Below are 56,324 nucleotides of genomic sequence, written 5' to 3'. Positions count from 1 at the left end.
TGGGCTACTACAGCTAACTTAAAGCCCAGGGTATAGTCGCACTGAGTACGCTTGCTTTTTTTCTCTTCCCCTTTTTCCATATAAGGTTGTGTTTAGTGTCAACCTATTTCAGGACGGGACATATTGCATAAAAAGGGGGACAGTTTAAGTTAACTGTCCCCCTTTTTTGTGCTTTTAGTTGGCATCTCCCCGTAGCATATCTTGCGTGTCTGCGCTGCCCTCTAGAGCCAGGTACTCTGCCTGCAACGTTCTGATCTTTAGCTTGTCACCGGTTCTGAGCTGGCTCTCCATGGTGCGGCGGCGCTGGTTTAGCTGGCTGTACACATAATCCACATAATCCCAATCGTTCTGCGACCAGGAACGTCGATTGGTCCTGACCTCGCCCATAAACGTGAGGTATGCCTCCCGGATATTGCCAGGCTGTATCTGGTCTAAATTGCTGTAGCTGCGCAGCAACTGGTTTTGCCAGCGCCCCACGGCTGCTGGGTCAAGAGGCTGCTGCTGGCGGCGCTCCTGGCGTTCCTCCCAGCGGCGGTAGCGGTTCTGCAAGTCAAGGTACTCCGCTTTAGACTGCTCTGTCAGGCTGTCGAACTTCTGCTCTAGCTTGGCGTTCCGTTCCCGCAATTCCTCGCGCACCGCAGGCCATTCCCGCCTGATGGCCGTATCGCCTCGCTCGGTTTGCCTGTTCAGCCAATTCCGGAACTCATCCAGTTCATCTTCGGCTGTCTTCCCGCTTTTGTAAACAAGGGCTGTGTCATCTCGCTCAGCTGTGTCCACGGTTATCTCGCCAGTTTCTTCCACATCCCGGCGGCCTTCGCAGCTCCCTACCATAAAGCTGGTGCACGCGACAAAAGCCACCCGAATTAATGATTTCCAAGTATTCATATTGCTCTTTTTTGAGGTCTGTACCTAATCTTTTAGGAATACGGAAAGCACCTGCCGAAGATACTATGGGGTAGCCAGCAGCGATGCATCTTGCCTCAGGCCATGACCATAGGCATAAAACTTGTTCACGGTTACCGGCAGCTTCCCTCTGGCCTCGAGCTTTCCAAAGATAAGCTTGGCGGCTGCTTCCTGGGAATGGAAATGGGGCTGATAGGCCAGGACAAGCCCACTGCTTTGCTCAATGTCCGGGAATTGGTTGAGGGTATAGGCATTATCGAAAAGGGTGATGATGGTTTTTTCGGAACGGGCCAGGCGCTGAACTAACGTCGCCGCCTCCTTTGAGTACCCTAGGTTGTTGCTTGGCCGGATGCTGGGCCCGTATAAACCTACCAACACCACGTCGTACTGCTGCAGCTTCTGCCAGACTTGTTTCACTTCCTTGGCGTTGGCTTTGCGGGAGATGATAAAATCTGTGGCAGGCGCGTGCAGGTTCACCTGGCGCTGAAACGCGGTCGTGCGCCGGGCCCCGATAGACAAAGTAGCGATCCTGGTCCGGCGTTTTGGGCGGACCGGGAGGGTTTTTTGCTTGTTGTTTAACAGGGTGATGGCGGCTTCGGCGATGGCGTGGTTCACACTGTCTGCCTCGGGTGTGTTCAGGTCTTCGAACAGTTGCTGCAATTCGATCGGCTTATACTTATCCAGCCCTACCCACTGCTTGGCAGCCAGTATGCGTTTGCAGCGGCGGTCTATCTCGGCCTGCGATATATCTCCGCGGGCAATGGCGGTTTTTATAGCACGAATCGCCCTGGGCACGCTGTTCAGGCGCTCCAGTATATCATTCCCCGCCATCAAGGCCCGAGCCTCAGCCTCTCCGGGCGGAAAGTACTTCGTTACTCCTTTCATCACCATCGCATCCGTGAATATCAACCCATCAAAGCCGAGCTGCTTGCGGAGCAGATCTGTTACAATAGGCTTGGACAGCGTAGAGGGGAGGTTCTCCGTGTTATCTAGACGGGGGATGTGCATGTGGGCCACCATGATGCCGCCCAGGCCGTACTCAATCATTTCGCGGAAAGGGTATAACTCCAGCGAGTCGAGGCGCTGGCGGTTGAAGGGTATAACAGGCAGGTCGTGGTGAGAGTCTACGTCTGTGTCGCCGTGCCCCGGAAAGTGCTTGGCTACCGCAATAATGTCGTTTTGCTGCATCCCCTGCATCAGGGCAATGCTTTTTGAGGTTACATCCTCTCGGTTTTCACCAAACGAGCGGTAACTGATGATGGGGTTATTCGGGTTGTTATTAATGTCAGCCACTGGCGCGAAGTTGACATGCATTCCAAGCCGCTTAAATTCCGCCGCGATCTGAGCACCCATTTCATAGATCAACTCATGGTCGGCTACGGCACCCAGCATCTGCTGGAATGGGTACTGCACGGTACTGTCCAGGCGCATGCCGACGCCGGACTCCGCATCCATCGAGATGAGCAAAGGCACTTTGGCGGCTGCCTGGTACTTGTTGGTGAGGATAGCCTGGCGAACGGGGCCACCCTGGAAGAAAATGATGCCGCCCACCTTGTACTGCTTGATCAGCCGCATTACGTCGGCTTCGTAGGCAGGTCCTTTATCCGAAAAGGCTTCCACAACCATCAACTGGGCAATGCGCTCGTCGGGTGTGAGGGTATTGAAAACAGAATCAACCCAATTTGATTCGGGCTCTTGCAGGGCGGCAACTAAAGTAGCAGGCCGAAGGTAGGGATGCCCTCTCTCGAGCACTTTGCTGCCAGGGTCAAGGTTGGCTTGCTGCTGTGCACTTGTGGTGGTGTCGCAGGCGGCGAGGCAGAATGGCAGCAGGGCAATGGCAAGGAAGCGCCATGCAGAGCTGGAGCTATTGGTACAATATTGAGTGATAGGTTTCATTTCTTACAAAAACGGGTGAAGTGCGGCTTTCTTGCCATTGGCCGCTTCTTAAGCAAATGGATAGTAGCAACAACACTCAAATAATTTTCAGGAGCGTGTATTTGGCCACTGTTTTACGTTAATCCGGGAAGAGTAGATTGCATATAAAGCGCAGGTTTTAGATATAAATTTTATCTTTCCTTAAAAACAGTCCGAACCTCAAGCGGGTTTACGCCATCTATGCGCAGAACTTATACTGATTCATACCCTTTGCACTCACAAGAGCAGCAAACTAACTTTGGCTACAGCTTCCTGCCAGGGGCTTTGTTTGTTGCCCTGCTGGTGCTTATTGGCTTGCTTAGCTACCTCACTGATGCCAACCTGACCTGGCTGGGCGTAATGCCACGCCGTTTCTTCGGCTTAATCGGTGTGGTAACGTCCCCGCTGATCCACAGTGGCTTGCTGCACCTGCTTTCTAATGCCTTTCCGCTGGTCCTGCTCTCGGGGTTTATCCTGTTTCTGCATCGGCAGGTTGCCAGTAGGGTCTTTCTGCTAGTATACGTGCTCAGTGGGCTGATGACATGGCTTATCGGGCGGCAAGCGTATCATGTGGGAGCGAGCGGACTGGTGTATGGCCTGGCCGGGTTCCTGCTTTTCCATGGGTTCTTGCGGCAGAACCGGGGTGCTATGGCCGTGTCGCTGGCCGTGCTTTTCTTATACAGCGGCTTGTTCTATGGCCTTTTCCCGAATGAGGAACAGGTGTCTTGGGAGGGGCATGTCAGCGGCCTGTTTGCAGGCCTGGTGGCGGCGCTTATTTACGGCGAACGCACCGTGAAACCTGCCGGGCAGCAGCCTATCTCCCATTCTGTCGTGCAACGCCACATGAGCAATACCCTTGGGGCGAATTACCATTACTTTGGCGTGCAGTATGAGGTGAAAGAGCCCTCCGTAGCCAAGGATTGCTATGCTTACACACTGGATACCAAAACCGGTCAGGCAAAAGTTCAAACCCGATACGCTGCTGCTTCGTCTAACAGATGGGTATCACCAAAGAAAAGGCAATGACCGATCACCAGAAAGATAAGATACATCCAGACCAGAGGCCTGCTAGAGGCAATTATTCCCATGAGGCGGAGCAGACCAAAGCCCCGGAACATCAAACGGATGAGGAAAAGAGCAAGGAAAGCAAATGGCCGCTGATCATCACAGGCATTATTATCGGGTGCCTGGTGCTCGCCTACTTTATCTTCCCCGGATTTCAGGCAGAGGTGCAAAAAGGGTGGGATGCCCTGACGAGCGGCGATGAAAGGCGCATATCTAATTGGGTAAGCCAGTTCGGGTTTTGGGGGCCGTTTTTTATTGTGCTGGCCATGGTGGCGCAAATGTTCCTGCTGGTGATCAATGTGGTAGCCCTGATGTTAGTGGCAATCATCGCTTATGGCCATTTTTGGGGATCCCTCATTGCAATAGGCGCTGTTGTGGTGGCCTCGTCCATCGGTTACTGGATTGGCCATGGCGTAGGAGAGGCCGGGGTCAGCAAGCTGATTGGGCGCAAGACGGAACGTAAGGTCACGGGATTTGTGGAAAAATATGGCCTTTGGGCTGTCATGATTGCCCGCGTATCACCTTTCCTGTCTAACGACGCGGTGAGTTTTGTGGCAGGCTTAGCCAAGATGGGCTACTTTAGATTTATAGGAGCTACCCTGGCAGGTATAGTCCCGCTCACCATTCTCCTGGCCTGGCTCGGTGAGGACAACGAGCGCCTCAAAACAGGCCTTATTTGGGTATCGGCTGTGAGCTTGGGTGCCTTTGTGGCCTACGTCTTGTACGACAAGCATTTTAGCAAAAAATAATTTTTATATATTGAGCAAGCCACGAGTCAGGTTGCTGCTTTTTTCTACAATGTGGGGAAATAATCTACAGGTTTTCGCTTCCTGCGACAAGCCTGTTATGCTGCATTATTAAGTAAATCAGATACTTACGATATGTTGGGAATCTCGCTTTAGCACGATGCCAAAGAAAAAAAGTTGTCCTTTTTACTTAACTATTATCATATAAAATTAAAATATATTTAGTTTTTAACAACTTGTGCATGGTTCTTGTCATTAATGGAGACTTTAAAGTGTTGCATACCGCGGTAGCGAACTATTCTAAATCGATGTCGTTTAAGCGGGTTATTGTAAACACTATCTATGTTCCACGAAATGATAGCTTATGTTTAGGACAAAATTACTCGCAGCCATATTCTCCATTGTGGTAGCTGTGGCTGAAGAATTTTCCTTATTCAACGACGACACAACAGCAACTAAAACAGAACAAGCAGCGACGGCTACGATAAATCTTGAAGCACCTAGCCGTACAGTAGTAGATATAGAAGAGCCAACCGACGAAACGATGACTGTCTCCGCGTCAGTTTACTTCCCGGTACCAGGTCAGACCGACTCTTCTCCGTTTATCACCGCAGATGGCTCACGCATCAATAAAAACAATCCTAAAAAGCACCGCTGGATTGCCGTATCGCGTGACCTGCACAGCCGCTGGGGCGGTGATATCAGCTACGGCGACTCCGTAAAAGTTACCGGCCTCTCCAAAGAACTAGACGGCCTGTATATTGTGCGGGACATCATGAACCGCCGCATCCGTAAGCGCATCGATATTTTGGTGGGCGAGAAGGACAAGGTAATGGGCTTTTGGGATGATGTTCAAATCGCGAAGCTTAACTAAGGTCCCTTCCCACATTTCTTAACGAACCTAGGCAGTCCCCGTACTTTAGGCAAAACAGCCGGAAACGCAACCGCTGTTTGGCGCCTAAAGTAATTATGGGAGAAACAAACCTGCCAAAGGACCCTCAACAGCAAGAATTAGAGCACGAGCGGTATGAACTGCTCAACAGGCTGGAAAATGCCCTGGAATTACCTATGGTGATTCTGGGCTTTATCTGGCTTGTGCTGTTAATAGTGGAGTTCATCTCCGGGCTTAGCGCGGTGCTGCAACTGATCAGCAACATCATCTGGGGGATTTTTATCCTCGATTTTATTCTGAAGCTGATCCTGGCTCCCCACAAAATCCTTTTCCTGCGGCGGAATGTGTTGACCACTATTTCTTTGGCCGTGCCTGCGCTCCGCCTTTTCCGAATCACAAGAGCCTTCAGGCTCATCAGCACTGTCCGGGCAACCCGTGGGCTACGGCTGGTAAAAGTTGTCGGGTCCCTTAACCGGGGTATGCGCAGCCTCAGCAAATCTATGTCGCGGCGCGCCTTCGGGTATATGGCTACCCTTACACTGATTGTGGTTGCCGCCGGTGCTGCGGGCATGTTTGCCTTAGAACGCGAACATGGGCTGGGAAGCTATGGCGAAGCGGTATGGTGGACGGTGATGCTGCTGACGTCCATCGGGAGCGACTATTTTCCGGTTACGCCGGAAGGGCGCGTGTTGTGCCTGCTGCTGGCCATGTATGGCTTTGCAGTGTTTGGTTATTTTACCGCCACACTGGCCACTTATTTTATAGACCGTGATGCGGGCAGTGCCGAGGCAGAGGTAGCGGGTGCAAGCCAGATAAAGGCTCTGCACGAAGAGATAAAGGGGCTGCGCGAAGAACTGCAGGCGGTTTTGCAGCAACATGACCAACAACCACCGACTACTCCATCCGCCTGACTTTGATGGCTGCCCCAGAAGCTGTATTTTAGGTGTTTTTATCCCGACTATCCTAATAATATGAAACGAGAAGAGGCCATAGAGATATTACACCGCATAACGAAAAGCGAAAGCCTGCTGCGCCATGCACGCACAGTAGAGCTAGTGCTGCAGGCTTACGCCATAGAGCTAGGGGAGGATTGCGGGAAATGGGCAATCACCGGCCTGTTGCACGATGCAGACTACGAGGCGTATCCAGACCAACACCCAAACGTGATTGTGGGAATGCTGCGGGAGAGAGGGGAAGAGGAGATCGCACACGCTATTTCTGCGCATTATACCCATTGGGGCGTAAGCTACGACAGCCTATTGGATAAGGCATTGATTGCCTGCGACGAATTAACAGGATTTGTGGTAGCCTGTGCCCAGGTACGGCCTGACCGTTTACAAGGGCTGGAGGCAAAGTCGGTCATGAAGAAACTAAAGCAGAAAAGCTTCGCAGCCTCTGTCGATCGTGATGAAGTGCGCAAAGGAGCGGAGCTGTTTGGCGTAGAACTACCCGCCCATATCAACTTTATCATCGAGGTGTTGCAGGATCACGCGCAGGAACTACAGCTTCAACCACAGACCACTGCCTGATTTATACTTGGAGAGGTATACAGCCGCTGCCATACCCTGGGAGCGGCTTTTTTAGGGTTATTGCACGTAATCCCTTAAAATCTCGTGGCCTTCTTTATCGTCCTGGGCCTCTACTACTTCATTGATCACGTACTGCACTTCCTGCTCTGTCCAGTTTTCCTTCTCGGCGGCTTTCACAAATATATCAAGGGCAGCGAACCGCGATGCTTGGGCAGGCAGGCTTGCTTTTACTTTTTTTCGGATACGCATAGCTGTTTTTTTTTTGCAAATGTACGCAAACTAATCACAGATGGTGTTTTCAGGTTTGGAGTATCATTCATGTTGAGCACTTATGTTTCTACTCAGGGCTTAACCCTTTATTGAAAAGCCCGTTCTAAAAGCTGGCGCCAATGGCAGTTGACATGTATGGAAAAGGAGATATTCACGTTTGATGATTTACAGCACCTGAACGACTTGACGATCATGCACTACGCTATCCCGGTCATTGTATTGTCTGTGGTGGCAGAGTGGCTGATTGGGGTTTACAGGAAACGCAACTACTACCATAAAACCGAATTCGTTTCAGCGCTCACGATTGGTGCTGTTAATACGGTGCTAAGCGGGCTGTTGAAGGTATGGCTTTTCGGTGTGGCACTGGTCGTATACAATATGGTGCCTTGGGCTATACCACGGTCATGGTGGGGGTTTGTTGTCTGCTTTGTCGCTGTGGACTTCTGCCGTTACTGGGCGCACCGCATCGCCCACGAGCAGCGCTTTTGGTGGGCCACGCACGTCACGCACCACTCTTCAGAGCGCATGAACTTCTCCGTTTCGTTCCGGACGAGCTGGACACAGCACATCAAGTTTATCTTCTTCCTGCCAGTGCCCTTGCTGGGTATTGACCCTTTTACCTTTTTCATCTGCCACCAGGTGGCGGTGCTATACCAGTTTTTCGTGCATACCGAGCTGGTGAAGAAATTGCCGGCCCCGATCGAGTATATCTTCGTCACACCGTCACACCACTGTGTCCATCACGGCTCCAACCCACAGTACATTGATAAAAACTATGGCTCTACATTCATCATTTGGGATAGGATGTTCGGAACCTTTGAACCAGAGGTGGAAAAACCAAAATACGGGCTAACGAAGCCTGTCACCTCGTTTAACCCGGTATACCTGGTGTTCCATGAGTGGATGGACATTGTCCGGGATTTGCGGCACGCCAAGTCATTTAGCGAAGGGTTCCGCCTGTTATTTTACCCGCCAGGGGCTGTTGTAACCGAGCACCAGCGGCTAAATATGCTAGCGGAAACTGAGGAAGTCAGCAAGTTATCGGCAAATAAGGTGGAGGCAAGCCGTCTGGAAGCAGCCGATTTTTAAGCTTATACTGTTGCTAATCGAGATTACAGAAAGGAGGGTAGGCTAGTAATTCTCCTGGTAAGAAGCGCCTTGTCGGGAGGTTGGGTTGCTCTGAGCCTCACGCGGCACGCCCATTTTTTCCTCACGGCGCTGCTGGTACTGCTGAAACTGAATAGGAGTTAGCACATCCTTCAGTTGCGAGAGCCGGGTCTGGCTGATAATATCCATTTGCTGCACAATGCGGCGTGGCTCCTTCTGAAACTTCACCTTGGCAGCTTCGGCACTTTGCATACTGGACAGGTTTATGGCTCTGATCTTCTGCGTCTGCTCAGGTGTTAGGCGCAGGTGGCGGGCCATACCTGCGGTTATCTCATCCGCACGCTGCTCCAGGGTTTTCTCCCCTGCCTGTGCTATAGCTTTGGCAGGCTGTGGGCCGGCAGCAGTCTGGGTAAAGCCGCTTAACGAGGCAAAACTGAAAAGGAGGGCAAAGGCTAGTTTTTTCATAAGGCAATCTAAGTATAAAGGCATCCTAACAATTTCCGTTCCGAAAACAGGTGCTGGGTAAGCCAATCACCATGGTTTTTTATGCTCTGTATTGCATAAACGTTAACTCTCGCTGTGGAAGTATACTTTATAAAAGTGCATGCCGCGTTCCTGATCAAAGCCACGCTCCACATACTGCTCGCTCTGTTCGGGCTTATGCCCACTGAACTTGATCTCGATCTGGGTATCCAGCTTAATGAAGTTGCGGAATTTGCGCTTCATGTTGCGCACCGTGTTTTTGTTAATGGCAAAATCGGTGAAGCCTTCGATGTCACGCTCTTCGGCAAAGGTTTGGCTATAGTTTTTAAAACGCTCCTTTGTTTCCGGCTCGTCAATTACGCTGCTGGTAAACTCCTCCAGGTCAAACATCTCGCTCTTCGAGAAGTAATCCACAGACTTGCTCATAAACTCAACCTGTGCTTTTTTGCTCTCGGTGCGGGCAAACACCTCTTCCGAGAAGTCTTTGCACAGGTTCAGAACCGCCTTGGTGTTAAAGTTAGTGTCCTTGAGCTCCGTTACGTGCAGGAAATCCTCTTTCCAAAAAACGGCGTCAGTACTGTTGGCATCCACCAGTTTTACCCGGAAGCCGTCCTCCGCCTCCATATTGAAGATCATACACCCTTTGTCCACGCTCTTCAGGTTCACGCCGGTATGGTAATCGACGCTTAGGTCGTTGTTGCTGTCTTGTATGGTCAGGAAAGTGTCTTTGTTCTCAGACTTGAAAATGCCGATAGCGTCTACAAAGGCATCGTCCATCAGGCAGCCGCCAAAATGCACCACGTACAGTTCACCGCTTTTTACTTTCGGGTGATCTGACTGCTCGTAAAGGTGGTTCAGGATATGGATGGAGTACTCCAGGAATTTGGACGGCTCGCTGAAGATGAGTGCGGAATAGGCAAACATCTCATTCAGGGTAATGTCGGAGGTATGGGTGAACCTAAAAAACTCCTCTTGCTTAAAAGGGGTGATGAAGTAGTTCAGGAGCAAATCATTCAATTGCTCATCCCGAAGGTCCACCACATCTTTAGAGGCCAGCACGCCCTCATCTTTTGCTTTGTTGCCTACCCTGTGCACGGCCAGTTGCTTCAGGCGCACCTGTGTTTTTTCGCTCATCGCTACATCCTTCTGTTTCGGGTGCAAAGCTAACTATAAATTTATCCTGCTGCAGCCCTAAGTTTTAGGGTGTATGCTAACTTTCATACTTGTCACTTACTATCCCTGCCGCCTGTCGCTGTACCATCAGTTCCAATTAGCTTCTATAAGTGTAAGGACGGCGCATGATCGGAGAAACAAATGCGAAGGATCCAGCTTAACTTTCTGAAGCAGGAGGCGGTATATCCCTTCCATGGAAAGGAGCATCTATATCGGGACGTCTGGCTGGCACTACAAGCACTGGGTTGGCGCGTTTTACCCCCACGGCATGAAGCCAAAGGACTTTACGGGCCACTACCAGCAGTTTTTCAGCACCGTGGAGATTAACAACTCTTTTTACAAATTACCCTCCGCCCAGACATTCGCGAACTGGCGCACTGCTGTGCCTCCAGATTTTCTGTTTTCTGTGAAAGGCAGCCGTTTTATCACGCACATGAAGAAGCTGAAGGACCCGCAGCAAAGCATTGCCCGCTTTTTCGAGAATGTGAATAGCTTAGAGGAGAAGCTTGGCCCCATCCTGTTCCAGCTTCCCCCGTTCTGGCACATGAATGAGGAACGGCTGGGGAGTTTTCTGGCGGCGCTGCCTAAAGGGTATCGGTATGCTTTTGAATTCCGCCACCACAGTTGGTATAGCCCGGGCGTGCTGGAATTGCTTCGGCAGCACCAGGCAGCTTTTTGCATCTATGAACTGGAGTGGCACCTGTCGCCAATGGAAGTTACCGCTGATTTTGTGTATGTGCGCCTGCATGGTCCCGAGGGCAAGTATGCAGGCAGTTACCCCGAGGACACGCTTTCGTGGTGGGCTAATAATTGCCTGGAGTGGCAGCACCAGGGCCGCGATGTGTATCTCTACTTCGACAACGACCAGTATGGCTATGCCGCTTTCAATGCCCAGCGCTTGCAGGATTTGGTGCGCGAGCGGGGCGGGAGGGCCTAAGGCTAACACTCCGCAAAGGACTTCCCACTGGTATTCCCCCGGCGCGATACCCTGCTTTTATTCAGGCCCTGTCCAGTGAGTTATATGCTACATAGTAACTGAATGTTTTATATGGATACACCTATTATAATTCACTTTTGTGTATGAATTGTGGCTTGCTGAAGATTTTATTCACTTGTAATTAATTGATTATCAAAGCTATAGGTGTTGATCTTGATGGTGAAGGTATAGCCGATTTTGTTTTGGCATGATATTTCCATTCTGCATCAGCAAGCAGCGCAGCTTATCCTTAGTTATTTACCATTCAAAAGCTATGCAGACCATGAAAAAGATATGTTTACTTATAGCGGCCATCGGTTTATTTGCCGGAGGGGCCAGCGCCCAAAGTTATAGTACCAGAAAAGCACCTTCTACCAGCGCGCCCACTTCTCCGGTTCGGTTTGGTATTCGGGCGGGTGTTAACGTGGCTGACTGGGAAGGGGAGACGATGCAGAGTGTGCAGGACCTTGCCAATCAGACAAACGGCGCCATAATGCAGGAGATGCGGACGGGTTTCCATGCCGGAGGGTATGTTACCATACCTATATTGCCGGGCTTCGAGATAGAGCCAGGGTTACAGTATTCGCAGAAAGGAACTGTGCTCAGGGGCAAAATTCCGATTCAGGATTCAGAGTTCCTGAAAGCTAACCTGACAGTGACCAACAAGGCTGAGTACCTGGATTTGCCTTTGCTGGCGAGAGTATATGTGGGAGAAGGCTTCCATTTCTATGCGGGGCCGCAGGTATCTTACCTCGTGTCTAATAAAGTGGAAGCAAGAGCCGGTGCTTTTGGCTTCAATGCAGTCAACCAGGAATTTGACATCAAAAACAGGATCCGGGAAGTGGATGTGGCCGTGAGTGGAGGCCTGGGCTACAAATTCGCAAGCGGCTTCAATATCAGTGCAGGCTACGACTATGGCTTGAGCACGGTAGACAAGAACGGCAGTTTCGACACTTTCAATAGAGTGGCAAAAGCATCCGTTGGCTATACCTTTTAAGCCAACAAAAATCAGCGTTTGTGTTTTTTATGTATCAGGCTACTGCATTGCGGTAGCCTGATTTTTTTAGGGAGCATTCAACTAAAATGACGCTGAATGCTGGTCATTAAACCACCTATGGCCCTTCGCGGAAATGCTGGTTTATCAATGGCAAAAAATCCATATAGCCTTCGTTAATCCTGGCTTGTGCTGCTTATTTGTTAATGGTGGTGGTGGTGATCGTGGTCGTCGGGGTTGCTGTTAAAATTCGCAATAGTGCCCAACACAAAAAACACGAGCCAGCACAGGTAAAGCGCCTCAAAGTTCTGGACCGCCTTCCCGATCAGCAGCAGGATAATATTGGCGACAATGGTCATAACCAAGCCTGTGGCAGCCACAAACTGGTATGAGTTCATTTCCCGCGGATCGTATATTTTGGTAAGTTTCATAAGTGAGCTCTTTTGTACTTCTGTCTAACGCCAATTTAACTGTAGAGGTGCCATTGCCATTAAATTACTTGCAAAGATAACAGAACGGTGCGGTAGTTGTTAGTGTATGGTTAATCATACACCGAGCTTTTATATAGGTAATATTTATGAATGATAGACTTCGTTTCAGATTGTTGTTAAGCTTTTTGAGCTTCGTGCTTTGTATGTCGCCTCTGGCACAACTGCACGCACAGCAGCAGGATGATTTTTATACCGGTACTTCCCAGTTACTGCAAAAATATGTGCAAGGGGGGGAGGTTAATTATAAGGCACTGCATCAAAACCAGGCTCAGTTACAGAAGCTGGTACAGCAGGTGGGGGGATATAAGCTGGTAGGTGCTTCTGAGGCAGAGCAAAAGGCTTTTTACCTAAATGCATACAACCTACTGGTGCTGCACCAGGTGTTGCAGCATTATCCGTTGAAGTCAGTAATGGACGTGCCCGGCTTTTTTGACAGACGGCAGTTTCGGGTGGCTGGTGAGCAACTGACTTTAAATCAATTGGAAAAGAAAAAGCTGTTGGCTCCTTTCCAGGATGCCCGTGTGCACTTTGCCTTGGTGTGTGCAGCCAGGTCGTGCCCGCCATTGCTGAACACAGCTTATACCCCGGAGCGGGTAGAGGAACAGTTGGAGTCGCAAACCCGGAAAGCGCTTCAGGATTTAAGCTTTATCCAGGTCAAGCCGTCGGGTAAGACGGTGCAGATTTCTGAGCTGTTCAACTGGTACCGCGATGACTTCCTGAAAAAGGCTCCTTCTGTGGCGGCATACATCAATGGTTACCGTAGCAACCCTTTGCCGGCAGGGTATAAAGTGGGCTACTATACCTATGACTGGAAATTGAATGACAGCAGCGATTAAATGTTAGTATCCGGTTGGTTTATTATGTTTAGTATATAAACATGTGCACTAACCCATCGTATACTGATAGTACAAAAAAACTAAAGAAGCTATGAGCGATAAGAAAGATAAATCACCGGATAATATAAACAACGAATACAGAGACCGTGTAGGGATGGGAAACCACCCGGACCCGACAGCAAAGCGCAACATTGGCCAAAATGGTGAAACCGAGCGGCCAGGGCAGAAAGACAAACTTGAGAACCTGCATATTGGGGGCAACGAAGCGACAGGCTATGGCGCAAACGACCCCGATAGCATAGAATCTTATGCACAGGGGCCAGGCTTTGAATTTGAAGGCAGTGACACAGGTATGGACGATAATGTGGCTGGAATCAGGCGAGGAGATCAGCCGCTAGGGGATGATGAAGAAAAGCCGGATGACGCTGACTATAGCCGACGATAAGTAAGGCTTTGGGTACTAGTAAAAGGAGGCCGCTGAAGTGAATACTTCGGCGGCCTCCTTTTTTATTGCCTTTCGCTATAGGTCAATTGTCAGTTGGCCTATAGCATCCTGGTTGGTTTCCCTGATAAAGCTACTGGGCAGTTGATACGAATCGTGCCCTGGTGGGCGCTGCTTTATAAGCAGCATATGCTTCGCGTTGTTTTTCTGAAAGGAGCACGTACAGCTGTTTTTCATAAGCCTGTTCAACTTCTTTGAATTTTACCTCTAACCCCGCGCGATCATCTTGATATGTTTGTAGCAGTGCCTCCGTTTGCGTCAGGCGCTCCCGGTTCAGGTTTTTTAATTTGATGTAGCTGGGCTCGTTCAACTCTAATTTCAGAGTCATGGCGCGGGTAATAGCAGTAACTCTTGCCTCAAATTCCGGGCTGTTTCCCACGCTACTTGTTTGGGCTGAGGCTGAGAAGCCCATGAACAGAGACAGCGCCAGTACAGTAAAAAATTGCTTCATAAACGTAAGGATATGCGTTAAACAAAAGCCTTTTGTCTATAACAATAGTTTTATTATTATAGATTAATCTAATTGTATTGCCTTACGTGATGTGTTATTCTTAGTTACGGTTTTATGTCTTTATTTTTCAATTAATTAAATGTAAAGTGCAAATATATATCGATGTTTGTATATAGACAGGTTGCTATGAAATCTTAACTTAGGAAGGGAATTGGAGATAATAGATTGCCGAGAAGCCAGCCAAGCCGTATTAGTCCTTTAGAGTGAAATGGGTAGCAGCTAACAAAAGCAAGCGTTGAAGTTTAACAGGGATTTTACAGGAACCGATAGGAATAGTATAGCGACTTGTTTTCACCACATAACTAGGCTTGTAGCCTCAATATTGGCTTATTCAAGACTAGCAAGAGGATTAGGAAAGCACTCAGCGGATAATGGCAATTGATTAGAGTAAGTTCAGGTTTACTTCACCTATTTTTGAAAAAGAATAAGGCTTTTTAGCTGATATACTCTTCGCGGATGATGTCCAGAATTTCCGGGGAGAGGGGTTTTGAAAAGAACTCTTTCACTTCCTCATTACTCTGAGCTGTCAGGATGTCTTTTCGGTCTACGGCGGAGGAAAGCATGAAAAGTGAGCAGTGCGCCGTGGTGGCAGAAGGCAGCTTGCGGTATTCGTCAATAAACGACCAGCCGTCCATGCCCGGCATGTTGATATCCAGGAAAATAAGGTCCGGAAAGTGTTCCTTGCCTTTGGCAGACTCATCCTGTAAGTACTTTAAAGCATCTTCGGCCCATTCAAAGCTGATTACCTCGTCAGCAAACTTCTCGTTGCGGATAATACTCTCGCAAACGAAGTTGTTTACCTGGTCATCATCAATCAATACTACCTTCTTCAATGTACTCATCTTGTAAAATTATTAGCTCATCTTAAAGTATACACTAAAAGTAGTGCCTTTTTGGGGTATACTATCAACTGTTACCTTACCGCCAAGCATCTCTACCTGGGTTTTTACAAGGTGCAGCCCTATGCCCTTCCCCTCAATACCTTTATGGAACCGTTTATAGAGCCCAAAGATGTTGTTTTTCTGCTTTTCGAGGTCAATGCCTAAGCCGTTATCCTCTACACGCAGGCAAATATAGTTGTTAACCTTTAATGTATAAACGTTAATGATGGGTTTTCTATCAGGAAATTTATATTTGATGGCATTCGACAGCAGGTTCTGCAGGATGCTTTTGGCATAACTCCGCACTGTGTTTACGCTTGGGGCGGCACTGAAATCATAAGACAATTCTAATTCACAGTGCTTTACATTCAGTTTTAGCATATCCAGCACATCCTGCATCAGACAGTTAAACTCAACATGCTCATACTCAGCCTCGACCTCGCTCCGTATTGTTAAGATATCGTTAAGGTCTCTTATGGTTGAATCAAGCAGGTTGGTTGATTTAACCAGGTTATCAACTACCTTCTTGTTGATAGGGGCATTTGCGTCGTCGCGGTTGTAGATAGAGGTGAGGCCCAGAATGTTGGCAATAGGCGCCCGCAGGTTATGCGACACGATATAGGCAAACTGCTGCAAGTTCAGGTTTTGCTTCATCAACTGCTTTGAGAGTTCCTGCTGCCTTGTTTCCGCTTCCTTGTAAGCAGTCATGTCTGAGGCGGAGCCGTAGATTTGAGTTACCCCCTCACTAAGCCCTGTTTCTGGAGACATCCGCAACAACAACCAGCGTATCCGGCCCACACTGTCTGTCAGTCGCATTTCATATTCCTGCGCTTTCCCAGCCAGCAACTCTGGCAACACGCGCTGTACCAGCGGCAGGTTCTCGGTGCTGTGCACTGCCTGCATCCAGTAATTGCTTTCCCCGATGAACTCGGTTTCAGGATATCCTGTAATCTGCTCACACTGCGGACTGATGTAGATGATGGACAGATCGGGCTTTGCCGCGAATATGATCTCAGGAATGTTCTCAATCGTCTTCTGCAGCAGGTTCTTTGCCTCTGTTATTTCCTGCTCGGCCTTTTTGCGGTCCGTGATGTCCTGAACGGTGCCATACAGGCTAATAACTGCCCCTGTTTCGTCGCTGACTGTCTCGGCTACCTCCTGCACGTTTGCGATCTGGTTGTTTGGCAACAGGATGCGGTATTCCAGGTTCAGGTGCTGCTTTGAGTTTATAGCCTCCAAACGCCGGGCCTTCACCTGCTTCCGGTCTTCTGGATGGATGCGCTGCAGCATGTTGTGCATGGTTGGGGAAAACCCGTCTTTCGCCACGCCAAACAAATCGTAGGTGCCGCTCGACCACGTGAGCTCGTCATACCGCACGCTGAATTCCCAACTGCCTAGCCTGGCCAGTTGCTGGGCGCGGGCCAGTTGCAATTCGTTGCGCTTAATGGTCTCAAAGCTTTTCTTTTGTGCCGAGATGTTCCGGATGCTGAGCGCCACTCCCAGTATGGACTGGTCTGGGCTCACTACAGGCTGGAATGCAAGCTCGTGCCAGAAGTTTCCCTGCCCTTGCTCATATACAATGCTTTCGCCTTGCATGGCGCGGGCATGGTTTGCTTGCAGTTCCGGCACCTGAGCCGGAGCCACATAATCAAGCATGCTCCTGCCGGTTTGAACTTCGGTGAGCAGGTAGCGCTTTACATCGGCGGCGGCCTCCTTGTTAAAATCGATCACCTTGAGGTGCTCATCCAGCAGGAAAATAGCCTGCAGGGAACTGTCGAGCAAGGCCCGCAGATTAGCCTCGTTGTAATGGAGCCGCTCCTGAGCCTCCTTTTGATTAGTTATATCGATAAAAGTGCCGTTCCACAGCACAGCGCCATTGGGTTTTCGGGTAGGCAGGCTGTGGCCGCGCACCCAGGTATACTTCTTTAGTTCAGGGCGCCATACCCTTATTTCCTGTTCCCAGGGGGTTAAGTTATGGTAGGATTCAAGCGTTGTTCTGATCACCTCCAGGTAGTCAGAAGAATCCAGATACTTGTAAAGCTGCAACGGGTCTTTGTATACCTCTTCCGGCGTAACGCTACACAGTGCAGTGATACCCTCACTGATGTATGGGAAGCTGAAATTACCGTCGACTTCCATTTGGTATTGGTACACAGCGCCAGGCATGCTAGAGCTTACCTCACGCAGGAGTTTCTCATTTGTGCTCAGCCTTTCCAGCGCTTCCTCCTGGTTTTGCATGTTTACGGCTACAACCAAGCGCGGAAAAACTTCTCCGGATACAGGCAAGGCATGCGACCGGAGTTCGACGCTGAAAGTTGAGCCATCCTTTCGTTGGTGCTTATACCCCTTCGTGCTGGCGTCAGAGCTCTTGTCCAACGCTTCTAATTTATTCAAGAACTGCTGTAGCTCCTCCTCTGGCCGGATGTCTGCCACAGTCATCGCAAGGAACTCCTCGCGGGAGTAGCCATACTCCTTCAGCGCGGCGGCATTGGCATCCAGGATTCTGAGGCTATTCTGGTCATATACCAGCGAAGGAATCGGGTTGCCGTCGAAGAGGTTACGGTAGTCCTCCTGTTTCTTTAGCAGTGTTTTCTGTAATGCCTGCCTTTCGCAGATCTCAGCGGACAGGGTCTTGTTTTCTCTGTGCAGCTGCTTAAACACTCTGCGAAGCAGGTAAGCTGCCAAAATAACGGAGAAGAAGGCGAGCAGCAGTAAAAAAGCGTAATCCGTGACTGCCTCTGACACCATCTGGATGGCATCTCCTGTTTCTTGCTTGACTCCTAAGGTCAGCAGATCATTAAGTTTAATGACCAGTGCCTGATAGCGCATGTAAAACGGGGCAACATCGGTTCGCAGGTAACCCAAGGCCCCCTCCATGTCGCCGTTGTCCTGCATATGCTGAAGCGAACGCACCAGCCAGCGTGAGGCAGTCCATTCCTGTGTGAGTTCACGTATGATTTTTCGTTGCGACTCGTCTTTCAGGATAGTATCTAACTGTATAAGTACCTGCGTGTTTTGGGCAAAGCGCAGGGTGTAGGTTTCCCGCAGACTGTCACTTTTGGCGGGGTCTGGGGTATAGAGGTCTGCGCGAACCAGAATTTGGGACTGCTCCTTATTATCAAAAAGCCTGTTCACTAACTCCAGCTTATAGTACTCGTTTGCAAGCTGATTTTGGTAGCGCGCTTGTACCTGGCGTGCGATATGCAGCGAGGTCGCGCTAACCACAATCAACACGAAAGCAAGGCATGCAAAGGATAATCCGATGTAGCGTATGGTTCGGGCCAGGTTGCGATTTGGGTAACTATCTTTTGAAGTGGAATGCATGAAGGCACTTTAATCCCGTAAATCTAAATTTCGTTCTATATCATAAGCAACCATTCCGTTGTGTCAGATACAGATGGAGCTTGTATAATAAGCAATTAACTTAACATCAAAGCTATGTAAAATTAGCTAATTGCGCTTTAATTAGTTGAAAGAACCCGTGAATGGATCTTCAATTAATATAAATTCACTTTAATGTTGAATTATTCAAATAATTAAATTCGAACACCTAGTTCAGCTGACAGTATTTTGGGCTACCAATTCGATAAACATATAACCCTTTGCAAGAATTGTGTAACGCTTTGGGCTGGTTGGCAGGGTATCTTTGTAGAGAGATTAATTGAGGCAGTATATGAAAACGATCACAGCAGAAAAGATAGAGAAAACCACGTTTCCGGTAGAAGGGATGAGCTGTGCTTCCTGTGCCAGCAGCATTGAAAGTATGTTGCGTGCCCGTGAGGGGGTGCTGGAGGCGAACGTGAACTTTGCGGGCAAAACGCTCCAGGTAGCTTACACGCCATCCTCCGTTACCCCGAGTCAGTTGCGTGATACAGTTAAGGAAATCGGCTTTGACCTGCTGGTAGAAGACAAAACGCAGGAGGAACTGGAAGAGCGACAAGAGGTGGCTTTGAGCAGACTCCGGCGCCGTACGGTTGTGGCCGGGGTATTGGCTTTGCCAGTTTTTATGATGGGCATGTTTTTCCATGATACTTTTGCGTGGGGCAACTGGGCTATGCTGCTGCTTACTGCCCCGGTGCTTTTATGGGCTGGACAGCGGTTCTTTGTGGGCGCTTGGGCGCAGGCCAGGCACCTACGGGCTAACATGGATACGCTGGTTGCCCTTAGTACAGGCATCGCATTTCTTTTCAGCCTATTCAATACCGTTTATCCGCAGTTTTTCCTGAGCCGTGGTTTGGTGCCGCATGTATACTATGAGGCTGTGGCCGTGATCATCGCATTCATACTACTGGGCAAGTACCTGGAGGAAAATGCCAAGAACCGTAGCTCATCGGCCATCAAAAAGTTGATGGGCCTGCAACCCAAGTCGGTGCGTGTGGTGCGAGGCGAAACTGAACTGGAGATAAAGATAGAAGAGGTGCAGTTGGGTGACCGCGTACTGCTGCTGCCAGGCGAGCGCGTGCCGGTTGATGGCGAGGTAGTGGCTGGAGGCTCATACGTGGATGAAAGCATGTTGAGCGGGGAACCGTTACCTGTGCAGAAGCAGCCTGGAGATGCGCTGTTCGCCGGTACCATCAACCAGAAGGGAAGCCTGCAACTGATAGCCAGGAAAACAGGCAGCGAGACTACGTTAGCCCAGATTATTCGGATGGTGCAGGAGGCGCAGGGTAGCAAGGCGCCTGTGCAAAAGCTGGTGGATAGAATAGCGGGTGTATTTGTGCCGATTGTGCTGGGCATCGCGGTGCTTACTTTAGTGCTTTGGCTTGTATTTGGAGGGGAGGCCTATTTTACAGAGGCGATGCTGTCTACTATCTCAGTGCTGGTGATTGCCTGCCCCTGTGCCCTCGGGCTGGCCACACCCACAGCCATTATGGTGGGCGTAGGCCGTGGCGCGGAGAGCGGTATTCTGATCAAAGATGCCGAGAGCCTCGAAAAAGCCCATCAACTGGACGCCGTGCTACTGGACAAGACGGGTACCATTACAGCAGGAAAACCAGCTGTGACAGATGTAGTATGGGCCGAGCAGACGGAGGATCGGGAGAAGCTGGAGCAGTACTTTTTCTCTATGGAGGCACAATCTGAGCACCCGGTGGCGCAAGCCATTTATACCTATTATAAAGCTCAGAACAGGAAGAATATACAGCCAGAGCACTTCAGCAGCCTGACAGGATTGGGTATAGAAGCTCACTTTGATGGGAAACGTTACCTGGCTGGCAACGAAAAACTGATGCAGGAACAGCAGGTGCAGTTGCCCCAGCAGCTTGTGCAAGCGGCACAACAATTGCAGCAGGATGCTAAAACAGCGATTTACTTTGCAACCGAAGCACAGGCACTGGCCGTTTTTGCCGTCAGTGACCCGATAAAGCCAGAAGCGGCAGAAGGTATAAAAGCCCTGCAGGAGGCCGGACTAGCAGTGTACATGCTGACAGGCGACAACCAGCATACGGCAGCTGCAGTTGCCCGACAAGTTGGGCTGACGCATTACCAGGCGGAGCTGTTGCCAAACGATAAGGCGGAATTCGTGAAGAAACTGCAGGCGCAAGGCAGGCGCGTGGCGATGGTGGGAGACGGTATAAACGATGCGCAGGCGCTTGCCACAGCCGATGTGAGCATTGCCATGGGGCACGGCACGGATGTAGCCATGGATGTGGCAGGCATCACGCTGATGCGCTCGGACCTGCAGCAGGTAGCCAGAGCCATAAAGTTGTCGCGGGCAACCGTGCAGACAATCCGTCAGAACCTGTTCTGGGCGTTTTTCTACAATGTGATCTGTATCCCTGTGGCGGCAGGCGTGCTTTTCCCGTTCACAGGCTTTTTGCTGAACCCCATGGTGGCTGGTGCGGCGATGGCCCTCAGTTCGGTATCTGTGGTTAGTAACAGCCTCCGTTTAAGAGCCCAGAAGTTTTAGTAATTTAATATTTAGTAATCAGTTTAAAAATTATGTTAAGTATGAAAACCTATAAATTCAAGACAACGATAAATTGCGGCAGTTGCATCAGAGCCGTCACCCCGCACCTGAACAACCTGAACGGAGTAGAGGAGTGGAAAGTAGACACGGATAACCCCGACAAAGTGCTGGAAGTAAAAACAGAGTCGCTGGACAGCGCCACCATCCAGCAGACAGTAGAAAAAGCAGGCTTTAAGGCCGAGCAGATTTAGCACAAGGCCTGTAACCTATTAGGGCTGCTCAGGCATTTGGCTTGTGCAGCCCTTTTTTTATATCCTTGCCTTGGTTGACGGGGCATATTTATGGAGGAGTGCCAGCGCCAGGAATACCGCCACGCACAGAAACAACCCCAATGATTCCCGGGCCTCCTCGATATTTTTGAGCTCACCGCCGCCAATACTAATCCCCTCAAACTGGCTGGGCCACATATAAATTCCTCCAGCCAAGTATAGGGCCGCTGCGGCTAAAAGCACCACAGGACCAACCTTACCGAAGGCCGCCATAAAACTCATCAGGGCTGCGATAGCATAAATCGCCATCCAAAGGGCAGGGTCGGGGTCGTTGTATTGCACCGCCACGAAGGAGAGGAGAACCAAGCCGAATAGTATACCGATCGCTTTTATCATCATCTGTTATTGCTTAAGAACTGAGTTAAAGAAAGGGTCTTTATACCTAAGTATCAGTAGCCAAAATTAACGGATATGGGCTAAAATAAAAGAGGCAACTAATATAGCTGCCCTTTTAATTCTAAATAAACTAAACTTAGTATTTTCTGAGGATTTACCAGGCCCATCGCGGGCAGATAACTTTCCGGTTATTACTGATCTTGAACCCCAGTACCACTTCATGGCTTCCGGCATTCGTGTTGCCCAGGGGGGAGGTGCCCGCATCGTACGAGTAGGCCAGGTCAAACAGGTGGCTGATGTTAATGCCGGCCATAGCTGCAACCGACTCCTGGTGCCGGTAGGTAGCCGCTACCCATATTCTGTCGCTATAAAGCGCTTTTAGGGTTGCATCCACGGCAAGGGGACTAGGCTGTGCCATCTTCAGCATCACGGAAGGGATGACCGTGAACGTAGGCGACAGGTCGAAACGGTAGCCAGAGGTGAGGAAGTAGTGCTGCTGCAGTTCTCCCTTGTTGTCGGCTGGCGAGCCTGTCGTGATTAACTCCCGCTTACTTGGCACCAACTGTGCTCCCGATGCCCCAATGTACCAGTTCTCAGAGTACATCCACAGGCCCATGCTCAGGTCAAATTTCGTCTCGTTCACGCGTCCATCCATTATAGCGGGGTCGTTTCCTTTGGCCGTGGTTACGTAGTTGGGGTCCAGGCTATACTGCAGCAGGCCCGGAGACACGCCGGCAGCCACACGCAACTTGCGGGTAATCGGCTGATGATAGGCGTAGCTCATCGAGATAGAGCTGCGCTTCAGAGGGCCAGTTCTGGTTGTCATGGCCATCCCCCCTAAGCCATGGTGGGCACGCACCCGTCGGTAAAGGTTCGTTTTTTTGGAGGTGACCTCTTTCGGCACACTCCCTCTTTTGCTGGCGTTACGGTAGTTGGCTGTTAGGTCTTTGTCCAGGGGCATGTGCACCGTGAGGTAGTAAGACTCCGGCGCGCCCTCCAGCCCCGACCATTGGTGCCGGGAGCCCAGCTTCAGGTCCGCGTAATCCTCTATTCCGGTGATGGCCGGGTTGAGCAGGTAATTGTTGAGCGTGTACTGGGTGTACTGGGGGCGCTGCTGCGCCACAACGGTGCCCATTGCCAGGACAAGCAACAGCCCAAAAGCTAAAAGTTTGTTCATATAGCGCATTATTTAACAATCGTGATGCTGCCGGAGAGGGGCTTCTCATTCTGGCCGAGTTCGATGATGTAGTAATAAGTGGCAGTAGGCAATTCGCGCCCGTTAAAGCGGCCATCCCAGGGCTCTTTATACCCCTCCGATTGGAATACCATGTTGCCCCACTGGTTAAAGACCTTCACGCGGCACTGCTGGTATTTAGTGATGTTCTCGATTTCCCACAAGTCGTTGATGCCGTCGCGGTTCGGGGTGAACGTGTTCGGGATGGATATAAACGGAAGCACAGTGACCACTACTTCATCCGTAAAAGTACATCCCTCTGCTGTCGTGGCCGTTACGGTATACACGGTTGTGGTTTCCGGGGTCACCAGCGGATTGGCGATGTTCGGGTTGTCCATTCCGGTTGCCGGCAACCAACTGTAAGTCAGGCCGCCGCTGGCGTTCAACTGCGCTTTGCGTCCCTTCACTACCGTCACATCCTCCCCGGCATACAGTTTGTTCTCGGTCACTTTTACTTCCACGCGCTGGCGCACGCTGGCACAGGACTGCGACACTTCCTGCACGTAATAGCTGGTGGTGTGTGTCAGGGCTGGCGTCCGGAACGAACCGCCAACCTGCAATAGGGTGCCGCCTGAGGCGCTGGCAAACCACTCTAACCGGCCCCCGCGGCCCTGGGCCGTGAGTGTGGCGCTTTCACCGGAGCAAATGTTTACCACTGCCGCTGCCAACGGGGTTTCCGGCAAGGGGGTAACCATGATCTGCAGCGAAGCACTCACCAGCGCGTTACACGACTCAGACGTCACCACCCGTCGGAACCAAGTTGTTTTGGTTAGCGGCCCTGGGCTGTAATCCTGCTTGTTGTTGTCGCCGGGTGCCGTAGTGAAGGCCGTGTTTGGCCCCGCCGTGCTCATCTCCCAGTGATAGGTATGCTTCCCGCTTCCGCCAGCCGGATTGGTACCGGTTAGGGTGGCAGGCGCAGTGCCGAAGCAGACCGTTTGCCGGGTGCTGATGACGTTGTTGCTCATGGCAGGTTTCACAGAAATCATAACGGCAGCGCTGCTGTGGCTGGTAGTCTCCGAAATCACGACTCTTCGAAACCAGGTTTCCTGGGTAAGCGCCGGTGGGGTATAGTTTTGGGTATTTCCTGACCCTGTGGCGGTGTGCCAACCAGATTCAGGGCCTTCGGTGCTCTGCTGCCACAGGTAGGTATAGTTCCCTTTGCCACCGATCGGCATCGATCCGACCAGGGTGGCAGGCACGTTGCCAAAGCAGATTACCTGATCAGCCTGAATGTTGTTGTTGCCAATGGCCGGAGTGATGGTGACCTTCACCTCATTCGACACCGAAGTACAGCCACCTGAGTATGCGATCCGCCTGAACCAGGTATGCTCCGTGAGGGCCTGCGGCGAGTAGTTCTTGCCGGTATTCGGGGCAGGAGCCGGCTGGTAGTTGTCGCCGTTGCTGCTGTACTCCCATGCATAGGTATAGCTGTTATCGCCGCCTTTGGGCGTAGAACCGATCAGTGGCGCCGGAACCTGGCCCGCAAAAATCACCTGAGAAGCCTGAATGATGTTTTCTCTGATCTCAGGATTCACAGTGATTTCTACTACATTCGACAGGTTGGCGCATGCCTCAGTCTGGGCTATCCGGCGGAACCAAGTGGTTGTGGTTAACACCCCCGGGGAGTAGCTGCTTCCGTTGCCGTTTCTAGCAACAGGGCGGTAAGTGCCATTCGGGCCAGTGGTAGCGTACTCCCACACATAGGTGTAACCTGCGTTGTTGCTTTGCGGGATGTAACCTCCGGCTGGCGCAGTGCCTGTTAGAGTGGCAGGAGCGCTGCCCTCACAAATGGTCTGGCTCTCGCTGATCTGGTTGTTGGTGATCGGCTCGGCTACGTTTACCCGCAACACTTGTGAGAAGCTGGAGCAAGTGCCCGAAGTCACCTGGCGTCGGAACCAGGTAGTACTGGTCAGGGCCGGTGCCTGGTAGGCGCTGTTGGTTCGGGTGCCGGGGGCAGGCGTAAACGTGGTGCCGTCCGTGCTGATTTCCCACAGATAACTGTAGCTGCCGTTTCCGCCGGATATGTTGCCAACCCCCGTGAAAGCCGCCGGGGCTTCGCCATAACACAGCGTGAGCAGCGACGATGCAAGGGTATTGTTTCGGATGGCAGGCTGGACCGTAATCAGCAGGGCGGCGCTGATGTCGCTGTTGCAGGTGCCTGAGTATACCACTCTGCGGTACCAGGTATTCTGGGTAAGCGGTGCGGGGGCAGTATAAGTCTCGGAAGTATGCGTGCCTGCTGCCGCGGTATACCTTACCCCGTCAGTGCTACTTTCCCATACGTAAGTATACGTACCGTTTCCGCCTGCCAATGGCTCCGTCTCAAAAGGTAGCGGCACATCGCCCTCGCAGATCGTCTGTGCGTTGCGTATGATATTGTTGCTGATGGCCGGTGTTACCACAATTTCAATAGCCTCAGAAACATCCGTACACACCGTAGATTTGACAACGCGCCGTACCCAGATGGTGCGCGTCAGGGCCTGTGCTTGGTAAGCGGATGCGTTTGCTCCTGCAATGGTCGAGAAGCCAGTTGCCGGACCGGTGATGCTGCTTTCCCAGGCATACTGGTAAGTGCCGTCGCCTCCCTGCGGCATAGAGCCGATGATTTCAGCTGGTGATTGTCCGGCGCAAATCACTGGCACCGCACGCAAGGTGTTGTCGGTCAGGACAGGGTATACCGTAACGGCAGCCGCTGTGCGAGGACTCAGACAGCCTTCGATGCTGGCCTGCACGTAATAGGTCTTGCTCTCGCTTAAAGGTGTAGTCTCGAAAGTACGGCCTGTTGCGATGGGCGCGCCGCCGGAGGCAACCTCAAACCACTCATAAACAGTTGCATTGCCTTCTGCAACCAAAGTGGCTACGTTCCCTGGCCCACAAAGGGCAACAGGAGTTACTACTGGCGCAGGAGTAGGAGGGCGCACCGTAACGGTTACAGCGGTTCGGGGGCTGGTACAGCCGCCCTCCACGGATTTCTGCACGTAGTACGTAGTGGTTTGCTCCAGCACTGGGGTCGAGAAACTTGGCCCCTCGCCCAGCAAGTTGCCGCCAACGGCAGCATCATACCAGGCAAGCAGGTCCGTTGGGTTGTTTACTGTTAGCACACTGCCAAAACCTGGGCAAATGAGCGCACCTTCGGCTGTTGGCGCCTGCGGCAAGGGGTTTACGGTTACCTGCATTTCGTTGCTGGTCTCGCAGCTGCCGGTGCCATGGGTATAGATCAGGGTAAATGTACCGACGGCATCAGGTGTGAAAGTCCCGTCCGGCGTCACGTGTGCAGTGCCAGACCAAACCCCGGCTGCCGGACTGCCCTGCAATTTAAACGATCCGCTGTTAAGGCATACCACCCGGTCAGCGCCGGCATCCGCCACCGGAACTTCCTCTACCTTCATCAGTATCTTATCTGCAGCAGTACAGCCGAGCGGATCAGTATAGGTGTAGGTAAGCTCATAAGTGGCCAGGGCTGAAGTAGGGGTAAAGCGGCCGTCTGAGGTGACATGCGGGCCGCTCCAGGTTCCGCCTGCAGGGCTTCCGTGCAATTGCGTAGGAACCGGGGCATTGCACACCACTAAATCCGGACCGGCGTTAACCTCAGGCAGTGGATTTACTGTAACAGTTACGGTAGCCGAGTTGGTACAGCCGGTGGTAGCATCTAAACCAATGACGCTATAGGTCGTGGTGGCAAGGGGAGTGGCGATAACAGTACTGCCGGTGGTGGCGCTCAGGCCAGTGGCTGGATACCAGGTGTAGCTATCGGCACCGACTGCCGTTAGCGTTGCCTGGCCCTGGGTATAACAGATGGCGGCAACATCCGAAGCGACTGTGACCGGTGGCAGCGGGTTTACCACTACAGTGAACCTAGCAGAGCTCCTGCAACCGGTTTCGGCATTGGTACCTGTCACTGTATAGGTCGTGGTGACAGATGGATTTACGGTAACGTTGCTGCCAGTGGTGGCAGTCAGGCCTGCGGCTGGTTCCCATACATAGGTGTCGGCCCCCGAAACGCGGATGGTCGTGCTGGCGCCCACACAGATAGAGGCTCTCGGAGATGACACCGCCAAAACCGGTATGCTGCCAATCGTTATTTCCTGCGTGGCGGGCGCTGAACTTCCACACTCATTCGTTACCTCAACACTTACTTTGTACTTGCCCGGTGCTGTAAATTGCAGGCTAGGGTTAGCGGAGTGCTGGTCAGTGCCGTTCGTAAAAGTGCTGCCCTCCGGCCCGGTAACCGTCCAGAGGTAGTTGCTGATAGTACCTGACTGCGCGTCGTATTGCGGGGCATGGTTTGGGTTATCGGCAATGAAAGCTATTGTTTGAGGTCCGCAATATACCTGCGGGCCCGGCAAAACTACAGTAGGCTTGTTCTGAATGACTACCGCTTGGGTTTTCACTTCTGTCGCACAGCCATTCGACGTCGTCAGGGTGACGGTATAATTCCCGGAAGCTGTAAAACTGAACACCGGGTCTTTTGAGTTCTGCGCTGTACCTTCGGCAAACACCCATCCTGCAGCAGGGCTCACCTGCCAGTTAAAGTTCAGGGCCATACCCGTCGATTTATTCTGGGCCGCCAGCCTTACCGGTGCGCAACTGCCGTTGTTTATGAGTTCGAAGTCTGCGGTGGCGGGGTCTTTCACCGAAAACTTTCTCTCTTTCGTGCTGCTGGTGCATTTGGTGCCTGTGCCAACCGGGGTAGAGGTCATGCGGATGGTGTACTCGCCGGACTGCGTGAAAACGACTGTTGGGTTTTTGGAGGTGGCATTGCCGGTTTGGTAACGCCAGCCTGTAGCGGGTAAAATCTCCCACTCAACGGTATAGGCCGACCCTGCACTAGGGTTTATCGTGTTCGCGTTAAAGCCTACAATTGTCATGTCCTTTAGGTTGACAGGCACATTCACGCAGCCCACCTCCTGGCTAGTTCCAAATTCAGCTTCCGGCCCCTCCGATATCCGGATTCCACCCACTGTGGCCGGAGTAAAACCGCATGGGTTGGTTGCGGTAGCCTTCATGGTGAAAGCGTTGTTAGGGGCGTCTTTTGAAGAAACTGTGTAGGTATGTTCAATTTCTCTCGGTAAGTCTGCGTGGCTGTACGTCTGGATAGGCGTGCCATCGCCAAAGTCAATGGTATAAACCGTAAGCGGGGAGTTGCCCTGCGTGTTCAGGATATCAAACGTATAAGTTTCCGGCAGGCAGTCGTTGGTGTTGCCCCGGCTGGCCAATCCCAAACTGGGGTTGCTTCCAATAAAAACACGTTTTGTGGTGCTGCTGGTGCAGCCGCTTTCACCGGTAACCTCCAGTACCAGGCTAAAGAAGCCTGTTCCTGTGTAGGTATGGGTTGCATTGTTAAAGTCCCTGCCCAGTGTTACCACCTCGCCATCGCCCCAGCTGATCTTGTAGCTTGTGTTAGATGCTTTGGTGGTGGAGGTATTTTCGATGGTGAGTTTAAAGCTGGCGCTCCCTCCTGTGGAACTGCAGGAAGTAAAGAAGTTGATAGGGTCTTCGATGCTGGCGTCAGGCCCTCTGTTGATTTGCCTGGTGGCAGACGTCGCTTCGCATCCATCCTCCTGTACGGTTTTCACAGAATAGCTGCCCTCAGCGGCAACTGTGATGGAACGGGTGGTGGCCCCAGTTGACCAAAGGTAGCTTTTCGCCTCGCTGGAGGTGAGCAATACCTGTCCCTCCTGGCAGAGGTTGCCGGATACTGTTATCACAGGTGTACAGTCGCGCGCAAAAAGGGTGTAAGGAAAAAGCCCACTCATTCCAAGAAGCAAAATGAAGAGGATTCCTTTAAAAATCGGCTGCATACGTCTTAGCTGTAGATGTTTTTTATAGTCTTTTTCTTAATAATGGCATTCAGGTAACGGCGGCAAGGCTGCTCTCGCTTGAATCGTCAATGCATACAAATTATACCCTGCTTTAATGCGCGGGATAATGTTAGGCGGAGTGATGGATTATATGCCTGGTGCTGCTATACTGTTATTGCACTGGCAAAGTGCCGCCAGGACAAAATGCTTAAGGGCAACTTACTCAGTTAAGTTCAATAATAGTGATGGTTTATTAGCTTGTGGTAAATGTAAATATAATAAATTCATTTTCGGCCACATCCAAACACTCGCTAAAGGTAATGGATTAAATATATTGTGCGCAACAATTCCAATTGAATTTATTATTCAATAAATCGCTGATTTAAATAGCCTTTTGCTTGTTTTTGAGAAAATATGTACTAGCATTCTGTTATATTTTTAATTATATATATATAATATTATGAATGTAATAGTGCCTCTGCATTTGTTGCATTAAACATACATAAGGAAAAAATTTATAGGTTTTTCTTTATCTTTTTTATTTGAAGTTTAAGTCAAATAATTGCGGCTTTATCATTTCATGTATCTCACTTAAAAGTGTTGTAAACTGCACTTATAAAACGGATAGTTGTGCAAGCGACAGGATGGTGCAGCCGCATGATCGATTCCAATCACAGCTTTAAAAAAATCATTGTAAAGTTCAATTAATGCATCCTTGTTTTCGAGATTGGTCTGCATATATTTTTTGACTGTTAACTTTATTAAGTACTGGCTTTTAGTTAATTATATAGTTTTATATATAATGATTCCCATATATTAAACAATTTGTTTTTATTAATAAATGTGAATAAATCACAAACCTTAATGTTTGTGACACCGTAATTGGGAGCGAGTCGTTTATCTCATTAGAGGCACTATATATAACACGTGTGCAGCAAAAGGATTTTATCAAATGGCTCTGTCAAACGCTCAACCTGAACAGCAGATAAGTTCAGATCAACGGCTAGCGGGAATCCTAACAACCGAATGTTAAACTGAGGGAAGAAGTTACGTACAGTTGAGGTTTGATATTTTAAAGTAACAGGATTAAGTAATGAATTATGATTGAATATTTACACTTTTTATAAATATGAATAAGTTCCGACACTACTACAGTTTTAACCGGGTTCTCCTGTTAATACTTGATGTAACCCTTATTGCATCAGCTTTCAAATTCTCGAACGTCATTCGCTACGGCACCACAGATCTCCAGCACGAGTACAACATCTTCTTTGTGCTTTTTGCCCTGGTGTGGTGGATCGTTTCCGGCTTCTCTAACTTTATGTTCCGGATAGACGGCTTCTTCTCCTGCGACAGAAGGCTATCCAATATTCTGAACGCCTTTATACTGCATGCCTTTATCTTGGCGAGTTGCATCGTTGTTTTCAACCTGGAAGAACTGTCTCGTTTGCTGTTGCTGTATACTTACCTCTCCACGCTGCTGCTGATTGGCTTCAGCCGCCTGGTGCTTATGTTCGTGTACCGCTACTTCACCAAGTCCGACGTAGCCCATACCCGCTATGTAATTGTCGGGACAGGCCCGGCTGCCACTTCACTGCACCAGACCCTGGATACCAACGACGACCTCGGAACACGCTTTATGGGTTTCTTCGATGATAATGCAGATATGTTAAGTCCTTACAGCAGCCAGATAAAAGGTGGCGTCGAGGACCTGAAGGAGTATTGCATGAAGCACAGCATCGACGAGATTTACTATACCCTTCCGCTCAACAACAAGGAGCAGATAGACGAGTTGACGGAGTTTGCAGACGATAACTTCGTGTACTTCCGCATTGTGCCTGATTTCAGCGCGATCGTGCAGAAGGATGTGAACATGTACTTCTATCACAACGTGCCGATGATCAGTGTTCGTCGGGAGCCTTTGGAAATTGCCTCAAACCGCGTGATGAAGCGCTTGTTTGACATCGCTTTCTCTCTGGCTGTAATCCTGCTGATCTTCCCAATCGTGCTGCCGATCATCGCTTTGATTATTCGGCTTGAGTCAAAGGGGCCTATCTTCTTCAAGCAGTTACGCCCTGGCAAAAAGAACCGGCTGTTTGTCTGCTACAAGTTCAGAACCATGCGGGTAAACGCACAAACGGAGTTGCAGGCAACTAAAAACGATCCTCGCATCACGCGCTTCGGGGCTTTCCTCCGCAAGACAAGCCTGGATGAGCTGCCACAGTTTTTCAATGTGCTGTTCGGAGACATGTCTGTGGTAGGGCCACGTCCGAACCTGGTATCCCAGCTGGACCATTACTCTAAGGTGATCTCAAAATATAAAATGCGCCATTTCGTTACGCCGGGCATCACCGGGTACGCTCAGGTAAGCGGTTACCGTGGCGAGACCAAAGAGCTAAGACTGATGGAGAAGCGTGTGGAATATGATGTGCGCTACATGGAAAACTGGAGTTTTATGATGGACATGAAGATCATCTTCCTGACTGTATGGAACATGGTTAAAGGCGAGAAGAATGCTTACTAAAACCCCGAACACTATGACAGCTATACCTGTGCCGCCCTTGCAGGAAAAGCGAAAGCTACTTTCATCTCTTATCTCTGCAGGCTCCTTCGATGATTTTGTCAACCATATCTTCTGGCTGACAGATCATAAAGATTCGTCCTATGTCTGCTTCGCTAATGTGCACATGCTGATGGAGTCCTACCGCGATCGGGAGTTCAACCAGATACTGAACCAGGCGGATGTGGCCACACCCGACGGAAACCCTGTCACGAAGCTCTCAAAGCTATTTTACGGCCAGCAGCAGGAACGCGTAGCAGGTATGGATTTATTACCGCGCCTGCTCCAGGAGGCTGCAACCCGTGGCAAGTCGGTCTACTTTTATGGCTCCACAGACGAGGTATTAGAAGCCTTGGTTGCAAAAGCGAAACGAGAACTGCCGGACCTGCGTGTGGCAGGCGCATATTCTCCTCCTTTCCGGAAGCTCTCGGAAGCGGAAGACGAGGAAATCACAGACATGATCAACCAAGCCAACCCGGATCTGGTTTTCGTGGCCTTAGGCTGCCCGAAACAGGAGCGCTGGATGGCTGCACATAAAGGCAAAGTAAAAGCATGCATGTTAGGGGTTGGGCAGGCATACATGACGTATGCAGGCCTGGAGAAACGCCTTCCGCAATGGGCACGAAACATGTCGCTCGAGTGGACCTACCGCCTATGGCTGGAGCCCCGTCGCCTCTGGAAGCGATACCTGCTTACAAACAGCATGTTCATATTTGTCACCCTGAAGCACTTGCTCCAACAACGGGCAAACAAATTGGCTTAAAGTAAATTGAGAGTACTATTGAACAGCAGGGCAGGAGAAGGGTAGGAGTTGAGAGATTGTTCATGCATCAGTTATTATTAACGCTACCTTTCAAAGCAGCGCCCTGCATCCCTATTAGTTTTAAGGGATACGAGGCGCCGCTTTTGTTATGGCTTATTGCCTTAAAACTGTTGGTGCAATTCCCTTCACGTCAAAGTTTATAAAAATCCTACCTGTCAACATCCAAATATAGAAATCTTCGTATCAATGAAAAATCCCGCAAGCGAAATGGTGCAAACCAATCTTCGTTTGGAGAGTACATTCTAAGAACCCTTAAAAACCCTTATACATGAAAGCAGTTATTCTGGCAGGTGGCTTCGGAACAAGAATCAGTGAAGAAAGTGGCGTCCGTCCCAAGCCGATGGTAGAAATTGGTGGCAAGCCCATTCTGTGGCACATCATGAAAATCTACTCTCACCATAACATCAACGATTTTGTGATTTGCTGCGGCTATAAAGGCCATATGATCAAAGAGTACTTTGCCAACTATGCCCTTTATAATTCAGATGTAACCTTTGACATGCGTAACAGCACCATGGAGGTGCACAAGAACAAAACAGAATCGTGGAAGGTGACGCTGGTGGATACCGGAGAGGGGACCATGACGGGCGGGCGTTTAAAGCGTGTGCAGGAATACGTGGGCGATGATACTTTTTGCCTTACGTATGGCGACGGTGTAAGCGACGTGAATATCTCGGAAGCGGTGCGCTACCATCAGGAGCAGGGCACTTTGGCCACGCTTACGGCAGTGCAGCAGCCAGGTCGTTTTGGCGCTTTCACGCTTTCTACGGAGGCTACCAGGGTTCCGCAGTTCAAGGAAAAGCCTACAGGGGGTGATATGCCCTGGATCAACGGTGGTTTCTTTGTGCTCGAGCCCAAGGTTTTTGACTATATCACCGACGACAGCACGATTTGGGAGCGGGAGCCGCTAGAGCGCCTGGCCGAAGAAGGAGAACTTTCCGCTTACCGCCACCGTGGTTTCTGGCAGCCGATGGACACGCTACGTGACAAGCATGTGCTGGAAGACCTTTGGCAAAGCGGCAAGGCCCCCTGGAACGTGTGGCACAAGATGCTGCACAAATCACTGAACTAGCATACCTTCTCTGTGCTTAACAAAAGACATCTCTCTAATCGATAATATTCTACAAATGAAAATTCTTATAACTGGCAATATGGGGTATGTGGGCCCCGGTGTGGTGGAACGCTTGCGTGCAGCTCACCCCGAAGCTACATTGATTGGGTATGACATGGCTTACTTTGCGTCATGCCTGACGAATGCACCCATACTTCCGGAGAGCCAACTGGACATACAGCTGTATGGCGATGTACGCACCATTCCTGCGCAGGTGCTGGAGGGTGTTGACGCTGTTGTGCATCTGGCAGCCATCTCCAACGACCCGATGGGTACCAAATTTGAGGACATTACGCTGGATGTAAACTATAAGTCGAGTGTGCGCATCGCTGAATTAGCTAAGGCAGCGGGCGTGAAGAACTTCGTGTTTGCATCGAGCTGCAGCATGTATGGCGCAGCCTCTGAGCAAGCCAAAACCGAGGATTCGGAGTTAAACCCGCTTACGGCTTATGCACGCTCCAAAGTAGCGACCGAAAAAGAGCTGGCACCCCTGGCCGGAAACGGTTTTACGGTAACTTGTTTGCGTTTTGCCACGGCTTGTGGCATGAGCGACCGTTTACGCCTTGATCTGGTGCTAAATGACTTTGTGGCAGGCGCAGTGGCAACCGGCAAGATTAATATCCTAAGCGATGGCAGCCCTTGGCGACCACTTATCCATGTAAAAGACATGGCGCTTGCCATTGAATGGGCCGTTACGCGCAATGCCGGCAATGGAGGAGAGTTTCTGGCCGTAAACACCGGGTCAAACGACTGGAACTACCAGGTGCATGAGCTAGCCAATGCAGTCGGTGAGATCATCACTGGCACAGAGGTGACCGTGAACAGGGATGCAGCCCCAGACAAGCGTTCATACCGTGTTAATTTTGACCTCTACAAAAAGCTTGCACCGGACTATGTGCCACAGTATACCCTGAAGCAGTCTATCGAGGAGCTCCGAGATGGCTTGATGGGTATGGAGTTTAAAGACGGCGATTTCCGCAATTCACTGCTGATGCGCCTGAAGGTACTGACAAGCCTACAGGAGTCAGGCAGGATTAACGGTGAGTTGCAATGGAACAGCAAGAAAGCTGTAAAGCCTAAGACGATACTTGAAAACGCTTAACGATTAAACAGATGATCTTTACGGAAACTAAATTAAAGGGAGCTTTCATTATTGACGTGAAGCGATTGGAGGATGAGCGCGGCTTTTTCGGGCGATCCTACTGTAAGCGCGAAATGGAAGAGCATGGCTTGAACACCAACATGGTGCAGGCAAACGTTTCGTATAATAAGAAGAAGGGCACTTTGCGTGGCATGCACATGCAGGTTAGCCCATACGAAGAAACGAAGTTGGTGCGCTGCACCCGCGGTGCCATCTACGATGTGATCATTGACATGCGGGAGGACTCTGAGACGTATAAGCAGTGGATAGGCGTGGAACTGACAGCGGATAACTACCGCATGCTGTTTGTGCCGGAAGGCTTTGCCCACGGGTTTATCACGTTAGAGGATAACTCTGATGTGACGTACAACGTGACGCAGTACTATACGCCGGGTTCTGAGCGCGGCATCCGCTGGAATGACCCGGCCTTCAACATCGAGTGGCCGATTGAGCCGCAGGTGATCTCGGAGAAAGACCAGGCACACCCTGATTTTGAAGCATCAGAAGCTGCCTCCAAAGGAAAACAGCTGGCCTAGTGGTGCCGGCTGTCTATTCAACTCACGCTTAAAAATTTAATAGAATGATATTAGTTGATACCGCACTCGCCAAACGACAGGCAGAAAACAGACCTGTGCGCGTGGCAATGGTTGGCGCAGGTTTTATGGGCCGGGGTATAGCCTTGCAGATTTGCAAATATACGCAAGGCATGGAACTAGTGGCGATTGCCAACCGCGACACCTCAAAGGCGAAGCAGGCCTACGCGCAGGCCGATGTACCGGATGCGCAGGAAGTAAGCAGCGCGTCGCAGTTGGAGGAAAACATACGCAATGGCAAGTACAGCATTACCGACGATGCCCTGCTGCTGTGCGAGGCGGAAGGCATCGATGCGATAGTAGAGGTAACGGGTGCTGTCGAGTTTGGTACCAATGTGGCCTTGCGCGCGATCCAGAACGGCAAGCATATCATCATGATGAACGCTGAGGTGGATGGCACGGTAGGCCCGATCCTGAAAGTGTACGCCGACAAAGCAGGCGTGGTGTTTACCAACGCCGACGGCGACCAGCCAGGCGTGGAAATGAACCTGTTCCGCTTTGTAAAAGGCCTGGGTGTGAAGCCTGTGCTCTGCGGGAATATCAAAGGCCTGCACGACCCATACCGTAACCCTACCACGCAGGAAGGCTTTGCCAGGAAATGGGGCCAGAACCCAGCCATGGTGACTTCGTTTGCAGACGGCAGCAAAATCTCTTTTGAGCAGGCGATTGTTGCCAACGGAACAGGCATGCGCGTTGCCAAGCGTGGCATGCACGGGCCTACCGTAGCAAGCGGCACACCCCTGAAAGATGTCATACAGAACCTATACCCCCTCGAGGACCTTATTGAAGGCCCAGGGGTAGTGGAGTATGTGGTAGGAGCTGAGCCAGGTCCTGGCGTGTTTGTATTAGGCACGCACGATGACCCGATACAGCAGCATTACCTGAACCTATACAAACTGGGCGAAGGACCTCTCTATTTGTTCTATACCCCTTACCACCTTTGCCATTTTGAAGTGCCGAGTACAATTGCACGTGCCGTATTGTTTAACGATGCAGCATTGGCGCCACTGGGTAAGCCGTATGTAGAAGTGGTAGCCACGGCCAAGACCGACCTCAAAGCAGGGCAGGTGATCGACGGCATCGGGCATTACATGACGTATGGATTGTGTGAAAACGCAGACACTACCGCAGAACAGCGGCTGCTGCCAATCGGCGTGGCTGAGGGATGCGTGCTGAAGCGTGACATACCAAAAGACCAGGTGCTGACCTATGATGACGTGGTGCTGCCTGAAGGCCGCCTGGTGGATCAACTGCGGGTGGAGCAGGCGCAGTATTTTGCCGCTCCCGATACAACCTCCCGAGACCAGTTCCTGACCCATAACGCCAAAAATGAAGTAACCTTGCCATAAATTGAGGATTAGCCTCCCTTATGGTTGAGGCGTCATGATAACAGCAGCTGCCCCACGCTAAGATTATAATGTTGGGCAGCTGCTTTTTTTTGTTACGGCCAGTCTGCTTCCGCGTTCTAAAGCAGCAGCTAGGCCATTTATAAGGAACAAGATGGACATTGTAGGATTAGTGCCTGCCGCTGGCTTTGGGAACAGGTTGTCTCCGCTACCGTGCAGCAAAGAGCTTTTCCCGATAGGGTTTGCCGCGAATGCTGATAATGGCGAGCCGCACCCTAAAGTGGTTTCGCAATACCTGTTAGAGCAAATGCAGCAGGCCGGTGCCCATAAAGCATACTTCGTCCTGCGCAAAGGCAAATGGGACATCCCGGCGTATTATGGCGATGGCAATCAGCTGAAACTCCCATTGGCTTATCTCCTGATGCGCTACCCTTATGGGTTTCCGTTCTCGATTGACCAGGCATACCCCTTCACATCACAAAATACCATTCTTTTTGGCTTCCCGGATATACTGATTGAGCCTAATGACGCTTATGGTCAACTGCTTGACAGGCAGGTAGAAACAGGGGCCGATCTTGTGTTGGGGTGCTACAGGGTAAGTGACACTGCAAAATGGGACATGGTTAAGTTTAAGGAAGGGGGTGTGGTGGAACGCGTTGTACATAAACCACTTAGCTCCGGCCTGCAGTATAATTGGGTGATAGCCTGCTGGGGGCCGGTTTTTACTGAATTTATGCACCAACATCTGCAGCAGATCCTTCCAGAGTTTGAATCCAATAAAAATTGGACAGAAGTTAGCCTCGGGGAAATAATAAATGCGGCAATAGGCAACGGGCTATATGTAGAAAGCGTATGCTTTAAAAAAGGAAATTGCACAGATGTCGGTACACCTGTCGATTTAAGAAATGCCATCAGAAAACTAACTTGATTGTACTCCTCATGAGGATCTTAATTATACATAACCATTATAAGCAGGTAGGAGGAGAAGACACTGTTTTCTATGCCGAATCGGCTCTACTCGAAGAATACGGCCATACTGTCGATAAACTAAGTTTTTCAAACAGGGAGGTTAATTCATTCTATGACAATGTAAAAGCGGCAGTTGGACTGGTTTATAACTTTAACAGTGCTCATATTGTAGAGGAAAAGATAGAAAGCTTCAGGCCGGAGGTGATTCATGTGCACAACTTTTTCCCACTTATTTCGCCATCCGTTTTCTATGTAGCCAAAAAATACGGAGTGCCCATTGTGATGACATTGCACAATTACAGGCTTATATGCCCAAGCTCCTATCTTTTCTATGATGGAAAGTCGCGCAAAGACAATGTGCACAAGATCTTTCCGCTGAAAGCGATAAAAGACAAAGCTTACCGCGACTCAACCCTCGAAACAGCAGCTGTAGTGTTAACTACCGGACTGCACAAACTGCTAGGCACCTGGCAAAGCAAAGTAGACTCCTTCATCACACTCACCCAAGGGGCTGCTAACTTGTTTTTGGATTCCTCTCTAAAGCTGAAGCCATCGCAGGTAACTGTAAAGCCTAACTTTACTGCCGACTTAGGAGTTGGTCATAAAGAAAGAGGGAACTATTTTCTGTATGTCGGAAGGCTTTCTCCGGAAAAGGGGATTCATACCCTACTCAAGGCACACGCAAAGTATAACTTCAAGCTCAAAATAGTAGGGGATGGAACCCTGCGCGATGAGGTAGTGGCACATGCCCGCAAATACCCCAGCCTGGAGTATTTGGGTTATCAGGACCGTGATCGGGTGATCTTTGAGTTAAAGGGCGCGAAAGCCGTTATATTTCCATCAGAATGGCTTGAGATGTTTGGAATGACAATCATAGAGGCTTTCTCTACTGCAACGCCCGTAATCGCTTCTAAAATAGGGGGAGGAGAGTATCTGGTGACAGATGGGTATAACGGTTTACATTATGAACCAGGTAATGCCGATCAGCTAGTGCAACAAGTGAGAGCTTTAGAGGAAGACCCGGAATATGCTGATGCTTTAGGGCGTAGTGCCCGTAAAAAGTATGAGGAAAGCTATACCCCAGAAGCAAATTACGAGATGCTATTGCAGATTTACGAAGACGTGACAGGCAAAAAGAAAAAGTACCAGCCTGTGGTCGCACCAGTGCCTGTAAGTGTATAGCAAGAGTTAAAATGGCTTGATCAATTCAGTTGAATGATAACTGCTACTAACAAAAGAGGCCCGGGATATAGATCCCGGGCCTCTTTTGTTAGTATGATTCCAATCTGGTTAAGCAACCTTTACTTTTTCAGTTGCCGTCGAGTTATGCTGCTGCTTATCGCTTTCTATCTCGTGCAGGATCTCCAGTACCTTGCTTGTTTCAACCATCAGGTGTTCCCGTTGTCCCTGGCCGGCGTCACTTACACGGCGCCTGTTCTTGCAAATAATATACCTGTAATTAAGCCCGATTTTTGCGGCAATGTCATAAAACGGCTCCACCACAAATCCCTCGTTGAATATCTCAACCATGGTAGTGCCAGGTTTGCAGAAGAACATGTTGATCAACCCGGCGCCGGTAGCACCCATCACGGTATCTGCTGATGAGAAAAGCTTAATCTTTTCTTTGATACTCAGCTTACTGGACACAACAGACTCGAACCCATACATACTAAGCTCGTCCAGCAACTCACTTTCGTTAAGGACATTTCGGATACTCGAATCAGAGCGACTCACATAAAGATTCCGGGAGGTTTCAGGCAAGCTGCCTTCAGTATCGGCATACGGCAGAAAAGACTCTTGGATGTAATCGCAGAGCCACTGGGGCACAAGCGTATGGTTACCGCGGGGAGCAGTAGAGGCGATCACACAGTCTGCTTCCACATGGGCGTGTTCTTCTCCACTGATGATTTTCTCTGATGGTATCCCCAAGAGTTCCAGTGTTTCTGTTTGGTAGCTATACCGAATGCCGGGCACATAAAACCAATCCACCGTATCATACAGGCCGCACTGCTTTAGCAGATGAAGACGGGGCAGTACATCTATAAACCAATGCCCGATGTTGTTTACACCGGCGCCCCCCGTCAGCATAGAGAATACCGTGCCCTTGAACCGGGTTGGGGCGGTAAAAAAACGTTGCTCAAATATATTGTTGATGTCCGGCTCCGTTACTTTCCCGTTCCGCAGGCTCAACGACACATTTTCAATCAGGCGGTTATACTGTGTGACCACGGCAACGCTCGACTCATTATCGGTATAGATACGGCCGTTAGGAACTTCTACCACAATATAGTTCGTCTGCACCTCCTTTTTAGGTTTCCAGTACTCCGAGCAGGCTTCATACAGGTCATCCGAAATTTCCAGTTTTGTAACGTAATCCTTGTAAACAGTGTGTAACCGGAACTCTCGAGGGTTATTTGCAGCGGTATCTGCCAGGTTGATGCGGCAAATATCAGCTGGGCGATACTGTGAATTGAACGGTATGATTCGGCCCAGTATCTTCTTCATCCTGCGCTTGCCTTTATCGTAATAAGTTGTGATTTTCATGGGCTGTATGAGCTGATGCTTCTTCAGGTCTATTCTTCTGCTATATGAGGAAGAATTATTGTTCAGTGTTGTAATTTACTAGGTTTTTATTGGTTTTAAGCAATGGATTACCTTCGCTTTGTGCTAGGTTTACGTATTTTGTGACTAATTGTGCAGCAATTTTTACTGCTATACTGTTCCAATGCGCGTCATCTACCGGATACAAGGATACTTTTTTTTCTTGGTAGATACTATCAAAAGGTGCCTGGGTGTCTATGTAGGCCACGCCTCTTTCCTCTAACATTTCCATTAACCTAGGTAAAAAATTTGGTTTTTTCTTCGATGGAAGTAATTGATAGTAAATATTTTCCTTGTTAGGTATCGGGAGAAACACGAATTCAATTCCGCGTTCGGCCAACACATCCCGGTATCCCGCAAGGACATTAGCGATCTGCTCAATTTCTGCTTCACTGAAGTCACGGTTCGCAAGTTCTCCCTCTATAAAGAACTCGTTATTGTAAGCGATGTATTCCCTGCGACCACTCGCACGCTCTAAGTTTGCCAGGGTATAGTGGTAAAGGCCCAACTTGGATATTCGGTCTGCTGTTACGGCCAGGGAAGTAAGCAAAGAAGAAGAGTTGATGAGGTTGCCAGTGAAATTACGGATTTTAGAACCGATGCCGTTCTCGCCGACAGCAGGTAGTTGCGGTATCCGGCGTTCGATGCTGGAGACGATCACCAGCTTTGGAGGATCGGTCTCGAAGCGGTCAGTGGCCAGGAAACGGTTGACAGTGGCAGGCGCAAAGGAATAAACGCTGGTCCCTAACTGGTGTTCTAATACCTCGGCCAATGTCTCATCCTGCGATAACTTAGCGCCTGTGATGTTTGAGTCTCCAATCAGGAGCACCTCGTGCCCTGTGTCGGTATTCCGGTATCCATATTCATCAGTGCGCCATTCTACCAGCCGCTTGGTGGCATAGGGTGTTCGGGGAGCCAGTTCTCCTTCTTCTTCCATCTGCAGGTGCATGTTCGGGTAAAACGGGCCAGACATCACGCGCATGGTGTTAACAGAGATAGTTTCCCAGATCCTGAACGTGAAGAAATTCATGGGCAGCAGAAACACCTCAATCAAAGGCCAGACCATAAATGGCAGGACTAAGAGCAAGAGTCTCAGCAACAATTTCCTTACGCCTTTTCTATTTTGCATTATCCTCTCTTAACCTTAAAACTGAAAGTAGATAAACTCTTGGTTGCCAAACTGTCCGAACAAGAGCACAACCACAATTGCTGCATAATAAATCCCCCATCGCAACCAAACCGGGCGTTGTGTCAGTAGGGCTGTTACGCTGCCATTGCGCTGGATGAGATGCACCAGCTCCATGATGGCCACGGCCAGCACAGATACCAGGAATACTTTAACGCCCTGATTCATAAACACATCGTGGGCTAGGTCCAGTGAAAAGAGTTGCCCTGGGTTAGCTAACGCATTAAAAGACTGACGCACTATAAAAAAAGCGTCAGTAATTGTGTTGGCTCTAAAGAACATCCATGAAAAACAAACCAGAAAGAATATGGTCAGTACCTGAACCCACTTGTAAAGCAGGGGGTGGTTGGTTAGCCCTACCTTATGTACAAAGCTGTTTCGCTGCTGCTTGGTCAGGATGCCAAACACCTGGTAAATGCCATGCAAGGCACCCCAGATCACAAAGGTCCAGCTGGCTCCGTGCCAAAGCCCACTTACCATAAAAACGATGAAAAGGTTGTAGTACCAACGCCACTTCACTACCCGGTTGCCACCCAGTGGAATGTAAAGGTAATCGCGGAACCAGGTCGAGAGCGAGATGTGCCAGCGCCCCCAGAACTCTGAGATGGTTTTAGCAAAATAAGGGCTCCTGAAATTTTCCATCAGGTTAAAACCCATGATCCTGGCCGCCCCGATCGCGATATCCGAATACCCTGAGAAGTCGCAGTAAATCTGAAAAGCGAAGAATATGGTGGCGATGATAAAGGAGAAGCCCTGAAAATCACCGGGGTTGTTGTATACCTCATTCACCATCAGGGCCAGGTTGTCAGCAATCATGATCTTCTTGAAAAAGCCCCAGGCCATACGGCGAAGCCCTGCCACAATGCGGTCATAATCGAACTGGTGAGGCTTGTGGAGTTGGCTCAACAGGTTTCCGGCACGCTCGATCGGGCCGGCAACCAGCTGCGGGAAGAAGGTAACGAACAAGGCAAAGATGCCCAAGTGTCTTTCAGGTTTAATACGGCCATGGTATACATCGATGCTGTAGCTCATGGTTTGGAAAGTGTAGAACGAGATACCCATGGGCAGCAACAACTCGAAAGCAGGCATGGCATAAGGTACGTTCAGGGATGCGGCCAGCTCGCGGGCACTGTCGTTAAAGAAGTTGTAGTACTTAAACAGGAGCAGAATGCCCAGGTTGGAAGCAAGGCTGAGGTATAGCCAGGGTTTCCGCTTGTGCTGCTCTTCATCAGTATAGTTGCCCATGGCGCGGCCGCAGAAATAATCTACCAGTGTAGAAACAACCAGGATGATGGCGTAGGCAGGCTTCCAGGACATGTAAAAGTAGTAACTCGCCAAAAGCAGGAGGAGCCAGCGCCTGTTTGGGGGAGTTAAAAAGTACAGGATAACTACTATCGGGAAGAAAATGAAAAATTCAATCGAGTTGAAGAGCATACATTCTCCAGATTAAAAGGGTGAACTATAATCCAGTAAGCCTGAAACCATCTGCTGTACTATATAAGGTCACTGGGCCTGATGGCGTGGGTTTGGGTGCAAAAATATATAACCTATTATATAGAAGTTGGGCCAAAAGGTTGTGCCATTCACCATATATTTTTCGAAATAAACAGAAAACACTATGTATGGTGCGGAATCAGCCGTAAAGCGGGGATTTGGCTTAGTCAGAAGATAAATCAAAAAGAGAGAGAAACAATGCAAATTAAAGCAACCTAGGTATAGCAAAACCGTTATATAGGGTGCCTAATTAAACGCTTAATCACCCAAGATTTCTATGCCCTTTTACATGTACCTGCGCCAGGCACTTTTTATTGTCCTGTTCTCAATTTATTGCGTGGGGGCTTCAGCACTGCCACGCAGTGAAAAAAGCAGCGCTGTTGCCTTTGCACTGGAAACTCCTGCTGCTACCGCAAAGCCATCTTTGGTTGGCGCTATCAGCATTAGCTGGCAACCTGTGGGTGGGGCCACCGCTTACGAAGTAGAGCGCTCCCTAACCGGCAACCCAGGCACTTTCAGCCCTTTGCAGACGGTGCAGGCACCTGCCACCCGTTACAGGCATACCGGTTTATTCCATAACCAAAAGGTGTACTACCGGGTGCGGGCAATTAGCGCCAGCCAAAACTCGCCCTACAGCGCAACAGTCAGCGCCACTACGCACGCGCAGAGCCATACCTATACCATCATGCCATTAGGCGACTCCAACACGGAGGGTGGAGCAGGAAATTACTCGACTACTCAGAAAGCCGCTTACCGCGATAAACTGGAAGAATGGCTACAGCAAAAAAGCATCAGGTTCGACTTTGTGGGAAGCGAGCAGTCGGGGAGTGAGCTGGTGCAAGACGTGGACCATGCCGGCTTTGGAGGCGCCCGGAATTCTGACCTGGTTACGATCCTGAAGCAGGGATACTATTTCAGATGGTATGACAACGTGCGGTTTGGGTTAGACAAAGAGGCAAATTACCTGGCTACCTTCTCCCCGGATATTATACTATTGCACTCCGGCACAAACGACATCAGCAACGACGGGGTAGACAACTCCCAGAAAACAGTTGAAGACCTGGCCAACATCCTGAACGAGGTGGATAAGTACGAGCAAAGCACGAACAAAGAAGTGCTCGTGATTGTAGCCAAAATCATTAAAACGGTTTGCACCGCCACTGATTGTTATCGGGGCCCTGACAATACTAAGAACGACATCATTGACAGGTACAATGCGAAGATTGAGACGCTTGTAAGCAGCAGAATACAGAACGGGGATATGTTGCGCCTGGTTGATATGGCAGACGCCGGCATCGTTTACCAGTTCACCGACAATGGCGGCGATATGGCTGACCGGCTTCACCCCGCACAGAAAGGCTATGATAAGATGGCACCCGTATGGTACAAGGCACTTGACGGATTCCTGAACATTACACCGCAAGCCCCTGATACGCAGGCTCCGGATTCCCGGATAACCAGCAAGCCTTCCGCTTTCTCCAACAGCAGCACAGCTACCTTTGGGTTCGAAAGCGATGAAAGTAACGTCACCTACCAGGTGAGCATGGATGGAGGCGCTTACGTTGCGGCTACAAACCCATATGCCGTGAATGGACTGGCTGACGGAGAGCATACACTGCAGGTGCGGGCAATGGATGCGAGCGGTAATATAGACCCAAGCCCGGCTAGTTATACCTGGGTGGTTGATACCAAGGCTCCGGCGCCACCTGTGGTGATCGCACCTGACAATGGGGCCTTCCTGGCAACTGACAAGCCCACGTTTTCTGGTACTTCAGAAGCTGGTAGTACGGTAGCGGTAACAGTAGACGCTGCTGTAATAGGCACTGTGCTGGCTGCTACAGATGGAAAATGGACGTTCACACCTGCTTCAGGGCTTGCAGACGGCAAACACAATGTGTCGGCGAAGGCAACTGACGCTGCCGGCAACGTTAGCCAGGCCAGCAACAACAATACCTTTCAGGTGGACGCTACCACTCCGGATACCAAAATCGTGTCGGCACCGGCTCTGATGAGCAACAGCAAGTCCGCTGCCTTTACCCTGGAGAGCAACCGCCAAGACGTAACTTTTGAGGCAAGCTTAGACGGAGCACCATATACTACTGTATCAAACCCTCTCAACCTGAGTAACCTTTCGGAGGGCAGCCATACCCTGCAGGTAAGAGCTAAAAACCAGGCAGGAACCGTCGATCCGACTCCAGCCTCCCATACTTGGACCGTTGATACACAGCCGCCTGCAGCGCCGGTTGTTTCTAAGCCGACCGAAGGGCAGTTATTGAACACGAACAAACCGACTTTTTCAGGAACTGCCGAGGCCGGAAGCACAGTAATGCTTATGATCGACGGAAAACAGGCAGGTACTGTCGCGGCGGCTTCTGACGGAAGCTGGAGCCTGGTGCCCACCAGTGCCCTGCCAGAAGGGGCACAACAGGCAACCGTTCAGGCTGCCGATGCCGCCGGAAACACCAGCAATGTTAGCAACCTGCGTTTTACCATCGACACCATCGCGCCTGAAACGCAAATAGCAGAAGCACCCGTGGCCCATAGTAATAGCCCGGAAGCTAAGTTCAGGTTTAGCAGCAACGAAACCAATGTGATGTTTTGGGTAAGCTTAGATGGGGCAGCCTATGCACAGGTAGCCAATCCTTATACTGTATCCGGCCTGGCTGAAGGGGCGCACACGCTAAACGTGCGAGCGGTAGATGCGGCAGGCAACACCGATGCATCTCCGGCTACGCACCGCTGGGACGTAGACACCAAGGCACCGGAAGCTCCCTTGTTTGTGAGCATAACAGAAGACAGAGGGCCTTTTAACAACGACCAGGTTACGGCAGACAATACGCTCCTGCTGCTTGGCAAGGCGGAGGCAAACGCTGCGGTGAGCATCTCAGAAAACGGCAAAGCGCTGGGGACAACCATGGTTAACGCCCAGGGAAACTGGACTTTTAATTACGAAGCAACCGCATTACAGCAGGGGACTCACCAATTTAAGGCGACAGCCACGGATGCTGCAGGCAACACCAGTACGGGCAGCCTTGACTTCACGGTTACTATTGATCTGACTGCCCCTGAGATTTCGCTGACCAACACGGCTGGATTCCCGGTTAATGGGCCGTTTACCCTGGATATCAAATTTTCAGAGGACGTTTACGGGCTCACAGCAAATGATTTTAGCGTAGTGAACGCTACGTTCAGCAACTTGCAGGCAACTGATAAAAGCACTTACAAAGCCACAATTAGCCCGGCAGCTGACGGCAAAGTGCAGGTTCAGTTGCCAGCAGGTAAGGTGATGGATTTAGCAGGGAACTTGAGCAGGGCATCGAACCAGTTGGAAGCGGAGTATGACGCTACGCGCCCTCGCCTGACACTCAGCACCAATGCTCCAGAGTTTGTGAAAGCTCCCTTCGAGGTTAAGTTTACTTTCAGCGAAGGCGTCACTGGTTTCGATGCTGCTGATATACAGCTCACAAATGCTGATGTCAGTAATTTCAGCATGTTGACTGAAAGCGTTTATACCGCGTACATCAGCCCCAAAAACGATGGGATGGTGCGTGTACAGGTAGCCATGGACAAAGCATTTGACCAGGCGAAAAACGGGAACATGGCTTCTAACATCCTCGAGAAGAAGTATGATGTGCAGCGCCCAACCCTGACGTTAACCACCACTGCGCCAGATCCAACTAATGCGCCCTATACCGTAACGCTGCGTTTCAGCGAGGTTGTGCAGGCGTTCGCACCAGCAGATTTAAGCCTGACAAACGCTACGGTTTCGCAGTTTAAGAAAGTGGATGACCAAACCTATACCTTCCTGATCACACCGAAAGCGGCAGGTGAAGTTACTGTGTCCCTGGCGGAGAATGCGGTGAAGGACTTAGCTGCCAACGGAAATGAGGCCTCGGCTGTGTTAGCACGGTTGTACGACGCCGACCGCCCGGCAATTACCTTAACAACTGCCTCGCCAGCCCTGACCAATGTTCCCTTTAGCGTCAGCTTTAGCTTAAGCGAGCCTGTTTCAGGGTTTGAGGTAGCCGATATAACCGCCGGCAATGCAGTTGCGGAAAACTTCCGGAAAGTGTCAGACCTGGAATATAAGGTCACCATCAGACCTGCCAAAGATGGTAAAGTGACGGTGGCAGTGGCCGCAGATAAAATGCTGGATGCGGCCTTGAATGGCAACACCGCCTCTAATAGCCTGGAGATAACCTACGATGCGACTGGGCCTGCGGGCTATGCTGTTGCGTTTGGAGTGGAAAAAGTAGATATCACGAACCAGGACAAGGTGAGTGTGCAAGTCAGCAGCGCTGAGCTTAATGCCACGTATGCTTACCGTATTAGGAGCAGCAATGGCGGGGAGGAGATAACCGGCACAGCCCGCGTAGAAACCACTACCTTCACCATTACCAACCTCAACCTGACGCCTTTGCCTGATGGCATGCTGACCGTGAGTTTATACCTGACCGATGCTGCCGGCAACAAAGGGTCGGAAGTGACAGCCCAGGTGAAGAAACTAACCCGGAACGTTGAAGCCGTACAGGAGCTGACCCTCATAAAAGTACCCTTCAAAACACCCTTTGAAAGCCTGCCGCTCCCGAAAAAAGTGCGCGTAACGTATGCCAACGGGGAGGTGGAGCTGCTGGATGTTGATTGGCAAAAAGGGGCTTACAATAATTCAGCGCCTGGTACCTATTCCCTGCAGGGAGTGCTGCAACTAAAGGAAAATTCGTCGAATATCCATCAGAAGACAGCCGCCATACTCGTGGAGGTGGCACCGAATCAGCCACCAACGGCCCTTATGCTCAGTAAGAACACGTTCCGCCCTGACATTGCTTCTCATGAGGGCATCGGCACTTTTACGACCACCGACCCGGATGATGACCAGTTTGAATACACATTGGTAGCCGGTGAGGGGGACACCCACAACGAACTGTTTGAAATCAGCAATGGCAACGAACTTAGGTTAATCTCAAACCAGGGGTTGTCGGGTATATCGACGTTCACGATCCGGGCGCGCAGCACCGATCCGTTCCAGAACAGCATAGAGCAGACCTTTACGTTAACCAAAACGCTCTATCAGCCTACAGATAAACTGAAGCTGGTAAACGCCTTCTCACCGGACGGTGACGGTATAAATGACACTTGGACGGTGCCCGAACTGCGCTATTACAACGACATAGAGGTAACAGTATTTGATAGAGCAGGTGTGCGCGTGTTCCATACCCGTAACCCGGAGGAAGGCTGGGACGGGCGAGCCAAGGGAGGGCGTATTCTGCCGGGCTCATACTTTTACATCATCCAGATCAAGGACATTGCTATGGTGCAAAAGGGTGTGGTAACTGTGCTTAACTAGTAGAAAATGAAAAGACTTTTAATAGCCTTCGGCTTTATGCTATCTTTTTTGAGCGTACAGGCACAAGGGCGCAAGCAATTTGCAAATTTCACGCAGTACAAGATGTACTACAACCCGTCGCTTACTGGCGTGGATGGAGCAGTAGTGCGTACCCTTTACCGTAACCAGTGGACTGGCTTTGAGGACGCTCCCAAAACCTTGCTGGCCACTGCCGAACTGGACCTGAGCATGTTTCGAGCCAATAACCATGCTTACCGCTTTAATGGCAAAAGCGACAGGAATGGCATGGGTGCGAAACATGCGCTAGGGCTGGTGCTGCTGCATGATCAGTTTGGGCCTTCCATAGAAACCCAGCTGGCTTTGAATTATGGATCTGCTGTCAGGCTATCGGAGCAGCTGAGCCTGCGGTGGGGAACAGCCCTGGCTTACCGGTTGCAACGGCTGGATGGCAACAGCCTGACCCTGGATCAGGAAAATGACCCAAGATACCTTAGCGTGCTGGAAGGCAATAACAGCAACGGCACCCTGGACTTAAACCTTGGCATTTCATTGGTAGCAGCCCGGTTTTATGTTGGGTATGCGATGCAGGATGTAACCGCCGGCAGGGTTATATCGAGTGGGGATGATTTCCTGAACGATTTCTATACCCGGAAACACATGCTGCAGGCCGGATACCGCACCAACCTCAGCTATGAATGGGGCGTGACCGTGAATGGCCTGTACCAGTATGATAACAGACTGAAATCTACGTTAGAGGGGCAACTCAAAGTAGCTTACCAGAACACGCTATGGGCAGGTGCGGGCTACCGGAAGGAGGAAGCCTATCATGTGGCAGCAGGCTTGAACCTGGAGAAGTTTACCCTAAGCTATGCCTACGAAACGCCAATCCAGGATGCCCGGTCTATCAGCAAACCTACCAACGAGATAGCGCTGGGGTATAAACTGATGCAATCGCAAAACCGGAAGCAGTTGAAGCAACCACTCTTCTGGTAACCGCCAGAAGGGGTATAAGCTGCCAGATGAGGACGCGTTTTCAGAGGAGGCTACTGAGTGGTTTTTGTGCAATAACTAACCTGTGGTTGTGTCTGTAGAAGTCTGTTAATCAGTGTTATGAATGGTAGGGTTCATTCCATATCACTGCATTTGAATATTATGTTGGAACCTGGCGCCCGAATCAGCGTACTCAAAACCTATGATGCGTCCTGCCAACACAGGCTGCTCCATGGAATCACCTCAACAAGCACACCCAATTGACATCGCGTGCTGAGGAACGTTTTGAAGCTGGTACATCATCCTTACCTTACTTTAGCAGCAGCTCATGAACCCTATATCAACTTCCTGTACACCTTTTCCGCTGAAGCGAACAAGTGCACAGGTTTTTGTATACCCTCTCTACCTTGCGATAGTAGCTTTTGCTTTCCTGCTGTTTTCTGCCACTACTGGTTTGGCGCAGAATACTGTAGCGGGTTGCCCTGACGGCTTGGTGCATTATTTTGGATTGGACGAAACCACCTCAGGCGCCTATACCGATTATGCCTCGGCATCTGTAGCTACCTGCACCACGTGCCCCGCCACCACAGCGGGCTTGTTTGCAGGAGCACAGCAGTTTGAGGGAAAGAGCAAGGGCATCGAGCTAAGTGATAACAGCCACTTTGAATGGGGCCCGAATAGCAGTTTCACAATCGAGCTCTGGATGAAGTCGAGTGGAACCGCGTCTGATAACCAGGTGATTGTCGGTCGGAAAGGTGCCGAGTCCGCCATGCAGTGGTGGCTGGGCATTAACAAAAACGGCAACCCCGAATACGCCATGTATGACCGCACCAACACGGGCTTTAGCACAGTAGGGGAGAAAACCAGGATCAACGACGGCAAGTGGCATCACCTGGTTGTGGTTCGCGACGGTCGGCTCAGGCTAAACAAGCTGTACGTGGACGGTTATACCGTTGGCAATTACCAGTATGATTACAAAGCTAACTTCGAGAGTGTTTCACCGGTCACCATCGGTTTTCTGGACCTCAACAAAGGGTATGGCTACAAGGGCGCATTAGATGAACTGATGGTATATAACAGAGCGCTGGAAGAGCAGGAAGTACGCAGCCGGTACAACGCCGGCGCTGGCGCCTATTGCGGACCTCAACTCGTAAAGCCAAGCATCATGTCTGAGCCTGTAACACATGGTGTCGTGGGCCAAGCCTATACCTATGCCGTGAAAGCCACGGGAAAACCCGCGCCTGGCTTTCAATTACTGGAAGCACCGGCAGGTATGGTTATGAACGCCACTACCGGGGAAGTAACCTGGACGCCCAATGCAGAGGGTGATTTTGATGTGACCCTGAAGGCCGCCAACAGCAGTGGCGAGGACAAGCAGAGCTATACCATAAAAGTTAAAAGAAGCCTGGGCGAGAAGGCCGGCATGTTACACCACTGGATGCTGCACGAAATCACTGGCACCCGTTACCGCGATTTTTATACCCCCTACGATGCCCTGGCCACCAAAACCGATGCTAGACCGCGGCCAGTTGCCGGTGCTGTATCCGGAGGGCAGGAGTTCGACGGTGTGGATGACGGTCTGGATGTAGCGGAAAGCTATAACTTCGATTGGCAGGCAGGTGAAAACTTCAGCATCGAACTGTGGTTGCGCACAGAGGCAACGCAAAATGGCAACCGCGTGCTGATTGGGCGCGATGGGAAAGACTCAGAGGTGCACTGGTGGATAGGGCTGGATGCAAATGGGCGTGCCGGGTTTCAGCTATTGGATATTAACTGGCAGGGGGTATTCACCGGCGAGAGCGGACCAGCCCTGAATGACGGCGGCTGGCACCAGGTAGTGGCGGTCCGTACCGGCGACAGGAACCTGACGGAGCTCTACGTGGATGGCATAAGAGTAGCCCAAAAGAGCCACGCCTACACAGCAGCCTTTGATAGCAAAAGCCCTGTGAATATTGGGTATCTGAATGACGGGGATGGCTATCATTACAAGGGTGTGCTGGACGAAGTGAAGCTTTTTGGTCGCGCTTTGTCCTCTGCCGAAGTAAAGGAGCGTTATGCTTTGGTATACAACGCCATAACAGAGTTGATTAGCTTTAAAGGCACTTATAATGCGGGCGCTGTGATGCTGACCTGGGAAACTGCTGTAGAAGCCAACGTCACAAACTTTGAGGTAGAACGGGCGCCTGATACAGAGAATTTTGAGACGATCGGGTCCGTGGACGCTGCCGGGAATACAAACAACCGCACTGCCTATTCTTTTAACGATGTGGCTCCATTGCCGAAGGGATATTACCGCTTGAAAATCAACAATGGGAACGGCACCCATACCTATTCCAATATCATCTACATCGAGACCGGGGGCTTTACGGCAACCTACTTTATACTTTACCCAAACCCCGTAAACGTTAAGCAGGAGCTGAGGGCTGAGCTCTCGAACCTGCCTCCCAACGAAGCAGTCACTTTCTTCCTGGCCGACCTGGCCGGCCGTCGGCTTTTGGAACAGGAACTGACAGTGGATGAATTTGGCGAGTTAAGATTTGTCATACCGCTCCGGGAGCAATACAATTCGGGTATTTATACGGTGGGTGTTATTTCCAGCAAGCGCATGGTGGCGCGCAAACTCCTGTTGCAACGATAAATCCATTTTGCAGCTAATCAACAGATAAACATGCCTTTCTGAGTCAATAAAAACCTTTCATATTTAATTCAGAACTATACACATCCTGCGCCGTAACAGTACAAAAAAATCCAAGAGCCTTCTCTTTGACTGTACAACTGCGCTATGCTCGCTTTGTAAACCAGGGAGGAGGGCTTGCGAGCAACCCTGCATTTATTTTATTGTCTATATATTAATTTTACTATTACATACCCTTATGAAGAATCTTTACAAAGTCAGGAGTCATGCTACTCCGCTTTTAAAGCCTCTCTACAGTCAGATTGCACACAGAATGGTGGCGCCGCTCAAGCATCTTGTCATGCTCTTGGCGTGTATATTGACGGTTGAATTGGCCAATGCCCAGCCTGCTGGGTTTGTGCAAGAGCAGGTAGGAGATGATTGGGAGGCTGCAGTTGGTCTCACGTTCTCGAAAGATGGCAAACGCATGTTTGTGTGGGAGAAAGCCGGCAAAGTATGGATTGTTGAAAATGGCGAGAAAAAAGCAACTCCGCTAATCGATATAAGTGAAGAGGTAGGAAACTGGGGCGACCATGGCTTGCTTGGTTTTACCCTCGACCCGAACTTCGACACCAATGGCCATATATACCTGCTCTACGTGGTAGACCGGCACCACCTGATGAACTTCGGCAAGGGCACCTACCGCCCAACGGCAAATGAATACAACGCAGCCACGATCGGGCGGGTGACGCGGTACACGGCCAAAGCTTCAGACGGCTTCAGTACAGTAGACACAGGAAGCCGAAAAGTGCTGTTAGGGGAGACCCCTGACACCGGCATCCCGATTCTGTACGTGTCGCATGGTGTTGGCGCGCTTCAATTCGGGGCCGACGGTTCTTTGCTCATTTCCGCCGGAGACGGGGCAACAGCCGGGTGGCTGGATACCGGCTATAACCCCAGTGACCCCAATGATACATTTGTACCCCAGGCGCTTGCGGATGGTATCATAACTCCCAAAAATGACATTGGTGCCTTCCGGGCACAGCAGCTAGAGTCTTTAAACGGTAAAATACTGCGCATTAACCCGGCTACGGGCGCGGGCATGCCGAACAACCCATTCTATGACGCGGCTAATCCACAGTCCCCGAAATCTAAGGTATGGGCACTAGGGCTGCGCAATCCTTTCCGTTTTTCCTTGCGTCCTGGTACGGGAGGCGGCAACCAGCCTGGTGCTATTTATCTGGGCGATGTGGGCTGGCAGGATTGGGAAGAGCTAAACGTGGCCGATAAAGGTGGTATGAACTTCGGCTGGCCTGTTTTTGAGGGCTTGGAGGAACAACGGTATTACTTCCACCGTCAGATCCCGAATACAAGCGCGGTTAATCCGCTGAATGGACAAGGCAACTGTGAGCAGGAATACTTTTACTTCAGAGATCTGATCAAACAGCCAGTGGCAAACGGCGACCCGTACTTCTACAACCCGTGCCGGTTCGAGCAAGCGATACCAGCTGGCTACAATACCTTTACCCATGCCCGGCCCGTGATTGACTGGGTGAACGATATCGTGACGCAAAACGAGGGCGGAGCCAATGTTGTGCCTGAGGCCATTACCCGAACCGGGATATTTGATGGGGAGAAAGCAGCCACCATCAGCATTGGCGCACCAGGGTCGCCGGTAGCAGGCCAGCCTTTTTACGGTAGTTCTGCCACAGGCGGCATCTGGTATACCGGAGAGGCACTTCCGGCCGACTACCGCAACACGTACTTCTTCGGAGACTATGGCGCTGGTACAATACGGGTGGCCACGTTTGATTCCAATAACAAACCAACGGCTATCCGGAACTTCATTGATGATGGCGCAGCAGTGGTGGCGTTTGCCATGAATCCGGCGGACGGCTCGCTCTATTATATCAACTATGCCACCCAGGTCAAGAAGATCACCTATTACGGCGATAACTTACCGCCAACTGCTGTGGCGGAGGCAAATGTGCTATTTGGCAACAGCCCGCTGACGGTTCAGTTCACCGGTAGCAAGTCTTCAGATGCAGAAGGACAAGCGCTTGCCTACCGTTGGGATTTCGGTGATGGTTCTGCCGCTTCTACACAAACTAACCCCTCACACACTTTTACAAGCTCAGAGCTTAGCAAAAAATTTAATGTAACGCTGACGGTAACGGATGCAAAGGGGGCGACGGGCGCGGCAAACCTGACTATTACCCTGAACAACACGCCTCCTGTTGTAAAAATCACCAGCCCTGCGAAAGACACCAAGTACCCGCTTAGCAGCAGAACAACCTATCAGCTTCGGGCTGACGTACAGGACAAGGAGCATAATGCAAGCCAACTGACCTATGAGTGGCAAACAGTAATGCACCACAACACGCACGTGCACCCGGAGCCTGTAGACAACCGCGTAGAGACAAGTACAACCATCACCCCGATAGGTTGCGATGGCGAAACCTACTTCTACCGCATACACCTGAAGGTGACTGACGCTGGCGGGCTTTCAGCTACCGACTTTGTGGACATTTACCCGGATTGCGGTGGCAACACAGTAGCAGCAGTCGCGATAGCCTCTCCGGCCAATAACTCGGTTCATCCTGTCGGTCAGTCAATCGTTTTCAAGCCTTCTTTTGCCGATAATAACCGCACGTGGGCACGAGTAGCGTATTATAATGGTGCAACACTTCTGAGCGAGGTTTCTACTTCACCGTACCACTTTAACTGGCAGGGAGCCGCAGCAGGCACCTATAGCATCACGGCCAAAGCAACCGATGCGGAAGGACATGTTGTAACCTCTGCACCAGTGAATATAGTGGTGGGTAGCGGACAGCAGATCGTGCTGGAAGATTGCTTGCCAGGCCTGGTGCATTATTTCGGGATGGATATAGAAGAAGACGTAGCCGCTCAAAAGGATTTCGCCTCTCCGACCGTGGCTGTGTGCGAAACGTGCCCTGCTGTTACAGAAGGCAAGTTCGGCAAAGCGCTTCGTTTTGATGGAAGCACCACGAAGCTCGACATTCAGGACGGCACGAAATTCAACTGGGATAAAGACGCTAATTTCACCATCTCGTTTTGGATGCGCTCCAGTGCTGCCTTAAATGGAAATGTAGTGATTGTAGGGCGCGACGCAAAAGAATCGCAGGTACACTGGTGGATAGGCATGAATGCAAAAGGCCAGCCCATGTTTATGCTGAAAGACGTCGATCATGTTGGTTTATACATTGGCGAGAAGGGATCGGCGCTGAACGATGGAAACTGGCATAAGGTAGTATCGGTCCGTGATGGCGCTAATAAGAAATCTGCATTATACATTGACGGCGTGAAGTTGGACGAAGCGGATTACTTTTATGTGAAGGGCTTTGGCACCACCGCTCCGATAAATATTGGCTACATGGAGCGAGATGCCGGCTACCATTATAATGGCGATCTGGATGAAGTGAAGCTCTATAACCGTGCTTTGACGCAAGAGGAAATCACAAGCGTGTTTAACAATGGCAGCGGCGTATACTGCGGCAAGTCAGCGCTTGGAATCACTGATAATCATACCTTCAAAGGCAGGTTTGAAGTGTTCCCGAACCCCACTACGTCTGACAGGATGCAGGTAACGCTTTCCGAACTCAAACCAAATGAGCAGGTACAGTTAGTCCTGACAGATATTACCGGAAAAACAATCCTGACAAGGCAGGCAACCGCCCTTTCAGATGGTACACTGCAGACGAGCCTGACCCCTAACAAGGCTGTGGCAGCCGGTATTTATAATCTGCTGATGCTGTCGAGTGAGAGGAAGCTAAACCGAAAAGTAGTGATACTGGATTAGGTTTTCACCTTAAAATAAAAGCACAAGGCCCTGATTCATTATTAGTGAATCAGGGCCTTGTGCTTTTAGGGTATAGTTTTTACGGTTACGGAATAGGGTGTACCCGGACGCTGCGAGGTATGCTTCACTCAATTGCGGTTTGGGGCTAGTGCCATTATTCTTGCTCCTTAATCACCGTTTCATTCCTTGAAGCAGGGCTAGTAGGATTTAGCAGGAACCGTGAAAGAAGTACTGCCATTATGTAATAAAACTCAGTAGAAGGTCGGTGATCCCCATACTTGCATCAACTAAAGTCCTTTCATGAATAATGACTTAACAGCCTCTCTCTTCCCAAAGTGTAAGACCAAATCAAGTCTTGATTCAGCCATAGGAATTTAAGTTACTTTATCCAAAACGAGTTTTAAATCATCTTTCCAGGGGAGATCTACAAAGTCAAGGTAAGAGCTTTGTGCCAGCGAATGAATATCAAACGAACATGAACTGGTTGTGGTGCGAACGCTGTCCTTCCATAAGATTAGAGTTGGCTGATACAGCGTGGCCGTTACAGTCCTTCCAGGTTTTCAGAAATCTCTACAATAGGCGTGGAGCAGGAAATGAGTTATCGGAAAAGGGGATCTAAGAACAGCATCGGGCCAATGAAATTACCCGATTATATTAAGTTGAGCCAAGGGGAATGGTATCCCCCCCTAAAAACAAGAAGGGCCTGCAGCAGCTGCAGGCCCTTCTTGTTGTGGGTATGGATTTGTGCTTTACTGCTTGATGAGCTTGAGGGTGTTGCTCTTGCCCTCGCTGTCGGTGTACTTGAGGATGTATAGTCCCGGGCGCAGGTTGAGCGCCTCCAGGTTCAGCTC

The 56,324-nt window shown here is 50.4% G+C and carries 39 protein-coding genes; 24 read left to right on the top strand and 15 right to left on the bottom strand.

The features are described 5' to 3' along the window. Positions 1 to 174 precede the first annotated feature (174 nt). Both ACXYMU_RS20130 and ACXYMU_RS20125 read right to left on the bottom strand, forming a co-directional pair. The gene (locus ACXYMU_RS20130) at positions 175 to 885 is read right to left on the bottom strand and encodes a hypothetical protein (protein ID WP_458988225.1); all 711 of its coding nucleotides are present in this window, start codon (positions 883 to 885) and stop codon (positions 175 to 177) included. A 63-nt stretch (positions 886 to 948) separates the two neighbouring features. Continuing rightward, the gene (locus tag ACXYMU_RS20125) at positions 949 to 2,799 is read right to left on the bottom strand and encodes a glycoside hydrolase family 3 protein (protein ID WP_458988224.1); all 1,851 of its coding nucleotides are present in this window, start codon (positions 2,797 to 2,799) and stop codon (positions 949 to 951) included. 249 nt (positions 2,800 to 3,048) lie between these two features. Here ACXYMU_RS20125 and ACXYMU_RS20120 point away from each other — a divergent pair, with 249 nt between their 5' ends. The 5 genes from ACXYMU_RS20120 (at position 3,049) to ACXYMU_RS20100 (ending at position 7,049) form a co-directional block, all read left to right on the top strand. After that, positions 3,049 to 3,843 (top strand): rhomboid family intramembrane serine protease, encoded by a 795-nt coding sequence (locus ACXYMU_RS20120; protein WP_458988223.1) that lies wholly within the window; start codon positions 3,049 to 3,051, stop codon positions 3,841 to 3,843. Beyond that, a complete protein-coding gene (locus tag ACXYMU_RS20115) occupies positions 3,840 to 4,631 on the top strand; it encodes a TVP38/TMEM64 family protein (protein ID WP_458988222.1) in 792 nt (263 codons plus the stop codon). The genes ACXYMU_RS20120 and ACXYMU_RS20115 overlap by 4 nt, the downstream gene beginning before the upstream one ends. Before the next feature lie 361 nt (positions 4,632 to 4,992). After that, the gene (locus ACXYMU_RS20110) at positions 4,993 to 5,502 is read left to right on the top strand and encodes a hypothetical protein (RefSeq protein ID WP_458988221.1); all 510 of its coding nucleotides are present in this window, start codon (positions 4,993 to 4,995) and stop codon (positions 5,500 to 5,502) included. A gap of 95 nt (positions 5,503 to 5,597) precedes the next feature. Then, a complete protein-coding gene (locus ACXYMU_RS20105) occupies positions 5,598 to 6,431 on the top strand; it encodes a potassium channel family protein (RefSeq protein WP_458988220.1) in 834 nt (277 codons plus the stop codon). Between the two features lie 60 nt (positions 6,432 to 6,491). Continuing rightward, the gene (locus tag ACXYMU_RS20100; RefSeq protein ID WP_458988219.1) at positions 6,492 to 7,049 is read left to right on the top strand and encodes an HD domain-containing protein; all 558 of its coding nucleotides are present in this window, start codon (positions 6,492 to 6,494) and stop codon (positions 7,047 to 7,049) included. Between the two features lie 57 nt (positions 7,050 to 7,106). On the opposite strand, the gene ACXYMU_RS20095 is transcribed toward ACXYMU_RS20100, so the two are convergent. Then, positions 7,107 to 7,298: a hypothetical protein gene (locus ACXYMU_RS20095; protein WP_458988218.1), complete on the bottom strand. Its 192-nt coding sequence runs from the start codon at positions 7,296 to 7,298 to the stop codon at positions 7,107 to 7,109. 156 nt (positions 7,299 to 7,454) lie between these two features. On the opposite strand from ACXYMU_RS20095, the gene ACXYMU_RS20090 reads away from it, so the two are divergent. Further along, complete coding sequence (locus tag ACXYMU_RS20090) at positions 7,455 to 8,408, top strand: sterol desaturase family protein (RefSeq protein WP_458988217.1); 954 nt, start codon at positions 7,455 to 7,457, stop codon at positions 8,406 to 8,408. Positions 8,409 to 8,450: 42 nt separating this feature from the next. Here ACXYMU_RS20090 and ACXYMU_RS20085 read toward each other — a convergent pair whose 3' ends face one another. Both ACXYMU_RS20085 and ACXYMU_RS20080 read right to left on the bottom strand, forming a co-directional pair. Further along, entirely contained in the window at positions 8,451 to 8,891 is a 441-nt protein-coding gene (locus ACXYMU_RS20085) for a hypothetical protein (RefSeq protein ID WP_458988216.1), read from the bottom strand. Between the two features lie 102 nt (positions 8,892 to 8,993). Further along, positions 8,994 to 10,043: a nucleoid-associated protein gene (locus tag ACXYMU_RS20080; protein ID WP_458988215.1), complete on the bottom strand. Its 1,050-nt coding sequence runs from the start codon at positions 10,041 to 10,043 to the stop codon at positions 8,994 to 8,996. A 232-nt stretch (positions 10,044 to 10,275) separates the two neighbouring features. On the opposite strand from ACXYMU_RS20080, the gene ACXYMU_RS20075 reads away from it, so the two are divergent. Both ACXYMU_RS20075 and ACXYMU_RS20070 read left to right on the top strand, forming a co-directional pair. Then, entirely contained in the window at positions 10,276 to 11,019 is a 744-nt protein-coding gene (locus tag ACXYMU_RS20075; protein ID WP_458988214.1) for a DUF72 domain-containing protein, read from the top strand. Between the two features lie 322 nt (positions 11,020 to 11,341). After that, a complete protein-coding gene (locus ACXYMU_RS20070) occupies positions 11,342 to 12,055 on the top strand; it encodes a porin family protein (RefSeq protein WP_458988213.1) in 714 nt (237 codons plus the stop codon). 200 nt (positions 12,056 to 12,255) lie between these two features. Here the strand turns inward: ACXYMU_RS20070 and ACXYMU_RS20065 are convergent, their stop codons facing one another. Further along, a complete protein-coding gene (locus ACXYMU_RS20065) occupies positions 12,256 to 12,483 on the bottom strand; it encodes a hypothetical protein (protein WP_458988212.1) in 228 nt (75 codons plus the stop codon). Between the two features lie 146 nt (positions 12,484 to 12,629). Between ACXYMU_RS20065 and ACXYMU_RS20060 the strand changes: the two genes are divergently transcribed. Together ACXYMU_RS20060 and ACXYMU_RS20055 are read left to right on the top strand one after the other, a co-directional pair. Further along, positions 12,630 to 13,379 (top strand): DUF547 domain-containing protein, encoded by a 750-nt coding sequence (locus ACXYMU_RS20060; protein WP_458988211.1) that lies wholly within the window; start codon positions 12,630 to 12,632, stop codon positions 13,377 to 13,379. A gap of 91 nt (positions 13,380 to 13,470) precedes the next feature. Beyond that, a complete protein-coding gene (locus ACXYMU_RS20055; protein ID WP_458988210.1) occupies positions 13,471 to 13,824 on the top strand; it encodes a hypothetical protein in 354 nt (117 codons plus the stop codon). A gap of 130 nt (positions 13,825 to 13,954) precedes the next feature. On the opposite strand, the gene ACXYMU_RS20050 is transcribed toward ACXYMU_RS20055, so the two are convergent. The 3 genes from ACXYMU_RS20050 to ACXYMU_RS20040 all read right to left on the bottom strand — a co-directional run bounded on the left by ACXYMU_RS20050 (position 13,955) and on the right by ACXYMU_RS20040 (position 18,597). Further along, a complete protein-coding gene (locus ACXYMU_RS20050; RefSeq protein WP_458988209.1) occupies positions 13,955 to 14,332 on the bottom strand; it encodes a hypothetical protein in 378 nt (125 codons plus the stop codon). Between the two features lie 494 nt (positions 14,333 to 14,826). Continuing rightward, entirely contained in the window at positions 14,827 to 15,234 is a 408-nt protein-coding gene (locus ACXYMU_RS20045) for a response regulator (protein WP_458988208.1), read from the bottom strand. A 12-nt stretch (positions 15,235 to 15,246) separates the two neighbouring features. Continuing rightward, complete coding sequence (locus ACXYMU_RS20040; RefSeq protein ID WP_458988207.1) at positions 15,247 to 18,597, bottom strand: PAS domain S-box protein; 3,351 nt, start codon at positions 18,595 to 18,597, stop codon at positions 15,247 to 15,249. A 349-nt stretch (positions 18,598 to 18,946) separates the two neighbouring features. Here ACXYMU_RS20040 and ACXYMU_RS20035 point away from each other — a divergent pair, with 349 nt between their 5' ends. Together ACXYMU_RS20035 and ACXYMU_RS20030 are read left to right on the top strand one after the other, a co-directional pair. Next, positions 18,947 to 21,181, top strand: a complete 2,235-nt coding sequence (locus tag ACXYMU_RS20035; protein WP_458988206.1) for a heavy metal translocating P-type ATPase — start codon at positions 18,947 to 18,949, stop codon at positions 21,179 to 21,181. A 41-nt stretch (positions 21,182 to 21,222) separates the two neighbouring features. After that, on the top strand, positions 21,223 to 21,432 hold the full coding sequence (locus tag ACXYMU_RS20030) for a heavy-metal-associated domain-containing protein (protein WP_458988205.1): 210 nt from the start codon (positions 21,223 to 21,225) through the stop codon (positions 21,430 to 21,432). Positions 21,433 to 21,489: 57 nt separating this feature from the next. On the opposite strand, the gene ACXYMU_RS20025 is transcribed toward ACXYMU_RS20030, so the two are convergent. The 3 genes from ACXYMU_RS20025 to ACXYMU_RS20015 form a co-directional block, all read right to left on the bottom strand. Further along, on the bottom strand, positions 21,490 to 21,849 hold the full coding sequence (locus ACXYMU_RS20025) for a transmembrane 220 family protein (RefSeq protein WP_458988204.1): 360 nt from the start codon (positions 21,847 to 21,849) through the stop codon (positions 21,490 to 21,492). Positions 21,850 to 22,000: 151 nt separating this feature from the next. Beyond that, on the bottom strand, positions 22,001 to 23,023 hold the full coding sequence (locus ACXYMU_RS20020; RefSeq protein ID WP_458988203.1) for a PorP/SprF family type IX secretion system membrane protein: 1,023 nt from the start codon (positions 23,021 to 23,023) through the stop codon (positions 22,001 to 22,003). A gap of 8 nt (positions 23,024 to 23,031) precedes the next feature. Beyond that, entirely contained in the window at positions 23,032 to 28,788 is a 5,757-nt protein-coding gene (locus ACXYMU_RS20015) for an Ig-like domain-containing protein (protein ID WP_458988202.1), read from the bottom strand. Positions 28,789 to 30,010: 1,222 nt separating this feature from the next. Between ACXYMU_RS20015 and ACXYMU_RS20010 the strand changes: the two genes are divergently transcribed. The 8 genes from ACXYMU_RS20010 to ACXYMU_RS19975 all read left to right on the top strand — a co-directional run bounded on the left by ACXYMU_RS20010 (position 30,011) and on the right by ACXYMU_RS19975 (position 38,606). Beyond that, a complete protein-coding gene (locus tag ACXYMU_RS20010; protein WP_458988201.1) occupies positions 30,011 to 31,405 on the top strand; it encodes an undecaprenyl-phosphate glucose phosphotransferase in 1,395 nt (464 codons plus the stop codon). 13 nt (positions 31,406 to 31,418) lie between these two features. Continuing rightward, entirely contained in the window at positions 31,419 to 32,204 is a 786-nt protein-coding gene (locus tag ACXYMU_RS20005; RefSeq protein ID WP_458988200.1) for a WecB/TagA/CpsF family glycosyltransferase, read from the top strand. Positions 32,205 to 32,532: 328 nt separating this feature from the next. Then, positions 32,533 to 33,336 (top strand): glucose-1-phosphate cytidylyltransferase, encoded by an 804-nt coding sequence (rfbF, locus tag ACXYMU_RS20000; protein WP_458988199.1) that lies wholly within the window; start codon positions 32,533 to 32,535, stop codon positions 33,334 to 33,336. 55 nt (positions 33,337 to 33,391) lie between these two features. Further along, a complete protein-coding gene (locus ACXYMU_RS19995; RefSeq protein ID WP_458988198.1) occupies positions 33,392 to 34,477 on the top strand; it encodes an NAD-dependent epimerase/dehydratase family protein in 1,086 nt (361 codons plus the stop codon). A gap of 11 nt (positions 34,478 to 34,488) precedes the next feature. After that, positions 34,489 to 35,052 carry a dTDP-4-dehydrorhamnose 3,5-epimerase gene (rfbC, locus tag ACXYMU_RS19990; protein WP_458988197.1) on the top strand — a complete coding sequence of 188 codons (564 nt, stop codon included), beginning with the start codon at positions 34,489 to 34,491 and terminating at the stop codon, positions 35,050 to 35,052. Between the two features lie 44 nt (positions 35,053 to 35,096). Beyond that, the gene (locus ACXYMU_RS19985; protein ID WP_458988196.1) at positions 35,097 to 36,458 is read left to right on the top strand and encodes an NAD(P)H-dependent oxidoreductase; all 1,362 of its coding nucleotides are present in this window, start codon (positions 35,097 to 35,099) and stop codon (positions 36,456 to 36,458) included. A gap of 151 nt (positions 36,459 to 36,609) precedes the next feature. Beyond that, positions 36,610 to 37,383, top strand: a complete 774-nt coding sequence (locus ACXYMU_RS19980; RefSeq protein WP_458988195.1) for a sugar phosphate nucleotidyltransferase — start codon at positions 36,610 to 36,612, stop codon at positions 37,381 to 37,383. A gap of 11 nt (positions 37,384 to 37,394) precedes the next feature. Next, a complete protein-coding gene (locus tag ACXYMU_RS19975) occupies positions 37,395 to 38,606 on the top strand; it encodes a glycosyltransferase family 4 protein (protein WP_458988194.1) in 1,212 nt (403 codons plus the stop codon). A gap of 108 nt (positions 38,607 to 38,714) precedes the next feature. Here the strand turns inward: ACXYMU_RS19975 and ACXYMU_RS19970 are convergent, their stop codons facing one another. From ACXYMU_RS19970 to ACXYMU_RS19960, 3 genes are all read right to left on the bottom strand, one after another. Next, a complete protein-coding gene (locus tag ACXYMU_RS19970) occupies positions 38,715 to 39,968 on the bottom strand; it encodes a glycosyltransferase family 61 protein (protein WP_458988193.1) in 1,254 nt (417 codons plus the stop codon). A gap of 55 nt (positions 39,969 to 40,023) precedes the next feature. Then, the gene (locus ACXYMU_RS19965; protein ID WP_458988192.1) at positions 40,024 to 41,091 is read right to left on the bottom strand and encodes an alginate O-acetyltransferase AlgX-related protein; all 1,068 of its coding nucleotides are present in this window, start codon (positions 41,089 to 41,091) and stop codon (positions 40,024 to 40,026) included. A gap of 78 nt (positions 41,092 to 41,169) precedes the next feature. After that, on the bottom strand, positions 41,170 to 42,645 hold the full coding sequence (locus ACXYMU_RS19960; RefSeq protein WP_458988191.1) for an MBOAT family O-acyltransferase: 1,476 nt from the start codon (positions 42,643 to 42,645) through the stop codon (positions 41,170 to 41,172). Positions 42,646 to 42,982: 337 nt separating this feature from the next. On the opposite strand from ACXYMU_RS19960, the gene ACXYMU_RS19955 reads away from it, so the two are divergent. The 4 genes from ACXYMU_RS19955 to ACXYMU_RS19940 all read left to right on the top strand — a co-directional run bounded on the left by ACXYMU_RS19955 (position 42,983) and on the right by ACXYMU_RS19940 (position 55,473). Continuing rightward, positions 42,983 to 48,049 carry an Ig-like domain-containing protein gene (locus ACXYMU_RS19955; protein WP_458988190.1) on the top strand — a complete coding sequence of 1,689 codons (5,067 nt, stop codon included), beginning with the start codon at positions 42,983 to 42,985 and terminating at the stop codon, positions 48,047 to 48,049. A 6-nt stretch (positions 48,050 to 48,055) separates the two neighbouring features. Continuing rightward, positions 48,056 to 49,042: a PorP/SprF family type IX secretion system membrane protein gene (locus ACXYMU_RS19950; protein ID WP_458988189.1), complete on the top strand. Its 987-nt coding sequence runs from the start codon at positions 48,056 to 48,058 to the stop codon at positions 49,040 to 49,042. Positions 49,043 to 49,367: 325 nt separating this feature from the next. Next, positions 49,368 to 51,677 carry a LamG-like jellyroll fold domain-containing protein gene (locus tag ACXYMU_RS19945; protein WP_458988188.1) on the top strand — a complete coding sequence of 770 codons (2,310 nt, stop codon included), beginning with the start codon at positions 49,368 to 49,370 and terminating at the stop codon, positions 51,675 to 51,677. A 235-nt stretch (positions 51,678 to 51,912) separates the two neighbouring features. Next, the gene (locus tag ACXYMU_RS19940) at positions 51,913 to 55,473 is read left to right on the top strand and encodes a PQQ-dependent sugar dehydrogenase (protein WP_458988187.1); all 3,561 of its coding nucleotides are present in this window, start codon (positions 51,913 to 51,915) and stop codon (positions 55,471 to 55,473) included. The last annotated feature ends 851 nt before the right edge of the window (positions 55,474 to 56,324 follow it).

This window comes from Pontibacter sp. CAU 1760, from assembly GCF_054482735.1.
This window is presented reverse-complemented; position numbering and strand designations above follow the sequence as displayed.

What these genes read in the sequence shown, in the direction of transcription:
- ACXYMU_RS20130 (WP_458988225.1), bottom strand. Translation starts at nt 885, where the DNA reads ATGAATACTTGGAAATCATTAATTCGGGTGGCTTTTGTCGCGTGCACC.
- ACXYMU_RS20125 (WP_458988224.1), bottom strand. Translation starts at nt 2,799, where the DNA reads ATGAAACCTATCACTCAATATTGTACCAATAGCTCCAGCTCTGCATGG.
- ACXYMU_RS20115 (WP_458988222.1), top strand. Translation starts at nt 3,840, where the DNA reads ATGACCGATCACCAGAAAGATAAGATACATCCAGACCAGAGGCCTGCT.
- ACXYMU_RS20110 (WP_458988221.1), top strand. Translation starts at nt 4,993, where the DNA reads ATGTTTAGGACAAAATTACTCGCAGCCATATTCTCCATTGTGGTAGCT.
- ACXYMU_RS20105 (WP_458988220.1), top strand. Translation starts at nt 5,598, where the DNA reads ATGGGAGAAACAAACCTGCCAAAGGACCCTCAACAGCAAGAATTAGAG.
- ACXYMU_RS20100 (WP_458988219.1), top strand. Translation starts at nt 6,492, where the DNA reads ATGAAACGAGAAGAGGCCATAGAGATATTACACCGCATAACGAAAAGC.
- ACXYMU_RS20095 (WP_458988218.1), bottom strand. Translation starts at nt 7,298, where the DNA reads ATGCGTATCCGAAAAAAAGTAAAAGCAAGCCTGCCTGCCCAAGCATCG.
- ACXYMU_RS20090 (WP_458988217.1), top strand. Translation starts at nt 7,455, where the DNA reads ATGGAAAAGGAGATATTCACGTTTGATGATTTACAGCACCTGAACGAC.
- ACXYMU_RS20085 (WP_458988216.1), bottom strand. Translation starts at nt 8,891, where the DNA reads ATGAAAAAACTAGCCTTTGCCCTCCTTTTCAGTTTTGCCTCGTTAAGC.
- ACXYMU_RS20080 (WP_458988215.1), bottom strand. Translation starts at nt 10,043, where the DNA reads ATGAGCGAAAAAACACAGGTGCGCCTGAAGCAACTGGCCGTGCACAGG.
- ACXYMU_RS20075 (WP_458988214.1), top strand. Translation starts at nt 10,276, where the DNA reads ATGGAAAGGAGCATCTATATCGGGACGTCTGGCTGGCACTACAAGCAC.
- ACXYMU_RS20070 (WP_458988213.1), top strand. Translation starts at nt 11,342, where the DNA reads ATGAAAAAGATATGTTTACTTATAGCGGCCATCGGTTTATTTGCCGGA.
- ACXYMU_RS20065 (WP_458988212.1), bottom strand. Translation starts at nt 12,483, where the DNA reads ATGAAACTTACCAAAATATACGATCCGCGGGAAATGAACTCATACCAG.
- ACXYMU_RS20060 (WP_458988211.1), top strand. Translation starts at nt 12,630, where the DNA reads ATGAATGATAGACTTCGTTTCAGATTGTTGTTAAGCTTTTTGAGCTTC.
- ACXYMU_RS20055 (WP_458988210.1), top strand. Translation starts at nt 13,471, where the DNA reads ATGAGCGATAAGAAAGATAAATCACCGGATAATATAAACAACGAATAC.
- ACXYMU_RS20050 (WP_458988209.1), bottom strand. Translation starts at nt 14,332, where the DNA reads ATGAAGCAATTTTTTACTGTACTGGCGCTGTCTCTGTTCATGGGCTTC.
- ACXYMU_RS20045 (WP_458988208.1), bottom strand. Translation starts at nt 15,234, where the DNA reads ATGAGTACATTGAAGAAGGTAGTATTGATTGATGATGACCAGGTAAAC.
- ACXYMU_RS20040 (WP_458988207.1), bottom strand. Translation starts at nt 18,597, where the DNA reads ATGCATTCCACTTCAAAAGATAGTTACCCAAATCGCAACCTGGCCCGA.
- ACXYMU_RS20035 (WP_458988206.1), top strand. Translation starts at nt 18,947, where the DNA reads ATGAAAACGATCACAGCAGAAAAGATAGAGAAAACCACGTTTCCGGTA.
- ACXYMU_RS20030 (WP_458988205.1), top strand. Translation starts at nt 21,223, where the DNA reads ATGAAAACCTATAAATTCAAGACAACGATAAATTGCGGCAGTTGCATC.
- ACXYMU_RS20025 (WP_458988204.1), bottom strand. Translation starts at nt 21,849, where the DNA reads ATGATGATAAAAGCGATCGGTATACTATTCGGCTTGGTTCTCCTCTCC.
- ACXYMU_RS20020 (WP_458988203.1), bottom strand. Translation starts at nt 23,023, where the DNA reads ATGAACAAACTTTTAGCTTTTGGGCTGTTGCTTGTCCTGGCAATGGGC.
- ACXYMU_RS20010 (WP_458988201.1), top strand. Translation starts at nt 30,011, where the DNA reads ATGAATAAGTTCCGACACTACTACAGTTTTAACCGGGTTCTCCTGTTA.
- ACXYMU_RS20005 (WP_458988200.1), top strand. Translation starts at nt 31,419, where the DNA reads ATGACAGCTATACCTGTGCCGCCCTTGCAGGAAAAGCGAAAGCTACTT.
- rfbF (WP_458988199.1), top strand. Translation starts at nt 32,533, where the DNA reads ATGAAAGCAGTTATTCTGGCAGGTGGCTTCGGAACAAGAATCAGTGAA.
- ACXYMU_RS19995 (WP_458988198.1), top strand. Translation starts at nt 33,392, where the DNA reads ATGAAAATTCTTATAACTGGCAATATGGGGTATGTGGGCCCCGGTGTG.
- rfbC (WP_458988197.1), top strand. Translation starts at nt 34,489, where the DNA reads ATGATCTTTACGGAAACTAAATTAAAGGGAGCTTTCATTATTGACGTG.
- ACXYMU_RS19985 (WP_458988196.1), top strand. Translation starts at nt 35,097, where the DNA reads ATGATATTAGTTGATACCGCACTCGCCAAACGACAGGCAGAAAACAGA.
- ACXYMU_RS19980 (WP_458988195.1), top strand. Translation starts at nt 36,610, where the DNA reads ATGGACATTGTAGGATTAGTGCCTGCCGCTGGCTTTGGGAACAGGTTG.
- ACXYMU_RS19975 (WP_458988194.1), top strand. Translation starts at nt 37,395, where the DNA reads ATGAGGATCTTAATTATACATAACCATTATAAGCAGGTAGGAGGAGAA.
- ACXYMU_RS19970 (WP_458988193.1), bottom strand. Translation starts at nt 39,968, where the DNA reads ATGAAAATCACAACTTATTACGATAAAGGCAAGCGCAGGATGAAGAAG.
- ACXYMU_RS19965 (WP_458988192.1), bottom strand. Translation starts at nt 41,091, where the DNA reads ATGGTCTGGCCTTTGATTGAGGTGTTTCTGCTGCCCATGAATTTCTTC.
- ACXYMU_RS19960 (WP_458988191.1), bottom strand. Translation starts at nt 42,645, where the DNA reads ATGCTCTTCAACTCGATTGAATTTTTCATTTTCTTCCCGATAGTAGTT.
- ACXYMU_RS19955 (WP_458988190.1), top strand. Translation starts at nt 42,983, where the DNA reads ATGCCCTTTTACATGTACCTGCGCCAGGCACTTTTTATTGTCCTGTTC.
- ACXYMU_RS19950 (WP_458988189.1), top strand. Translation starts at nt 48,056, where the DNA reads ATGAAAAGACTTTTAATAGCCTTCGGCTTTATGCTATCTTTTTTGAGC.
- ACXYMU_RS19945 (WP_458988188.1), top strand. Translation starts at nt 49,368, where the DNA reads ATGAACCCTATATCAACTTCCTGTACACCTTTTCCGCTGAAGCGAACA.
- ACXYMU_RS19940 (WP_458988187.1), top strand. Translation starts at nt 51,913, where the DNA reads ATGAAGAATCTTTACAAAGTCAGGAGTCATGCTACTCCGCTTTTAAAG.